The following is a 56,273-nucleotide window of genomic DNA, read 5'->3' as shown; positions in this document are numbered from 1 at the left end:
CGGCATCCAGCAAGGGTCCGCGGCCGGTGTCATGGCGGATCACGACGGCCACATTTTCCGCCGGCGGGCGGATGCGGAAACGGTAGCGGCCCTCGACCTCCAGGAAGGGCGAGACGAAGAACTGCTTCTCGGTCTGGTGCCGCACAAGCCCGTTCCCGGCATCCGCGGGCAGCACATAGGCGTGGCGGTCGCCGAAGGTGTTGTGGACCTCGTAGATGGTCGCGGTCAGGCGGTCATCCCCGTCGCGGCAGAACCAGACGCTGAGCGGGTTGAAGACGAAGCCCAGCAGACGCGGATAGCAGAGCAGCTCGATCCGGTGGGGCTTCGGCAGGCCGGCAGCGGCGAGTTGCGCCTCGGCCCAGGGCCGCAGCGGCGTGACGCCGTCGCCGTGATCCTTCGCCCGGAAGCTCAGCAGCGCCGGGCGTTCGTTGCCGAACAGCCTGAGGCCTGCGGCGGTCTCCGCCAGCCGGTCGATGTCCAGCAGCAGGCTGAAGACGCGGTAATCCAGCCGGTGACGCTTCGGACGGTGCCGGACATGAACGACGCGCCCCTCGTAGATGGCGCCCCAGGCTCGGGTCATGCGGCCCGGCCGGCCCGCCGCACAGTCACCGGCGGCCAGTCCTCGGGCAGCTGCAGCCGCCCGGATTCCGCCTCGACGGCCCAGGGCCGCCTGCCGCCGCCCAGCGCCTCGGCGACGGCGAGACCGGACTGGATGCCGTCCTCGTGGAAGCCGTGGCCCAGATAGCTGCCGCAGAACCACAGGCCGCGCCGGCCCTGCAGATCCCAGATCATGCGCTGCATCGCGTCGGTCTGCATGTCGAACATGGGATGATCATAGGGGAAGCTTCTGAGCACGCCATCGGGCATGTCATCGGCCGGCGGGTTCAGGGTGACGAACAGGTTGGTCGCCGTCTTCAGCGGCTGCAGCCGGTTCATCCAGTAGGTCACCAGCGGCGCGCGTTCGGCGCGGTTCTCCGCGATCATGTAGTTCCAGGCCGCCCAGGCGCGGCGGCGCGACGGCATCAGCCGGCGGTCGGTATGCAGCACCGCCAGATTGCGCTGGTAGCGGAAGGCGCCCAGGACACGGCGCTCGGCCTCGTCCGGATCCTTGATCATGCGCAGGCTCTCGTCGGCATGGCTGGCCATGACCACCTGATCGAAATACTCGACCCCGCCCTGCCGGTCCTCGATGCGGACGCCGTCGGGCGTGCGGGTGACGGCCTCGACGCCGGTGTTCAGCCGCAGCGCGCCCTCGTAGTCCTCCAGCAGCGCCTCGACATAGCTGCGCCCGCCATTGACGACCGTGCGCCAGAGGGGCCGGTCGCCCAGTCCCAGAAGGCCGTGATTGGCCATGAAGCGGAAGAAGGGCTCGGCCGGGAAGTTCAGGATCGACGCGGTGGGAGACGACCAGATCGCCGCGCTGAGCGGCAGCACGTGATAGTCGATCAGACGCTGCCCGATCCGGTGCCGCTTCAGGAAGTCGCCCAGCGTTTCGTCGCCCAGACCTTCGGCCAGCGCGCGGCGGCCCAGCGCGTAGAAGCGCAGCAGATCGCGCAGCATGATCAGGAAATGCGGGTTGGCGATGTTGCGCTTCTGGGCGAACAGCATCGACGGGCGCGAGCCCGCATATTCGAACCGCCCGCCATTGGCCGAGACCGAGAAGCTCATGTCCGAGGCGGCGGTGCGGACCTCCAGATGCCGGAACAGCGCGCAGAGGTTCGGGTAGTTGCGCTCGTTGTAGACGATGAAGCCGGTGTCGACCGGCACGATGCCGTCCGGCGTCTCCGCATCGACGGTGTTGGTGTGTCCGCCGGCGTACTCCGCGCGGTCATAGATGGTGACATCGTGGTCGCGGGCCAGAAGCCAGGCGGCCGAGAGACCGGAAATGCCGCTGCCGATGACGGCGAGGCGCTTGCGGAGAAATGGAGGTCGGTTGTTCATGCGGCGCTTACGGGGTCATTTCAAAGGCGGATCACAGAACGCGATTTACGGAACAATCTTGTGATCCGGGAATTGCCTCAGGACGTAAGTCTGCGCATGTTGGCGTCAGTGACTGTCGAACGAGAAGCGATCCCGGCCGGCGATGCCTCGCCGGAGCCCGACTATAGCCTGTTGATCCGCCATGTCGCGGAACGACAGGACCGGGAAGCCTTTGCCGATCTGTTCGGTCACTTCGGCCCCCGCATCAAGGGCTTCATGATGAAGTCCGGCGCAAGCGACGACCTCGCCGAGGAAGTGGTGCAGGAGACCATGGTCACGCTGTGGACCAAGGCCCGGCTCTACGATCCGTCAAAGGCCGGCGCGAGCACCTGGATCTTCACCATCGCCCGGAACAAGCGCATCGACCTGATCAGGCGGCGTCAGCGGCCGGAGCCGGATCCCCACGATCCGATGTTCCACCCGGACCCGCCGCCGGACGGGGAAGAGAGCGTGACGCGGCTGGAAGACCGCGAGCGGGTGCAGTCGGCGATGAAGGAGCTGCCGCCCGAACAACATGAAGTGATCAGGCTCTCCTTCTTCGAGGGCCTGCCGCACTCGGCGATCGCGGAGAAGCTGGACCTGCCGCTCGGAACGGTGAAATCCCGTCTGCGGCTGGCCTTCCGGCGGGTGCGGACAGCGGTTGGAGACGAAATGTGATGACGATACGGCATCATCCGAGCGACACCACGCTGCTGGCCTATGCCGCCGGCGGCCTGGGCGAGGGCCTTTCGATGATCGTGGCCTCGCACCTTGCCATGTGCCCGCGCTGCCGCCGTCAGGCCGAGGTCGGCGAGAAGATCGGCGGCGAACTGGTCGACACGGCCGCGCCGATGGCGTTGAGCGACCGTCTGCTGGATTCGGTTCTCGCCCGCATCGGCGATGCGGCGCCCGAACCCGAGGCTCCGCCGGCGCAGGGCCGCCATGGCGTCGCCGCGCCGCTGGGCGCAATGCTGCCGGCCGACCTGTCCGAGATCCGCTGGCGCACCGTCGGCCCCGGCATCCGTCAGGCGAAGCTGCCCGGCGAGGACGGCGCCGATCTGGGCGTGAAGCTGCTCCGGATCGCGCCCGGCCGCGCCGTGCCGCAGCACAGCCACAACGGCCACGAGATGACGCTGATCGTCAGCGGCTCCTATCTCGACGAGATCGGCCGCTTCAAGGCCGGCGACATCGCCGATCTGGATCCCGACGTCACCCACCAGCCGGTGGCCGACACGGGCGAGGATTGCATCTGCATCATCGCCACCGACGCCCCGCTGGCCTTCACCGGCCTCGTCCCGCGCCTGATGCAGCCCTTCGTCAGGATCTGACCGGGCCGTCGGTGAGCGGGGGCCGGGATGCTCTGAGACTGCTGTCGAAAATCTCTGTCATCCCGGACAACGGCTCAGGAATGGGTCCCGGATCAAGTCCGGGACATGGGGGAGCGCGATGACGCGGCTCGTTCTGGTTCTCGGCGATCAGCTGACACCCGGTCTGTCGTCACTGGCCTTCGCCGACCCGGAGGCGGATACGGTGCTGATGGCGGAGGTGCGGGCCGAGGCGGGCTATGCGCCGCATCACCGGCGCAAGATCGTCTTCATCTTCTCGGCCATGCGCCACTTCCGCGACGAAGTGCGCGAGGCCGGCTGGTCCGTCCGCTACACGACCTATGACGACCCGGACAATGCCGGCGATCTGGCGGGCGAGGTGGCGCGCGCCGCGGCTGCGCTGGAACCGGAGGAGATCGTCGTGACGGAACCCGGCGAATGGCGGCTGCTGGACGAGATGGCCGGCTGGGAAGACCGCTTCGGCCTGCCCGTCCGCATCCTGAGCGACGAGCGGTTCCTCTGCAGCCGGCAGGATTTCGCCGCCTGGGCGGACGGCCGCAAGACGCTGACCATGGAATACTTCTACCGCGAGATGCGGCGGAAGACCGGCCTGCTGATGGATGGCGACGCGCCCGAGGGCGGCAAATGGAACTATGACGCCGACAACCGCAAGCCCCCGAAGGAGGGCCTCGGTCTGCCGGAACGGGCGTGGTTCGAACCAGATGCGGTCACCGAAGAGGTGCTCGATCTGGTCGGCCGCGCCTTCCCCGACAATTTCGGCAGCCTGGAGAATTTCCGCTTCGCCGTGACCCGCGCCGATGCGGAAAAGGCCCTCGACCACTTCATCGCCGACTGTCTGCCGCGCTTCGGCGACTACCAGGACGCGATGGTGAAGGGCGAGCGGTTCATGTTCCACAGCCTGCTGTCGCCGTACATCAATGTGGGCCTTCTGGACCCGCTGGCGGTCTGCGAACGGGCGGCGAAGGCCCATGCGGACGGCGACGCCCCGCTGAACGCCGTCGAGGGCTTCATCCGGCAGATCATCGGCTGGCGCGAATATGTCCGCGGCGTCTACTGGCTGAAGATGCCCGAATACAGGGACATGAACGCGCTGGACCAGCGCAGCGGGCTGCCGGATTTCTACTGGACGGCGGAGACGCGGATGGCCTGCGTCCGCGAGGTCGTGGAACAGACCCGCGACGAGGCCTATGCCCACCACATCCAGCGGCTGATGATCACCGGCAACCTGGCCATGCTGCTCGGCGCGAAGCCGGCCGAAATCCATGAATGGTATCTCGCCGTCTACATCGACGCCTTCGAATGGGTGGAGCTGCCCAACACGCTGGGCATGAGCCAGTTCGCCGATGGCGGGCTGCTCGGCTCCAAGCCCTATGCGGCGGGCGGCAACTACATCAACCGGATGAGCGACTACTGCGGCGGCTGCCATTACAGCGTGTCGCGGAAGACCGGCCCGGACGCCTGCCCCTTCAACTATCTCTACTGGGACTTCCTGGACCGCAAGCGCGACAGGCTGGGCGGGAACCGGCGCCTTTCGAACATGTACGCCACCTGGGACCGCATGGACGGTGAGCGGCGCGACGAGATCCGCCGCGACGCCGCCCGCTTCCGCCGGAACCCTCGATAGGCCTGGCGGCGGCATCGATTCCTGTTGCGAAAGCGGCAAAACCGCTGCAATGAAATTCGCAGCCGGCGATACCGGCAGACCCTTTGAGGCGGCCCCGGCCATGAGCGGCCATGTCATTCTGACCCCCGGCGATCCTGCGCCGTGGTTCCAGCAGCGGTCCTACGCCAACCCGCGCTATGCCTTCGACACGGCTGCGGGCCGCTACATCGTGCTCTGTTTCTTCGGTTCCGCCGCCGACCCGCATGCGAAGGCCGCGATCGCGGCGGTGCGCGAACGGCCGGGCTTCTTCTGCGACGATGTCGCCTCCTTCTTCGGCGTCAGCTCAGACCCCGCCGACGACACGCAGCGCCGCGTCGCCGACCGCTATCCGGGCTACCGCTACTTCTTCGATTTCGACGGCAAGGTCTCGCGGCTCTACGGCGCGATGCCGAAGGCGGAGACGCCCGGAAGCACCCAGGTCGTCATCCGCCGCATGTGGGTGGTCCTGGACCCGACGCTGCGCGTGATGCGGGTGATCCCGTTCCGCGGCGACCGGGGCGACATCGCCGAGATGCTGGACTACATCGAGACCCTGCCGCCGCCGGACCGCTTCGCCGGGTTCGAGATCTCGGCGCCGGTCCTGGTGGTGCCCAACGTCTTCGAGCCCGAACTCTGCCAGAAGCTGATCGGCCTCTACGGCTCCAATGGCGGCGAGGATTCCGGTTTCGTGCGGGAGGAGGGCGGCAAGACCGTCGGCGTGGTCGATCATGGCCACAAGAGCCGCAGGGACTACGTCATCACCGACCAGGCGGTCGTGGCCGAGACCCGCGCCCGCATCCATCGCAGGCTGGTGCCCGAGGTGCGCAAGGTGCACCAGTTCGAGGCCAACCGCATGGAGCGCTACATCGTCGCCTGCTACTCGGCCGAGGATGGCGGGCATTTCAAGCCGCACCGCGACAACACCACCAAGGGCACGGCGCATCGCCGATTCGCCGTCACGATCAATCTCAATGACGGCTTCGAGGGCGGCGATCTCTGCTTCCCCGAATACGGCCGGCGCACCTACCGCCCGCCGCCGGGCGGCGCAGTCGTGTTCTCCTGCTCGATGCTGCACATGGTCACGAAGGTCACCGCCGGCGAGCGCTACGCCTTCCTGCCGTTCCTCTATGACGATGCGGCCGCGCAGATCCGCCACGACAACAACCGCTTTCTCGGCGACAACATCCACGCCTACCGGTCGGCCGCCGCCAACTAGGCCCTGTGCGGCTTCTGCACATTGCCCCGGTGCGGCACGCCGCCTATCTTCTTGCGCGATGCGATCCCATTAATAGTCGATAGAGTGATTTGATGCCGATTCATGCGGCTCTGAACCACAAGACCATCTACAATTACGACCGCAAGGTGACGCTGTCGCCCCAGATCATCCGGCTGCGACCGGCGGCGCATACCCGGACGAACATCGTTTCCTATTCGCTGAACGTCGAGCCGAAGGGCCACTTCATCAACTGGCAGCAGGACCCGCTGGGCAATTTCCTGGCCCGTGTCGTGTTCCCGGAGCCGGTCGACCATTTCCACGTCGAGGTCGATGTGGTCGCCGAGATGGCGGTGCTGAACCCCTTCGACTTCTTCATCGCCGAACATGCCGACGAATTCCCGTTCGCGTATGACGAGAACGAGACCGACGAACTGGAGCCCTTCCTTGACGCCGAGCCGGCGGGGCCGCACCTGCAGAAGCTGCTGGACGGCATCGACCGGACGCCGCAGCAGACGATCAATTTCCTCGTCGCCCTGAACCAGCAGATCGAGCAGCGAATCGACTACATCGTGCGCATGGAACCGGGTGTGCAGAGCCCGGAAGAGACGCTGGAAATCAACCGCGGCTCCTGCCGCGACACGGCCTGGCTGATCGTCCAGATCCTGCGCCACCTCGGTCTCGCGGCGCGCTTCGCCTCCGGCTACCTGATCCAGCTCAAGCACGATCAGGAGGCGCTGGACGGCCCGTCGGGCACCGATGTCGACTTCACCGACCTGCACGCCTGGGCCGAGGTCTATCTGCCCGGCGCCGGCTGGATCGGACTGGACGGCACCTCCGGCCTGTTGGCCGGCGAGGGCCACATTCCGCTGGCCTGCGCCCCGCAGCCCACTTCGGCTGCGCCGATCACCGGTCTGGTGGGACCCTGCGAGGTCGAGTTCGGCCACGAGATGTCGGTCGACCGCATCTACGAATCGCCGCGTGTGACCAAGCCCTATTCCGACAGCCAGTGGCAGGCGATCGACACGCTGGGCAGCAAGATCGAATACAAGCTGCAGGAAGGCGACGTCCGGCTGACCATGGGCGGCGAGCCGACCTTCGTCTCCATCGACGATCCGGACGGGGCCGAGTGGAACACCGCCGCGATGGGTCCGAACAAGCGCCGGCTGGCCTATGACCTGATCCAGCGGCTGCGGCGCCGGTTCGCGCCGCAGGGCCTGCTGACCTTCGGCCAGGGCAAGCTCTATCCGGGCGAGCCCTATCCGCGCTGGGCCTTCGGGCTGTACTGGCGCGGCGACGGACTGCCGCTCTGGACCGAGGACCGCGCCATCGCGAAGGAGGGCGAGAACTACCAGCCCACCCACAAGGACGCGCAGAAGTTCATGCTGGGCCTGTGCGAGCGGCTGGAGGTCGACGGCAACTACGTGATCCCGGCCTATGAGGATCCGCTGAAGACGCTGGGCGCCGAACAGCAGCTGCCGGTCAATCTCAGCCCCGACCACCCGGACTTCGAGAAGGAGCTGGACCGAGCCCGGCTCGCCCGCATCCTGCGCAAGGGTCTGGGCACGCCGACCGGCTACGTGCTGCCGCTGCAGGCCTGGCAGGCCAAGGCGGGGCGGAGCTGGATCACCGGCCCCTGGCCGTTCCGCGGCGAGCACATGTTCCTGCTGCCGGGCGACAGCCCGGTCGGCTTCCGCCTGCCCATCGAATCGCTGCCCTGGCTGCCGGCCGCGCGCTATCCCTGGTACTCGCCGCAGGACCCGTTCGGCATCGACGGGCCGCTGCCCGCGCCCGACAAGTCACGCCAGCCCTGGATGTCGCAGCGGAGCGCCGAAGGCGCCACGCCGCAGGACCGCAACGAGCAGGAACTGCCCGATACCGACAGGCAGCAGGATCCGGAGAAGACGAACCGCGGGCTGGTCAGCCCCGACATCCGCACCGCGCTGGCGGTGGAGCCGCGCGACGGGCACATCAACGTCTTCATGCCGCCGACCGAATCGGCAGAGGCCTATCTGGAGCTGGTCGCGGCCTGCGAGGACGTGGCCGCCGAACAGAACATGCCGATCTACATCGAGGGCTACGAGCCGCCGCACGACCACCGGCTGAACGTCATCAAGGTGACGCCGGATCCGGGCGTGATCGAGGTGAACATCCACCCCTCGGCCAACTGGGAACAGCTGCGCGGCATCACCACGGCGCTCTACGAGGAAGCCCGGCAGAGCCGGCTGGGCACCGAGAAGTTCATGATCGACGGCCGCCATATCGGCACCGGCGGCGGCAACCACATCGTCTGCGGCGGCGCCAGCCCGGCCGACAGCCCGTTCCTGCGCCGGCCCGACCTGCTCGGCTCGCTGGTGCGCTACTGGCAGAACCACCCCAGCCTGTCCTATCTGTTCTCGGGGCTCTTCATCGGCCCGACCAGCCAGGCGCCGCGCGCCGACGAGGGCCGCGACGACCTGCTCTACGAGCTGGAGATCGCGCTGTCGCAGCTGCCGCAGCGGGGCACCAACGTGCCGCTCTGGGTGGTCGACCGGACGCTCCGCAACCTGCTGGTGGACCTGACCGGTAACACCCACCGTTCGGAGATCTGCATCGACAAGCTCTACTCGCCCGACGGCCCGACCGGCCGCCTGGGCCTGGTGGAGTTCCGCGCCTTCGAGATGCCGCCGCATGCGGAGATGAGCCTGGCGCAGCAGCTTCTGCTCAGGGCGCTGATCGCGCGCTTCTGGGACCAGCCCTATGCCCGGCCCCTGATCCGCCACGGCGACCGGCTGCGCGACCGTTTCATGCTGCCTCACTACCTCTGGGAAGATTTCACCGACGTGCTGGAGGAGATGCGGCAGGCCGGCTACGCCTTCGACGATGCGTGGTACGCGCCGCATTTCGAGTTCAAGTTCCCGCGCTGCGGCGAGGTCAGCTACCGCGGCATGGATATCGAGATCCGCACCGCGCTGGAGCCCTGGCACGTGATGGGCGAGGAAGCCGGCGGCGGCGGCACGGTCCGCTATGTCGACAGCTCGGTCGAGCGGCTGCAGGCGAAGGTCCGCAACCTCGCCGATCCGGGCCGCTACGTGCTGACCTGCAACGGTCGCCACGTGCCGCTGCAGCCGACCGGCGCGTCGGAGGAATATGTCGCCGGCGTGCGCTTCCGCGCCTGGCAGCCGGCCTCGGCCCTGCACCCGACGATCGGCGTGCATTCGCCGCTGGTCTTCGACCTGATCGACACCTGGAACGGGCGCTCCATCGGCGGCTGCCGCTATCACGTCTCCCATCCGGGCGGGCGCAATTACGACACCGCGCCGGTCAATGCGGAAGAGGCCGAGGGCCGGCGGCTGGCGCGCTTCGACGCCCATGGCCACACGCCGGGCCATCCGGGATCGCCGGTGCTGGAGCGCAACGCCACCTACCCGCATACGCTGGATCTGAGGGCGCCGGTGCGTCCGGCCCACGTCTGACGCGGAGACGGTATTGAACGCACCGGGCGACAGCAGCGGATTCAGGCTCGGCGAAAGCGACTTCCGGCTCGGCTACGCGCCGCCCGTCGGCATCTTCGACGAGATGCTGGGCGGCGGCGATCATGCGCTGCGTCCGTTGTGGCATGACATCGCCGGGTTCCTGGCCGATCTGAGCGTCGAGGACTGGCAGGCGCGCTGGCAGCGGGGGCAGCGGGCCCTGCGCCAGCACGGCGTCTCCTACAACGTCTACACGGACGAGCATTCGGGCGACAACGCCAGCTGGCGGCTGGACCCGGTGCCGATGGTGCTGCGCGCCGACGAATGGTCCAGCCTGGCCGACGCGCTGACCCAGCGGGCGACATTGCTCGACATGATCCTGCGCGACCTGCTTGGACCGCAGAAGCTGCTGTCCAGCGGCCGCATCCCGCCGGCGCTGGTCTTCGCGCATCCGGGTTTCTTCCGCTCCACCGTCGCCGGCGAGCAGACCAACCGCCAGCGCCTGTTCTTCTACGCCGCCGATCTGGGCCGCGACGCCGACGGCAAGTGGCGGGTGATCATGGACCGCACCGAATCGCCAACCGGCTTCGGCTACGCCATGGCCAACCGCCAGATCATGTCCCAGGTCTTCCCCGAGCTGCTGCGCGCCTCGGAGGTGCGGCCGATCGGGAAGTTCTTCTCGGCGATCCGGCAGGCGCTTCAGGCGGCCTCGCCGCGCGACCGCGACGACCCGCGCATCGTGGTGATGACGCCGGGCCGCCGCAACGAGACCTATTTCGAGCACGCCTTCATGGCCCGCCAGCTGGGCTGCGCGCTGGTCGAGGCCGACGACCTGACCGTGCGCCAGGGCGAGGTGTTCCTGAAGACGCTGCAGGGCCTGCAGCAGGTGGACGTGATCCTGCGCCGGCTCGACACCGGTTTCTGCGATCCGCTGGAGCTGCGCGCCGATTTCGGCGCTGGGCGTGCCGGGGCTGACCCAGGCCGCGCGGCAGGGATCGGTCGGCCTGGTCAACGCGCTGGGGTCGGGTATCGTCGAGCAGCCCGGCCTGATGCCGTTCCTGCCGGGTCTCTGCCGCCAGATGCTGGGCGAGGAATTGCGGCTGTCCTCGGTCGACACCTGGTGGTGCGGCCAGCCGGTCGAACGCACCCATGTCTGCAACCGGCTGGAAGACATGGTGGTGAAGCCGGCCTTCCCGCCCGAACCCGGCGAGCCCGTCTTCGGCCCCTACCTGGACGACAGCCAGCGTCAGGACCTGCTGAAATCGATCTCCGAGCGCCCCGAGAGCCATGTCGGCCAGGAGCTGATCCGCCTGTCGACGGCGCCCACATGGTCCGAGCATGGGCTGGAGCCGCGGTCGATCATGCTGCGCATGCTGCTCTGCTGGACGCCCTCCGGCTGGACCGTGATGCCGGGCGGCATGGTCCGCGTCGCCCCCGACCGCCGCGAACGCGTCGTCTCCATGCAGCGCGGCGGCGGCGCGAAGGATGTCTGGGTGGTCGGCGCGCCCGGTCCCGGCGAGACCCGCCGCGACCGCCCGAAGGCCCGCCAGGTCGCGATCCGCCGCGAGAGCACCAACATCACCTCCCGCGCCGCCGAGAATCTCTACTGGTTCGGCCGCTATCTGGAGCGGGCGCTGGGCCTGACCCGCCGCGTCCGCGGGGCGCTCAGAAATGTCGACCAGCGCCTGTTCCCGCTGGCCACCGGCGCCGAATCGGATGTCGTCCACGGCCTTCTCGGCTCGGGCGTGTTCCGCATGGGCGAGGCGGACGACATGTCGCTGCGCGAACTGATGAGCCGAGCCGGCGCCATGTTCAGCGATACCGAGCATCCGAACGGCCTCGCCAATGTCTTCAACCGGCTGCGCCAGTCGGCAGACGGGCTGCGATACATGATGTCGGGCGACAGCTGGCTTGCGGTCACCCGCGTGCAGGACGCGATGGAATCGGCCCGGCAGGCCGCCGCGTCGGGGCTGCTGCTGGCCGACCGGGTCGACGATGTCGTCTACGCCCTGCAGGCGCTGAGCGGCTCGCTGCAGGACACCATGCCCCGCGGCCATGGCTGGCGCTTCCACGAGGTCGGGCGGCGGCTGGAGCTGTCGCTGCAGATGGTCGACCTGCTCGCCGCGACCCTGCTGCAGCCCGAGGCGCGTTCGCCCGTCGTGCTGAGCACGGTGCTCGACATCACCGACTGCAGCGCCGCCTATCACGAGCGCTACCGTGACGACACCGATCTGGCGACCGTCCTCGACCTGCTGATTTCCGACGAGCGGCACCCGCGCTCGCTGGCCTATCAGCTGGAACGGCTGACCGAATACATCACCCACCTGTCGGAGCTGCGCGAGACCCTGCCCGGAGAGGACCGCCACGTCGCCATCCGCACCCTGGCCGCGGTCCAGCTTGCCGACGCCCACGAGCTGGCGGTGGAGGACGGCGACGGCACCCGGCCGCGGCTGGAACAGCTGCTGGAGATCCTTCAGGGCCATCTGCCGCGATTGGACGGCGCAGTCTCGAGCCGCTATTTCACCCATGTCGAGGGCCGCGGCCGCCAGCGGGCCATCGGCCACAGCGAGATCATCGAGGGTGTCACGTGATCTACCGGGTGAGACACAGGACGGCCTACAAGTATGCGGGCCCGGTGATGCTGTCGCATCACCTGCTGCACCTGACGCCGCGCGCCACGCCGAGCCAGATCCGGCTGGAGACGCGTCTGGACATCCAGCCCGCGCCCGACGAGCCGCCGATACGGCAGACCGACTTCTTCGGCAACGACATCGCCATCTTCGATCTGGCGACGCCGCACGAGCGCTTCAACGTCGAGAGCTCCAGCCTGGTCAAGGTCGACCCGCAGCCGCTGCCCGAGCCCGGCGAGACGCCGCCCTGGCAGGCGGTGGCGGATCAGGTCATCGGCAATCACGACCCGGGGAGCTACCGCGTCGCCGACTTCATCGGCCGGCGCGAGATCTCGACCATCGTCGAACAGCTTCGGGAGTATGCCGCGCCCAGCTTCATCCCCGGCCGCCGCTGCTGGAAGCCGCGCTGGACCTGAACCGGCGCGTGCACCGGGATTTCGCCTACGATCCGGAGGCGACGGACGTGACCACGTCGGTTGCGACCGTGCTGGAGAAGCGGCGCGGCGTCTGCCAGGACTTCACCCACCTGATGATCGCCTGCATGCGCGCGCTGGGCCTGCCCGCGCGTTACGTTTCGGGCTATCTGCGCACCGATCCGCCGCCGGGCAAGCCAAAGCTGATCGGCGCGGACCAGAGCCACGCCTGGGTCGGCGTCTTCATTCCGGGGTTCGGCTGGGCCGATCTGGACCCGACCAACGACTGCGTCGCGGCGGAGAACCACATCACCCTGGCCTGGGGCCGCACCTATATCGACGTGGCTCCGGTTCGCGGCGTCATCGCCGGCGGCGGCGAGCACAATCTGGACGTCGAGGTGGATGTGACCCCGGCCGAGAGCGGCCCGGCGCCCGAAGACAAGCTGGTCGCCTGAGCGGCGGCGCGGAAGGAGAGCCCATGGCCATCCTGAAGATCGCGAAGATGGGCCATCCGGTCCTGCGGCGCGTGGCCGAACCGGTCGAGGATCCGACCAGCCCGGAGATCCTGAAACTTGCCGGCGACATGATGGAAACGCTGGAGGATATCGGCGGCGCCGGTCTGGCCGCGCCGCAGGTGCATGCCTCGAAGCGGCTGGTCATGTTCCACGTGCCGGCGCTGCGCGGCAATGGCGAGGCCGTGCCCTTCACCGTGATGGCCAACCCGGTGATCGAGCCGCTGGGCGAGGAGACCGCCGAGGACTGGGAAGGCTGCCTGTCGGTGCCCGGCCTGCGTGGTCTGGTCCGCCGTCCGGCGCGTATCCGCTATCACGGATACGGATTGGACGGGCAGAAGATCGAGCGCGAGGCGGGCGGCTTCCACGCCCGGGTGGTGCAGCACGAATGCGACCATCTGGACGGCGTGCTCTATCCGCAGCGGATGCACGACCTGACCCGTCTGATCTTCGAGAGCGAATTCCGCTTTCACGCAACGGAGGCCCGGACATGAGCGAGACCGACCTGGATATCGAGGAGATCAGGGCGCGCCTGCTGGAAGCGGCGCTGCCGCACGCCGCCTTCGACGGCTGGACCGAACAGACGCTGCGCCGCGCCGTCGCCGATGCCGGGCTGGCGCCCATCGACGCCTACCGCGCCTTTCCCGGCGGCGCCGACGATCTGCTGGACTTCTTCCTGGACGATGCCGATCGGCAGATGGTCAGCGGCATGCTGGACCTGGATCTCGAGAACATGCGCATCCGCGACAAGATCGCGAGCGGCATCCGCATCCGCCTCGAGAACGCCGCGCCGCACAAGGAGGCTGTGCGCCGCGGGCTCAACCATCTGGGGCTGCCGCACCACGCGCCGGCCGCGATGCGTTCGCTCTACCGCACGGTCGACCTGATGTGGCGCGCCATCGGCGACACCTCGACGGACTTCAACTTCTACACCAAGCGGACCCTGCTGGGCGGCGTCTACGCCTCGACCCTGCTCTACTGGCTGAACGACCGCTCCGAGGACCATGCCGACACCTGGGCCTTCCTCGACCGGCGCATCGGCAATGTCATGCAGATCGAGAAGGCGAAGGCGCGCTTCCTCGGCGCGGGATCGAAGCTGCCGGACCCGTTCCGCATCGGCCAGCGTCTGGCGTCGCGGACACGGCGGCCGTTCAGGACCTGACCGGCCGGACCACTACTTGCGGTCCTTGTCGCGGGACTTGCCCTTCCGCTCGTCCTTCTCGCCCTTCTTCTTGTCTTCCTTCTTCGGCTCGGCGAGCAGTTCCTCGCCCCATTCGTCGAGCAGCCGGTCCCGCTCGGCCTGGGCCTGATGCAGCAGGCGCTGTCCGGCCATGTCGACCCAGGTCCGGGCCACGAAGGGCGCGATGAACAGCAGCGCGATGCCCAGCGCGGCGGCGCCGATGGCCATTATCACATAGTCGGTGTTGAACAGCAGCCCGAAGGCCGTGTCGAAATCGTTGCCGTGGGTCCACAGGTAATGCAGCGCGGGCAGCGTCCCCGCGACATTCATGCCCGCGACCGTCGGGATGGCGCCGGGCGCATGGAAGCTGCGGTAGAAGGCGACCATCCAGGTCGGCGCCATGAACACCGCGACCACAGTGAAGGTCGACGGCGCGATGGGCAGCAGCAGCAGCATGACCGTGAAGATCATGAAGGTGGTGCGGTTGGCCGATTTCAGGGCGCGCTGGCGGGCCTCGGCCGGGGTTTGTGCGGTCGCGTCGCTCACAACAGCTCCAGCATCGAGAAATAGAACACGGTCACGAAGGCGATCGAATTGCTGAACAGGCGCGCGTAGCGGTAGCCGCGCTTCTGCGCCAGCACGGTGCGGGCATAGCCGTGGGTGGAAGCCACCTCGATCAGCTGCTCGATGGCCTTGATGCGGGCGCGGGCGGCGTGGAACTCGTCCTCGTCATTCTTCAGCTCGTGCTTGACGTCCAGTTCCCGGACCAGCGCCGACAGGTCGCCGCCCTCGGCCAGTTTGTCGATCTTCTGCTGCAGCACCATCCGGCGCACCTTGCTGCGCAGGTTGTGCATGGCCGGCTTCATGGCCTCCGACACGGCGCGGGTGAGGCCGGTGCAGGTGACGTTGCAATGGTTCCGCTGGACCATGCCCAGCACATCGCCGATGGCCGTGAGCTGCTCGATATCCGACAGGCCCGGCGCGTAGGCTGCGCGGATCGTCGCCTCCGTGTTGCGGTCCTTGGTCAGGATGAAGGCGACGACATGGCGGTCCAGTTCGGCGACGGTGTTGGGGTCCGACTGCGCCTTCCGCTCCAGCGCGAGCAGCAGGTCCGCCAGGGTCAGCGGCATCGCGTCGGCGATCTGGGCGCCGATGCAGGCGGATTTCGGCAGGGTCTCGTAGAGCACACGCTCCAGACCGAAGCCGTGCCGCGAACGCTCGGCCATGATCGAGGTGATCGAGGAGGTGACGAAGTTGGGCAGGGCGGCGCGCACGGCGCGGCCGCCGACTTCCTGCCACTGGGTCAGCAGGTTGGTGCCCAGCAGATGGTCCAGGCTGTCGAGCCGGTCCTGATCCCGCGCGTTCAGCGCGGTCCAGATCAGGCCGGGAATGCCGGTCGGCGGCACGACGAGGTTGCGGAAGCGGAGCGGTCCGTTCGGGTCCAGCGCCATGCAGATGCGGCAGACCAGTTCGCAGGCATCGTATTCCGACAGCTCGTCGCCCGGCAGGTAGGGACGGCGCGACGCCTCGATGAAGTCCGAGGCGCGGCTGTCTTCCAGCACGTTGCGGACCCACTTCTCGACGCGCCCGGCCACGATCGCGCGCGATGCTTCCGTGATGTTGCCGTGGAACGCCCAGGCGAGCAGCTCGGGCGAGTGATAGTCGCGGCCTTCGAACAGGAAGGGCATGTTGGCGCGGCGGCCGGTGCCGGTGTTGCGCGGCATGTCCCAGTGACCGCCCGCCCAGGCGCGCAGATCGCCCGCGGCCCAGCGCCGGTGCGATTCGTCGACCAGCGTGCCGGCCAGCAGCGCCTGGATCGCGGTCGTGAACTTGCGCCGGTCGAGCATCGTCGAATAGGAACCGCGCAGGATGCGGTGACCCCAGAAGGTCGACGGCGCGACGCCTGTGCCCGGCACCTTGCCGGTCAGCAGTTCCATGGTCAGCACGCCCAGCGCGAAATAGTCGTCCGACGGCGCGCCCTCGCCGCGGCCGCCCGGCGACGCCTGCGCCGAGATCGGCGGTTCGTGCGCCGCGTCCTGGCCCTCGCCGGGCAGGTGGATGACGCACTGGTCCAGGATGACGTCGCCATCCGCGGCCAGCAGCACGTTGCTGGCGCGCAGCCCGCGATGGGCCAGAGACGGCCCGCTGAGGTCCAGCAGGCAGGTGATGATGTCGGGCAGCACCTTCAGGCTGAGATCGCGCTCCGGCACGGTCTTGCCGCCATAGGCGGTCAGCAGGGGCCTGGCCCGGGCATGGTCGAAGACGATTGCGAAGAAGTGCTTGCCGTCCTTCAGGCGCACCGTGGCGCAGGCGTGGGGCAGGCGCATATGGCGCGGGGTCTTCTCGATCAGGGTCTGGATCGCGCTGTGGCGGACATAGGTGCCCGGCGCGCAGAGGACGCAGTAGTAATCCTCGGCATTGCCGTTCTCGTCCTCGACCGCGAAGGCCTGGGCGCCCTGCATCGACAGGTGCGGCAGCGGCCGCGAAAGATCGGGCGTGAACCGGCCACCGAGCAGCAGCCCGTTGGCCTCGTCCATCACCGTGATGTTGGGTGTCTTGTCTGCCTTCGCCACCGAAGCTGCCCCGCGGCCCTGGTATCAGCCCGCATGACAACCGATCATGCTGAAGGAAGCGTAAACGCCAGCGCGGCTTCGCCTATTCGAAGGCGATGATGCAGCCGTTCGCGTGCGCCGGCCCGACCTGCACGCCGCCCTCCCGGTCGCGGCCGTGCGGCACGCCGTTGTCGGTCAGCCAGCGCGATGTCGCCTCCAGGTCGGCGCTGCGGAAGGTCGCCGCCGCAACGTAGGGCGCCGGACGGTCGGCGTCCTCGCCATGGGCCGGGAACATGACGGCCAGATGGTCGGGCGTGACGAAGATGATGGCGTGATTGCCCGAATGCACCGTCAGCGTGTTGTCGGTCAGCACGGTCGAGCCGGGTCCCATCAGCCGCTGCCAGTCCTCGGCCAGCGCCTCGGGGTTCTCGGCCACCGCCGTGACCGACAGCACCCGCTCGACGCCATTGGCGTGCGACAGCCAGGCCGGTTCGCCCCGCGTGATCTCAGGCGTCACGTGATAGCAGAAGAAGCCGTGCAGACCGGGCGTCGAGACGGCGGGATCCTCGAAATGCAGCAGGCGGAAGCGCGGCTCGACATCGCCTTCGGGCAGTTCCAGCGGCCGGTGCAGATCGATCGGGCCGCGGACGCCGAAGCCGGCCGCCGACAGCGCCCCGGCGGTCGCGTCGATATCGGCGACGGCGAAGGCGATCCGGTCCAGCCCCTCGCCGCCGTCCTTCATCCGGCCGATCAGCCCGCGGTCGGGCAGGGACGGATCGACGATGCCGATCAGCTCGACATAGTCGTCGGGGAACATGATGCAGTAGTTGCCGGTGGCGAGATTGCGGTGCCGGCCCCGCGGCGTGCAGGTGAAACCGAGCGCCGTCCATGTCTCCCGCGCGCGCTCCAGATCCTGGACCGCCACCACCAGATGATCGATGCCGCGAATGCCGTTGCTCATGACGCCTCCCCCTTCGCCCGGCCTCAGTCGCCCTCGAACTCGCAGAGCGCGATCACGCTGAGCCCCATGCCGAGCAGTTTCTCCTTCCCGCCCAGATCGGGCAGATCGACGATGAAGCAGCATCCTATCACGGTGCCGCCGGCCTTGCGGATCAGGTTCGCCGCAGCCGCCGCCGTCCCCCCGGTCGCCAGCAGGTCGTCGACGATCAGCACATTGTCGCCGTCCTTTATGGCGTCGTCGTGAATCTCGATCGTGTCGGTGCCGTATTCCAGCTGATAGTCCTCGGTGAGCGTACTGCCGGGAAGCTTGCCCTTCTTGCGGATCGGCAGGAAACCGGTGGAGAGCTGGTGCGCCACGGCGCCGCCGAGCACGAAGCCGCGCGCCTCGATACCGGCGACCTTGTCGATGCGGACCCCGGCGTAGGGCTGCACCAGCCGGTCGATGGCGGTGCGGAAGCCGCGGGCGTCACCCCAGAGCGTGGTGACGTCCCGGAACATGATGCCCGGCTTCGGATAGTCGGGAATCGTGCGGATCTTGTCGCGGATCTCGTCCATCGGCTCAGGCCCCTTGCAGCACGCGGCCGGCGACGGCGTCCAGCTTCGCCGCCATCTTCGGGTCGCGGGCGTCGGGCGCGGTGATCAGCGCCACCTCCAGCGCCCGGTCGCAGCCGGCATGGCAGACGCTGCGGGCGCCGGCGAGCTTCGGCGCCACCGCCGCCACAAGCTTCTGCGCCTTCACCGCATTGCCCTGCAGGACCTCCAGCACCGCGGCGACGTCGACGGCGTCATGCGCCTCGTGCCAGCAGTCGTAGTCGGTGACCATGGCGACGGTCGCGTAGCAGATCTCCGCCTCGCGGGCGAGCTTGGCCTCGGGCATGTTGGTCATGCCGATCACCGAACAGCCCCAGTCGCGGTACATGAAGCTTTCCGCCCGGGTCGAGAACTGCGGGCCTTCCATGGTCAGGTAGGTGCCGCCGCGGACATGGCCGATATGGGTGTCCCGCGCGGCCGCCTCCAGCGCGTCGCCCAGGCGGCTGCAGACCGGATCGGCCATCGAGACATGCGCCACCAGCCCGTTGCCGAAGAAGCTCTTCTCGCGGGCGAAGGTGCGGTCGATGAACTGGTCCACGATGACGAAGGTGCCCGGCGCCAGCGCCTCGTGGAAGGAGCCGCAGGCGGAGACCGAGACGATGTCGGTCACGCCGGCGCGCTTCATGGCGTCGATATTGGCCCGGTAGTTGATGCCGCTGGGGCTGATGCGGTGGCCGCGGCCATGGCGCGGCAGGAAGACCATCTGCACCCCGTCGAGGCGGCCGAACAGAAGCTCGTCGGAGGGTGCGCCGAACGGGCTCTCGATGCGCCGCCATTCGGTGTCGGTCAGCCCCTCCATGCCGTAGAGGCCGCTGCCTCCGATGACCCCGATCACGGTTTCGCCCATGCCGCCCTCCTGTCTGCCGGTCGCGCCGCCGCTTCAGCGCCGCAGCCGTTTGGGTACACCGACCAGACGCTCGAAGGCGAGCGAAAGTATGCCCACCGCGATGGTGTAGAGCAGGATGCGCGGCAGGATGGCGAGAATCAGGTCGAGGAACATCTCCTCGGCCGGCGCCGCGCTGGCCAGCACCGCCGCGGGCTGGGCGAAGACGGCGGTCAGCGCCGCCGCCGGCAGGCTGGCCAGGATGTAGGCCGCCACCAGCCGCAAACCGTTGCCGCGCGTGGCCGAGGCCGATTCGGAGACGCTCATCGGCGCGCCCACCGCCGCCGCCGGCAGCACCAGGAAGAAGCGCGCGACCAGGAAGCCCAGGATCAGGGCCACAGAGCCCCACTGGATCGCCGCCGGACCCCAGGCCGACAGCAGGCCCGCCGGATCGATACCTTCCCGGACCAGCCAGAGCACAGGCCCGCCGAGCAGCGGGCCGTAGAGTTCGTTCACCGCCAGGCCGATGACATAACCGAGGCCGTAAAGCGCGGCGGCAGCCCGGAAATAGGTCCATTCGGGCTTGCCGATGCGGTACGTGACGCGGGCGTCGGGATTGTCCGCGCCCAGCAGGATCATCCGGTGCCAGGCGGTCACGACAGGCACGATGGCGGACATGCCGACGACGGTGAACAGCATCGCCGCGGGACCCGGCCCGATATGGGGCAGCGCCTCGACCACACCCAAGGCCACAGCCGCGGTCAGCGCGAAGGGCCGCCACATCAGCATCAGGAAGATGTCCAGATGGGAGAAGAAGATCGCCCAGGACTGCCAGATGAGCGCGAGGACGCCCACCCGCACGCGCGGGCCCGCATCGTCCGCGGCTTCCGGCAGCAGGACGGGGGACCGGTTCTGCGCGGCCAGTTGCATCCTGCGCGGCGGCCGGCGGACGGATTCCTTCTTCTCGCTCATGACCCGACGTTAGTGCAAAAGCGGGGCCGTCCGAAGGCCGGCAACGAAAAAGGGCCGCAGCTTGCGCCGCGGCCCCTCGTCATTGTCAGGCTGGCGCCCCGCCTCAGTGCAGGCGGCCCCAGATCTGCTTCTTGGCCAGGTAGAGCAGGACCGACAGGAAGATCAGGAACAGGATGACCTTCACGCCCATCTGCTTGCGCTCTTCCATCTTCGGCTCGGCCGCCCAGGCCAGGAACGTCGTCACGTCCTTGGCCATCTGGGCGGAGGTCGCCGGCGTGCCGTCGGCGTACTCGACCGCGTCGTCGAACAGCGGCGGCGCCATGGCGATGCAGTTGCCCGCGAGGAAGTACGGATTGACGTAGGTGCCGTCGCCGCAGGTGATCTCGTGACCCTCTGCGTCGGGCTCGTCATAGCCGGTCAGCAGCGAATAGATGTAGGCGTCGCCATGCGGGCGGGCCTTGGACATCAGCGACAGATCCGGGGGCGCCACGCCGAAGGCGGCGGCGGCGGCCTGATCGTTCGCGAAGGGCGAGGGGAAGCGGTCGGCCGGCCGCGCCGGGCGGTCGAACATCTCGCCGCTGCTGTCCGGACCGTCGGTGACGGTGGACTCGGCGGCGATCGCCTTCACCTGATCCTCCGAGAAGCCAACGCCCGTCAGCGTGCGGAACGCGACGTATTTCAGCCCGTGGCAGCCCGCGCAGACCTGCTTGTAGACCTGCAGGCCGCGCTGGACCGCAGCGCGGTCATAGGCGCCGAAGGGGCCGGCATGCTCGAAGGACACGTCCTTCGCCGGCTTGGCTTCGCCCGCGGCCTGCGCCGCGCCGAGACCGAGGCAGAGAGCGGCGATACCGGCCGCCAGCGTCTTCATCACACGGTAGGCCATGGTCACGCCTTCTCCTTGGTCGGGGCCGCCGCAGCGGATTGCGCACTGCCGCCACCGCCGGTCACGGACTCGGCGATGGAGGTCGGCAGCGGCTTGGGCCGCTCGAACCAGCCGAGCAACGGCACGATGATGAGGAAGTGTGCGAAGTAGTAGATGGTCGCCAGACGGGCGATCACCAGATAGATGCCCTCTGCCGGCTTGGCGCCGACATAGCCCAGCACGATGCAGACCAGCGCGAAGATCCAGAAGAACAGCTTGTACTGCGGCCGGAAGGCGGCCGAACGCACCTTGGAGCGGTCCAGCCAGGGCAGGATGAACAGCACCGCGATGGCCGCGAACATGGCGATGACGCCAAGCAGCTTGTCCGGCACCGAGCGCAGGATCGCGTAGAAGGGCAGGAAGTACCATTCCGGCACGATGTGCGCCGGCGTCGAGAGCCGGTCGGCCGGGATGTAGTTGTCCGGATGGCCCAGATAGTTCGGCGCGAAGAAGATGAAGAACGCGAACAGGATGCCGAACAGCGCGAAGCCCAGACCGTCCTTCACCGTGAAGTACGGATGGAAGGGGATGGTGTCGGCCGGGCTCTTGATGTCGATGCCCAGCGGGTTGGTCGAGGTCTTCTGGTGCAGCGCGACGAGGTGCAGGAAGACCAGGCCGAACAGCACGAAGGGCAGCAGGTAGTGCAGGCTGAAGAAGCGGTTCAGCGTCGCGTTGTCGACCGCGAAGCCGCCCCACAGCCAGGTCACGATCGGATCGCCCACGACCGGAATGGCGCTGAACAGATTGGTGATCACGGTGGCGCCCCAGAAGGACATCTGACCCCAGGGCAGCACGTAGCCCATGAAGGCGGTGGCCATCATGATCAGCAGGATGACGACGCCGATCATCCAGATCAGCTCGCGGGGCGCCTTGTAGGAGCCGTAGTAGAGACCGCGGAAGATGTGGAGATAGACGGCGATGAAGAACATCGACGCGCCGTTGGCGTGCATGTAGCGCAGCAGCCAGCCGAAGTTCACGTCGCGCATGATGTGCTCGACCGAGGCGAAGGCCAGGTCGACATGCGCGGTGTAGTGCATGGCCAGCACGACGCCGGTCAGGATCTGGATCACCAGCACGATGCCGAGGATCGAACCGAACTGATAGGCGAAGTTCAGGTTGCGCGGATAGGGATGCTCGATGAACGCGTGGTGCATCGTGGTGAAGATCGGCAGCCGGTCGTCGACCCACTTGATCACAGCGTTGTTGCTCTGGAATGACATGATCTAAGGGTCCTCAGCCGATCAGGATCTGGGTGTCGGAGGTGAACTCGTACGGCGGCACCACCAGGTTCGCCGGCGCCGGCCCGCGCCGGATCCGGCCGGACGCATCGTAATGCGAGCCGTGGCAGGGGCAGAACCAGCCGTCGTAGTCACCCTGGTCGGACTTCGGAATGCAGCCCAGATGCGTGCACGCGGCCAGCACCACCAGGAATTCCTCGTGGCCTTCCTTGACGCGGTCCGAATCGGCTTCCGGATCGGGCAGGCTGCCCAGATCGACGCCCTGTTCCGTCGCCAGCTCCTCGGCGGTGCGGCGGCGGATGAAGACCGGCTTCTTCTGCCAGGTCACCGTGATCGTCTGGCCCGGCTGCATCGCGGAAAGATCGACTTCCGTGGTGGAGAGGGCGAGAACGTCCGCCGACGGGTTCATCTGATCGACAAACGGCCAAACCATCGCCGCGGCGCCAACGCCGCCGGCTGCGGCGGCAGCAATGATCAGGAAATCCCGGCGGGGCTCCTCGGCATGTCCATCGCTCATGCGCTCAAACCTTCATGTAGACCCATGTTCATATCAGGAGAACGCGCGCGCACGAATCGCCGCACCGGCCCCTCCTTGATGCCGCTAACAATCAGGTTTGGCTGAGCAAGTCCAGTTGGCCCGAACAATTGCGACAGTGAGACGCATCACGCTGACAGGGCGACGGGACCGATGGCCATATGAGCCGCGAACAGGGACGATCCGATCATGCGCCTCGCACTCTTCCAGCCCGACATCCCGCAGAATCTCGGCGCCGCCATTCGCCTGGGGGCCTGTCTCGGCACGCCGATCGACATCATCCGCCCGGCCGCCTTCCCTCTCGGCAACAAGGACGTCCGCCGCGCCGCCATGGATTACGCGCAGTTCGCCGAGATCAACCTGCACGAATCATGGGCCGCCTTCCTGCATGCGCTGGAAGGCCGGCGGCTGCTCTTGCTGACCACCTCGGCGGCGACCGACCTCTACGATTTCAGCTTCCGCAGCGACGACGTGCTGATGGTCGGGCGCGAGGGCGCCGGCGTGCCGGAGGAAGTGCACCGCGCCGCCAACTGGCGGCTCAGGATCGGAATCGCCGGCGGCGCGCGGTCGCTGAACGTGGTCAATGCGGCGGCCATGGCCCTGGGCGAGGCCATGCGCCAGACCCGCATCCGCACCGGCGATTGACTTTGCCGGGCCGGGCGTCGCATCACATCGGAAAGGCGAGACGCTACAGGACCCATCCGGGGAGGGGATCATGAACGACGAGGACCGCAAGCAGGCGGCGAAGGACTGGTTCGCATCCCTGAGGGACGGCATCTGCGCCGCCTTCGAGGCGATCGAGGACGACTATGACGGCCCGCTGAAGGACCGCGCGCCCGGCCGCTTCGAGCGCTCGGCCTGGGACCGGCCCGGCGGCGGCGGCGGCGTCATGTCGGTGATGCGCGGGCGGGTCTTCGAGAAGGTCGGCGTCAACATCTCGACCGTGGACGGCGAGTTCTCGAAGGAATTCGCCGGCCAGATCCGGGGCGCCGCCGAATCGGGTGGCCGCTTCTGGGCATCGGGCATCTCGCTGGTCGCCCACATGCAGTCGCCGCTGGTCCCGGCGGTGCACATGAACACCCGCCACATCCGCACCTCGGTCGGCTGGTTCGGCGGCGGCGCGGACCTGACGCCGATGTTTCCCGACGAGGACGACAAGGCCGCCTTCCATGCCGGCCTGAAAGGAGCCTGCGACCGGCACGACCCCGGCTACTATCCGCGCTTCAAGGAATGGTGCGACGAGTATTTCTATCTGCCCCACCGCGAGGAGCCGCGCGGCATCGGCGGCATCTTCTACGATCACCACGACACCGGCGACTGGCAGGCCGACTTCGACTTCACGAAGGATGTCGGCCGCGCCTTCCTGGAGACCTACCCGGCAATCGTGCGCAAGCACATGAACCGCAGCTGGACGCCCGAGCAGCGCGAGCACCAGCTCGTCCGCCGCGGCCGCTATGTCGAGTTCAACCTGATCTACGACCGGGGCACCACCTTCGGGCTGAAGACCGGCGGCAACACCGAAGCCATCCTGATGTCGCTGCCGCCTGAGGTGAAGTGGCCCTGAGGCCGGCGCCCGGTCGCTTCACTCCCCCTTGAAGGGTGAGGTATTGCAGGGAGCGGCCCTGAATGGTCGGGACTCTGGCCCACACTTCCTGCTGTCCCCGGGCTTGACCCGGGGACCTCACGGTCCAGCCGTCGCGGCGGTGGCGGTCACAGGCCCCCGGGTCGAGCCCGGGGGCGTCAGGCGGTGAGGGTTTCACCTCATGACCAGACCCCCGCGTGCCACTGCGCGCCAGCGGGGGCGGCCGCGCCTGACTGTCATCCCCGATCGAGCGTCAGCGAGACTCGGGGATCCGGATCTGCGCCGGCGGCAGTCGCCCGCGCCGGTGCCGCGGAACCCGCTCAGTCCAGACAGCCCATCTCGGCGTAGCGCGGCTTCAGTTCCTCGAAGCTCTTCGGCGACCAGGCTGCGGCGTCGGCCTCCAGCTCCGACCGCTTGTCCGCCGGGATGTCGCGCGCGAGCACGCCGAGCGTGTGCAGGATATAGCGGTCGATGGTGATCGATGACGCCTCGCCGAAGGACTCCAGCGTCACGCGCCCCCAGAAATAGGCCGTCTCCGGCGAACCGCCGCCCTCGGCGTAGCGGTAGACGGTACGAAGCTGGGCCATCTGGTCGCCCTGCAGCGCCACCAGCTCCTCGCAGCGGGCGCCCGGATCGTCGGCCCGGCCGGAGCTGTAGAGCCGCCGCGCCTTCAGGGCCAGCGCCGGGGCGTAGCCCGCCAGCGCCGCCTGCGTCAGACGCCGCTCGGCGAAGTTCGAATCGGGCTGGCCGAGGACGTGCTGGGCGGGCGCGAAGCCGCCATCGGCCGATTCCTCCAGCAGGCGGTTGATCTCGGTCGACATGGCGCGGCCCGGTCCGACCGGCTCGCCGTAATCCGCCAGCACCAGCTTGGCCCAGGGCCGGCGGCCTGCGCCAGCGGCGTCACCAGCCTGCGCACCTGCGCATACTCGCCACGCTCCACGGCTTCCAGCACCGGCTTCGCCTCCTTCATCTCCTTGCCGGTCATGAAGGGCGCGTAGTCGTCGAGCACCGGGTGGGCGTTGCCAGCATGGCTTATGCCGACCCAGAAGGCCTGCAGTGGCTGCCCCTCGAAGACGAACAGCGTGTCGCCGACCCGGCGTTCGACCCGGTAGGCGCCGTAGCGCGGACGCATCCAGCTCTCGATCCCGATCTCGCTGGCCCAGCCCTTCAGGGCGTCCCGGCGCGCCAGGTCGCCGCTCAGGGCCAGATCCTTCATCGCGGGCTCGATCTCACCGGCGATCTCTGTGAGGGCGTAGAGGCCCGGATCGGCCTTGGGCAGCAGCGGGATGTCGAAGCGGAGCCCCACCAGGGCCTTGTCCCGGACCAGCAGGGTCGCCGAGAGCGTCGACTGGTCCTCGTCGTCGCCGATGACCATCTGCGAGTAGCCGTCCAGCCCCGGCGGCTGCTTCTCCCGGATGCCCATGCCGCGGAAGGCCGGCATCTCCGACAGCGCCCGCGCGATCTGGCTGGCCGACGGGTGGATCGGCTCCGGCGAGAAGGCGAGGGCCGGCAGGGCGGCAAGGCAGGCGAGCAGGACGATCAGGCAGCGCATGGCGGTCTCTCCGTTGGCGTCACACGGCGCGAGCATGCCCCGCCGGGTCCGCCCGCCGATAGAGCCGCCGTCACAGCGTCCCGACCGGCAAGATCTGCAGGCCGAATTTGCCGGGGCGGAAAAATTGACCAAGCAATAATTGCCGATCCGGAATATTCGTCGAAAATTTTCTCCGTTTTTTCAATGGCTTGAGATCGAGACCGTTCTGGCCCGCCGCTTGCCAACTGCGGACTGCGGACAAAACGTCCCGTTACATCATCTGAAAAACTCAGAACGGAGAAGAACCATGCTGTCAGTCAACACCAACTCGGGCGCGATGATCGCCCTGCAGAATCTCAACAGCACCAACAAGGAGCTGGGCGAGGTTCAGCAGCGCATCAACACCGGCCTCAAGGTCGCCGGACCGAAGGATGATGGCTCCACCTTCGCCATCGCCCAGAACATCCGTGCGGAAATTGCCGGCCTCGGCGCTGTCAAGGGCAGCCTCGACCGTGGCGTTTCGGCTGCCGATACCGCGATTGCGGCCGGCCAGTCGATCTCCGACCTTCTCATCGAAATGAAGGAGAAGGCCGTTGCCGCGACCGACGCCAGCCTGGACACGTCCAGCCGCAATGCCCTGAACGCCGACTTCGCGGCGCTGCGCGATCAGATCTCGACGATCGTGAGCAACGCCGAGTTCGATGGCATCAACCTGATCGACGGCTCCGTCTCCAGCATCGCTGTGCTGGCCAACAACTCCGGATCTTCCATCACGGTCTCCAGCCAGCAGCTCTCGGCCAACACCGGCCTGGGCGTGGCTTCGGTCGACCTGACCACCGCGACCAATGCTTCTGCCGCCCGTTCGGCGGTCGAGGCGGCGATCTCCACCGCGAACTCGCGGCTGGCGGCGCTGGGTACCGACGCGAAGAGCCTCGAGATCCACAAGGATTTCGTGGGTCAGCTGCAGGATACCCTGACCGCGGGCGTCGGAAATCTGGTGGACGCCGACCTGGCGAAGGAAAGCGCACGTCTCCAGTCGCTGCAGATCAAGCAGCAGCTGGGCACGCAGGCCCTGTCCATCGCCAACCAGGCGCCGCAGTCGATCCTCGGCCTCTTCTAATAGAGGCTGACGCATTCCGGGATACGGGGTGGCAACGCCCCGTATCCCACGCGTCACCCCGCAGGTAGGCAAAACCTGCAGGCACGAATTGCCGACCGGGCAATAATTGCCGGTCAGAAATTGCCGGGCACATTCGACCCGGCAAAATTTTCTCCTTCCGAATCAATCGCTTGACGCCTGCCACGAGTCTGGTCCGCCGCTTGCTGATCCGACGCTGTGGGCATAAGGCCCGCGTCAAACCATGATCCAGAATGGAGAAAAACCATGGCTATTTCCGTCAACACCAACTCGGGCGCGATGGTCGCCCTGCAGAACCTCAACAGCACCAACAAGCAGCTGTCCGAGGTTCAGTCCCGCATCAACACCGGCCTGAAGGTCGCCGGACCGAAGGACGACGGCTCCACCTACGCCATCGCCCAGAACATCCGTGCGAACATTGCCGGCCTCGATGCCGTGAAGAACAGCCTGGACCGTGGCGTCTCGGCTGCCGACACGGCCATCGCCGCGGGCCAGTCCATCTCGGACCTGCTGATCGAGATGAAGGAGAAGGCGGTTGCGGCGACCGACGCCAGCCTGGACACCTCGTCCCGGAACGCGCTGAACGCCGACTTCGCCGCTCTGCGTACCCAGATCTCGACCATCGTCAGCAATGCCGAGTTCGACGGCGTCAACCTGATCGACGGCTCCATCTCCAGCATCTCGGTGCTGGCGAATGACGAGGGCTCGACCATCACGGTTTCCTCGCAGTCGCTTTCGGCCAACACCGGCCTGGGCGTGGCTTCGGTCGACCTGACCACCGCGACCAACGCCGCCGCGGCCCGTTCGGCCGTGGACGCCGCCATCTCGACGGCGAACTCGCGTTTGGCCGCTCTCGGTACCGACGCCAAGAGCCTCGAGATCCACAAGGACTTCGTCGGCCAGCTGCAGGACACCCTGACGGCCGGCGTCGGAAACCTGGTGGATGCCGACCTGGCGAAGGAAAGCGCCCGTCTCCAGTCGCTGCAGATCAAGCAGCAGCTGGGCACCCAGGCGCTGTCGATCGCCAACCAGGCGCCGCAGACCATCCTCGGTCTCTTCTAAGGGATCGCGCCAGAGGGATATGGGGCACCGCGCCCCATATCCCCGGTGCGCGCCCCGCCGCAACCGGCATGGCCGCTTCGCTTTCCACGCCCGCCGGACGGCACGACGAGCCCCTCTTCCTGAAGGGAAAAACCCATGATTGATGCAACGGCCGGCCTGTCGCCCGGCGTTGAGAAGACAAGGCCGGTAACCGCCTCCGAACGCAGCGACAACAGAAAGAACGAACAGCAGCCCAAGGCCGCGAAGGCCGAGGAGCCGACGTCTCCGTACCAGCGCAGCGAGGACCCCGTGGTCGACCGGCGCGCCGCGGCAGAGACGCTGGCCAAGGCGATGTTCACCGAGTTTCCGTCGAACGCCTCTCTGGAGATCGACGTGAACGAGCAGGCCGACGGCTTCATCTACAAGGCCGTGGACCCGGATACCGGTGAGGTCATCAAGCAGTTCCCCGCCGCCCAGGTTCTGGAACGGCTGGAGCGTCTGTCCCGCATGCAGGGCCTGGCCGTGGATGGCTCTGTCTGACGCAGGCTTTTGAAAGCGCCCGAAACCGTGGACATATAGGAAGGCTGTAACCCCTCAGCGGAGCGGCTCTTGGCCCGACGCCTTCCGAGACGAACGACGACGATTGCAGCGGCCGGGACCCTTGTCCTTCTGGCCGCGCTCGTCGTTGGGCGGTTGTGGATCGCCGAACGCGTCATCGTCTGGCAATTGAAAGCGCAGGGTTTCGAGACCGCATCGGTCGATGTCACCGCGCTCGGGCCGGACCGTATCGAACTCGAGAACCTGACCGCCGGACCCGGCTACGCCGTCCGCCGGGCATCCATCGGTTTCAATGTGTTTGCGCTCGCCGTGACCGATGTGGACGCGGAAGGCATCGAGGCCGCTGCCGCATGGCGGGACGGCGCGCTCGATTTCGGCCCGCTGGATCCCCTGCTCGACGCCGGCGGGGGCAGCGCGCCGTCGCCCGCCGTCGAGGCCGGGGACATTCGCTTCACCCTGGAAACCGGCAGCGGCGTGCTGGAACTGGACCTTCCCGGCCGTATCGCCATGACCGCCGGCGGGGCGATCAGGGGCGATTCCGCCTTCGTCCTGACCCACCCGCAGATCACCGCCGCAGGCACCATCGAGACCCGCGCGACACGGGACGGCGAACTGACCACCCGCGCCGCGGTGGCCCGCCTCGAACTCCGCCGTGACGAACTCCCCGAGCCGCTCGACGCCGCCGATATCGAGCTGGTTCTGGAGGTGCGGCCGGGCCTGACAGGCCTGCGCCTGACCGGCAGCATCCCCGAGCTGTCGCTGAACCTCGCCGCGGCCGGGGAACTGGCCAATGGCGGCGAACAGCTGGACCTGACGCTGTTCGCCGACGCCCGCGACGCCGCCGCGCTGCGCCGCCTGCTGCCGATGGCGCCGGCAGCCATCGGATCGTTGTCGGTCTCGCTGGGCTTCACAGGGTCGCTGCCGCAGGGCGCGGCCGCGCCCGAAACCTGGTCCGCCGGCCTTCAGGGGACCGCGACGGCGCTGATCGCCGCCAATCTGGATGACGTCGAGGGCCTGGCGGACGAGCTGGCCGGCAGCCTGGATCTGGAGGCCGCCGTCGCACCTGACGGCGTGGTGCTGACCGTGAACCATCTCGATGCGGCGCTGCGTGGCCTCGCGCCCGGCCTCTTGCCGCCATCCGTCACGAGCGGACCGGCGGCGCCGCTGCTCGGCGAGCGGCTGCGGCTGGAGATCGAGCCGGGTGCGCGCGCAGCCCTGCCGCCGCTGGCCGATCTGGCACGGGGCGCGGTCCTGCCGCTGACCCTGAACGGCAGCACGCAGATCGAATCGGCCGGGCGGATCGGCCTGGCCGTGCGGGATGCCGTCCTCACCGAAGGCCGCGCCGAAGTCGCAAGGATCGAGATCACCGGCGCCGGTCTGCCGCTCGACGGCCAGACCATCGACAGCTTCAGCCTGGCCGGACGCGGCCATGCCGGCGCGGATATCGGCTTCGAGGGCCGCCTGACAGCGGCGGCGGGCAGCGTGACCGCCGACGGGCTCACGGCGGAGGGCCTGACGGTCGACATGCCGCTCAGCATCCGCGGCGGCCCGGACAACACTGTCGCCGCGCTTGACGGCGCGCTGGTCAACGCGGCGCGGATCGAGGGCGCAGACTTCCGTCTCGGCGAGGGATCGCCCGGCATCCGGATCGACGCCACCGCCACGCTCGGCCCCTGCGGCCTGCAGGGCTGCGATCTGCAGCCGCGCCGCCTCAGCGCCCGCATCGCCGGGGAGGGGATTACCGCCGATGTCGCCGGACCGGGGCGGATCGCGGCGGGCGAAATGGTGCTGACGGCAGCGGCGGAACGCGACGCGGATGGCGGCTTCATCATCCCGCACGTCGATCTCGCCCTGAGCGGGCTGGAGGCCCCGGGGCTGGAGACGCGCGGCGCCATCGCCTTCGATACCAGGGGCCGGTTCGGAGAGGTCCTGGAGCTCGACGGCACGCTTTCGGCCGATCTCGATCACCTCAAACTGGCCCAGGGCGACATTGCCGGGGTGAAGCTGGACGTGCCCTTCGCCGTGCGTGGCGATGCCGAAGCCACACGGCTGCAGGCGCCGCAGAGCGCACTGTCCTTCGCCGGCCTCGACTGGCCCGGATCCTTCGCGCTCGAACCCGGCCGCGCGGCGGCAAGCGTCGGCCTCGATGCCACGCTGGGCCCCTGCACGATGGCCGGGTGCGCGCCGGAACTGCAGTCGGCGGCGCTGCGCTTCGTGTCGAACGGGCTGCGCTTCACGGTCACCGAAGGCCAGCGGGTCGCCGTCGACCGGGCCGAGTTGGTGCTGACCGCCCGTGACGCCCGGCGGCGGCTGGGCGCGGTCTTCGACAGCCGGGCCATGCTGACCGGCATCAGCGCGCCAGAGATCGGCAGCGCCGCGTCGGTCACGCTCGACGGCCGGGGACGGCTGGACACGCTGGCGCTGGATCATGCGCTGAGGGCAGACGACGTCGACATCGCCGACGAGGTGGTCGCCGGCCTGCCTTTGCTGTTTCTGGAAGGGCGGGTGACCGGTCAGGGATCGCGGCCCGTCTTCACCGGCTTCATCGAGGAGCGCGGGCCGGGCGGCCTGAGGGTGGACACCCATGCCGACCCCGCCAGCCTCCGGCTCAGGCTGACCGAGGAGGCCCTGCCGCATGTGCTGGAGCTGGCGCGCGCCACGGGCGTGGCCTTCCCGGCGATCGAGCTGCCCGCCGGCCGGGTGAGCGCGGAGCTGAACCTGTCCACCGCCGACGCCAACGGGCAGCTGGAGGTGACTTTGCTCGATGCCGCGGGGACGGTCGATCCGGTGCGGCTGGAGGGCGTGGAGACCACCATGCGGTTCCGCTCGCTGGCGCCGCCGCTGACCGACGGGCCGCAGCCGCTCAGGATCGCGCTGATCGACGGCGCACTGCCGCTCACCGATATCGAGGCCGCGCTGGAGATCATCCGCGACGGCGAGGGGCCGGCGGCCACCGTCAGCGGTTTCCGCGCCGGGCTGATGGGCGGTCAGGCGCGGCTGGACCCGTTCACCGTGAGCACCGCGCCGGGACCGACGGATCTGGTGCTGCGCCTCGATGGCGTCGGACTGGACGCGGTCGCCGCGGCGCTGGACGTCGAAGGGCTGTCGGCGACCGGCGCCATGTCCGGGGCGCTGCCGGTCTTCATCGACGCCGAGGAGCGGGTGGCCGTGCGCGGCGGCAAGCTGACCGCGGACGCGCCGGGCACGTTGGGCCTGCCGGTGGAATTCGTGCGCGGATCGCTGTCGGCCCAGCTTGGCGACAAGGCCGATATCCTGTTGAATGCGCTGGAAGATTTCCACTTCACGAAGCTGGACATCGGGCTGGAGAAGGACTTCGGCGGCGAGGCGGAGATGCAGATCCGGCTGGAAGGCGCCAACCCCGCGCATCTCGACGGCCATCCCTTCGTCTTCAACATCAACGTCACCGGCAATGCCGACCGCTTGGTCGAGACCATCCTCGCCATCTACCGCGCCACTTCCGGCGTCATCGAAAGCGGCGTCGAGACGATCCGGTAGGGTCCCTCACGCCCGTCCCGGGACTTGATCCCGGGACCCGGTGCGGCGGCAGTCGAGCACGTCATACCCGCTCAGGACCGGGCGGCGGGATCAAGTCCCGCTGCGGGTGAGGCGTGGTGCTGCCCGTCTGAACGGAACCTCGGGCCGAAATTCCCTCCCCCTTGAGGGGGGAGGGTCGGGGTGGGGGTGAATTGGCGAAGCCGAATTGGCCTCCGGCCTCACCCCCCACCCGTCGCTGCGCGCCGACCTCCCCCTCAAGGGGGGAGGTTTGGCAGGCCATTCATCCGCGGCTCAAGGCCGGGGTGACGGCGGAGAGTGCAGTCCCGCCATCGCCTGCATGGCCGCCGCCGTTTCGGCATTGGCGGGGAAGAAGCTCTCGATCATCAGCTCTTCCAGGCTGATCTCCACCGGCGAGCCGAACATCGTGGTCGCCGAGAGAAACGACAGCACGCCGCCATCCGGCGTCTTCAGCTCCAGCGGAATGGCGATGCCGCCATAGCGCGGCGTGGCGGGCGGGCGCTGGATGCGCGCGCGGGGCGGCGTCGGATAGGCGCGGACCTCCTCGGCCAGCGCCGCGATCTCCGGATCGCCGGACTGCGCCGCCTCGCGGGCCAGCCGCTGCAGCACGTGATGGCGCCATTCGGAGAAGTTGGCGATCCGGGAGGCCAGCCCGTCGGGATGCAGGCTGACGCGGACGACATTCACCGGCGGCTGGGTGAGCTTGGGATCGGCGCCACCCATCAGGGCCGCGGCGGTGCGGTTGGAATGGATCAGGGTCCAGCGCCGGTCGACGGCGATGGCGGGGTAGGGTTCGTGGCCCTGCAGGATCAGCTCCACCGCCTCCCGCGCCGCGGCCAGCGCCGGATCGTCCAGGGGGCGCTCGCGGTAGACGGGGGCGAAGCCCGCCGCGGCGAGCAGGGCGTTGCGGTCACGCAAGGGCACCTCCAGTTGCTCGGCCAGATGCAGGGCCATGTCCCGGCTCGGCGTCGAGCGGCAGGTTTCCATGAAGCTGAGATGGCGCTGGGAGATCCCGGCATCGGCGGCAAGGTCCAGCTGGCTGAGGCCGCGGCGGCGGCGCCAGGTTTTCAGGATCTCGCCGGCATGGGTCGTGGTCGTGTTCATCATGGGCCGCAGAGTAGGCCGGCCTGCGCGGCGCTCCAATTACCTGCCGCGTAATCGACGCGCCGCAGGGACGCGCCCATCCTCCGCCCCGTCGACCATCGCTGAACGAAAGGAACGATCATGCGAACCGATTCCGACACCGCCCGCCTCAGGAACGTGCTGCTGCTCGACGCCGGCATCTGCACCGTCTTCGGCCTGATCTGCGTGGCCGCCGCAGGGTCCATCGCCGCCGCCACCGCCCTGCCGGCGGACCTGATCTTCTGGGCCGGCCTGGCGCTGTTCCCGACGGCCGCCTTCATGGCGGTCACGGCCCTGCAGACGCCGCCGAAGCGGGCGCTCGTCTGGCTGGTGCTGCTGGGCAACGAAGGCTGGATCCTCGGCTCCATCGCCATCCTGGTCTTCGGCTTCGTCGAGCCGAACGGGCTCGGCTACGCCTTCGTCATCGCCCAGGCGGTCGCCATCATGCCCATCGTGCTGCTGGAATACATGGGCGCCAAGCGTCTTCCCGCGGCGCCCGTTGCGGCCTGATAGAATAATGATTACAAGGAGTTGACCGATGACTGCCTATGCCGTCGCGACCCTGCGCAACCTCGACATGAACCACGAGATCGAGGATTACCTGAGAAGGATCGACGCCACGCTGGACGATCACGGCGGTCGGTTTCTGGTCCACGGCCAGACCGCCGAGGAGATCGAGGGCCAATGGCACGGGGTGCTGATCCTGCTCGAATTCCCCGACATGGCGCGCCTGAAGGCCTGGTACGCCTCACCCGGCTATCAGGCCATCCTCGGCCACCGCACCCGCAACTCGGAAGGCGAGGTGGCGTTCGTGGCGGGCGTCCCCGAGGGCTACCGCGCGGCGCAGTTCGCGGACAGGATGTTTGGGTAATGGAAACCGCGCTGCGCGGTGTGATCCCGGGATATCCCGGGATCACGGGGCCGGTCGGCACGCAGCGCGGCTCCCTGCGTGCAGAGTCTGGCTCATCGTCAATGCCGGGTCGGCCAGCCCGCCGTCGCCGGACCGGCGCCCGGAAGCCTACGTCGAACTGAGGGTAGAACCTGTCCGACAACCAATTTTGCTTACACGTCTTGCCGAGGCGAGGGGCGCAACACCAACTCATTCTGTTGAGCTAATTCTCTAAGTATAAAAGCTAACCACTGAGCAAACCGCTTTTCAATACCGCGAACAATATCAGCGTGGTAGGGATTGTTATTCTCTTCATCCGGCGAGGACTGTATCTCGATCGAATTCCTTCTGAGTTCACTAACATTAATTTGAGCCCAACCGTGGAAGGTGCGGGCCTTTCCTTCAAGCCCTGCGTTTAATCGCGCCTCATGATCTTTACATATTGGATCCAAGTATTCCAATACTTTGCAATCTGGTTTACGTACGCCCAAGCGATCAACTGATAGGTTCTGATCCAATCTATTATCTTGAAAAAAATCAATCCTAAGCCTTTGTTTCCCTTGGCCCTCATACAACTTTGAACCAATTAGACGTCTTCCTATAACTTCCTTTTCCGAAATATCTGAGCTTGGTGACCACATCTTACTTTCTATTATTTAATCGAGATTCTAGCTGTCTTACAAGATCCAGTTGATCATTCAAGCCAGGTGCAGATTCAATCCGCCCAAACTCTCCATCGAGAAAAAATAGAAGTTGATACCCGTCACCTCCTTCTACGAGGGTTACAGTGTCATTCGACGAGAAAAAATCATGAATCCAATCACCATATACATCTTTATACGCTTGGCATTGCTCAAACCCAAAATCTACTAGTCTACTTGCTATGAGTCCAAGTAATGCCGACTGCTTGTAGTAGTAAGAGTGAACTGTGTCGCGTGCCAGCGCCATCGCAATAAATATGCCGCCACTGATCGCACCTGATTTATTTAATTCTATTGCCGGAGAGACATTGCCAAAATCATAGGCAGAGCACGAAGTGGTTCCTGTATCAAATTTCTCAAATTCCAAAGGTACATCTTTATACATAACCAGCTTATATAAGCTTTTAATATTTGCCGCCTTGTCTCGCCATTTCTGAAGCCAATCTTCCTTTTGCGGAGCCGGCAGCAGTGACCGATCATCGACAAGGCGTGTAGTGGATTCACTGAAATCGATTGCGCCGAAATCCGCCAGAGGAACGAATTCGAGCTGGGTTGTTGTATCCATTTCAGTTCCCCTCAGGAGATTTTATGGGCAGTTTTGGCAGCATTTTTGATCTCAAATCATCTGAGATGAGGCCATCGAACCAATTGCGCAGAACTTGGTGCGCCATATCATTCCATTCTAAAATACTTTCTATATTAGAGAGATACTTATGGCCATTTGTTTCACAGAAAAGCTCGACAACCACAGCATCATCTGATTTATTTTTGCCACTTCGCACTCTTATAAAGCCAAAACTATCAGTAGGGTCATCAATTGGAACTCGTACGTCAAATGCAATCTGCGCTCCCTTAGCTTGAACAGCATGAGTATCTTGGACAAATTGAGGGAGATGAAGTCCGAGGTTTAAGTTATTCGAGATGTATTCAAATACATCACCTTGATATCCAAAACTTAAATCAAATGCGTCGAGATAGCGGCAGTGGGCCTTGCTAAATCGCAGGGTTTTCTCTGACACCGGATATGATTGCACGACGCCCGAAATGCCTTGTTTTATAAATGCCTTAAAATCATTCCAGCCATTATACGGAGGAATAATATTTGCCGTAAAAATGCCAGGTCCAATCTGATATAATGGCCAAGTGTCCGGCGACTTGCGTAGTCGAAACAGCGGCCGACTAGGCACCAACTCCAGCGGCACGTCTTCAGGTATCAAGCGATCAACGCGTTCGAACCCTTCTTTCTTAGCCCAATCAATGAACTGTTCAGCGAAAAGTTCGAAATAGTTATCTATTCGGGCATCAGGGGCTACTTTAACTGCTTTAAGCTCCCAATGCAGCTCATAAATTACTTCGACAAGCGGTGCGCGCTTGTAGAGGAAATCCGTCGGATTGGGCATAAACTTCCCGTCTGGCTGGAGCTTGGGTCCCCGATTCGCCATTTCAAAATGGAAAATTGTGGCGCGACGTCAAGGTAAAATCACCGTCGAGCCCGTGGTCTTCCGCGCTTCCAGGTCCTTGTGGGCCTGGACGGCGTCGGCGAGGGCGTAGCGCTGGTTGATCTCGATCTTCACCTTGCCGGAGCCGACCATCTCCATCAGCCGCCCGGCCGAGGTCGCCAGATCGTCGGGCTTCGCGTTGTAGGTCATCAGCGTCGGCCGGGTCATGTAGAGCGAGCCCTTGGCCGCCAGCATGCCGGCATTGAAGGCGTCGACCGGGCCGGAGGCGTTGCCGAAATTGACGTAGAGGCCTCGCGGCTGCAGGCAGTCCAGCGACTTCTCGAAGGTGGCCTTGCCGACCGAATCATAGACCACCGGCACACCCTTGCCGTCGGTCAGCTCCATCAGCCGGGCCTGGAAGTCCTCGGAATCGTAGTCGATGACCTCGGCATAGCCATGCGCCTTCGCCAGCGCGACCTTCTCCGGCCCGCCGGCGGTGCCGATGGCGCGGACGCCGAGCGCCTTCAGCCACTGGCCCGCGATCAGGCCGACGCCACCGGCCGCGGCGTGGAACAGCACCGTCTCGCCGGCGGAGACCGCGTAGGTCCGGTGCACCAGATACTCGACCGTCATGCCCTTCAGCATCATCGCCGCCGCGGTCTCGTCGGCGACATTGTCCGGCACCTTGACCAGCCGCTCGGCCCGGAACAGCCGCGCCTCGCAATAGGAACCGGGCGGCGGGTCGGCATAGGCCACCCGGTCGCCCACGGCGATGTTGGTGACGCCGTCGCCGATGGCCTCGACGACCGCAGCGCCTTCCATGCCAACGCCATAGGGCGGCTCGACCGGATAGAGGCCCGAGCGGTGATAGACGTCGATGTAGTTCAGGCCGATGGCGGTGTGGCGGATGCGGGCCTCGCCGGGGCCGGGCTCGCCGACCTCGACGTCTTCCAGCACCATCGCCTCCGGACCGCCGGGCTTGTGGACGCGGATCGCCTTGACCATGACTGCGGCTCCTATTTCAGCGCCGAGCGGAACAGTTCGAGCGTGCGCCCGTTGGCCTTCGCCGCCGCCTCGGCATTGTAGTGCTCGCCGCCGACACGGGCGAAGGCGTGATCCTGGCCCTCGTAGTCGTGGATGGTGACATGCGGGTGGTCGTCCAGCCCGGCATGGATCGCTGCCTGGGCCTCGGCGTTGCAGAAGCCGTCTTCCTTGGCGATGTGCAGGATCAGGGGCTTCTTGATGTCGCCCTTCTCGGCCAGCTTGCCCTCGATGCCAACGCCGTAATAGCCGACGGCGCAGTCCGCATCGGTGCGGGCCGCGGTCAGATAGGCCAGCAGCCCGCCCAGGCAGTAGCCCGTGGCGCCGACCTTGCCGGTGCAGGCCTCCAGACCACGGACATGGTCGATGGTGGCCTGGATGTCCTCGACGCCCTTGTCGGCGTCGAAGGCCTGGAACAACTCGAAGGCCCGGGCCCATTCGGCCTCGGACTGGTCGGTCAGCTGGATGCCCGGCTCGATGCGCCAGAACAGGTCGGGCGAGATGGCGACGAAGCCCTCGCCGGCGAGCCAGTCGCAGATGTCGCGCATGACCTTGTTGACGCCGAAGATCTCCTGGATGGCGACCACGGCCGGGCCGGAGCCCGTGGCCGGCAGGGCGAGATAGCCGCCCATCTGGTTGCCGTCCTTCGTCTGGATGGTGATGTCCTGTCCCATCGAAAAATCCTCCCCTGGCGCCCGAGCGTGTTTCACGTGAAACACTTGATTAACCCTTCCGCCGCCGGGGTCCGGCGGCTGGACGAACGCGGGATGGTAGGGTGGCCCGCACCGGGCGGCAAGGTCAGAGCAACGCGCCCTCGTGGCGGAGCAGCCAGACCTTGTCCTCGACGCCGCCGGCGGCGGAGAAACCGCCGAGTTTCCCGCCCGCCGCGAGGATGCGGTGGCAGGGAATGATCACCGGGATCGGGTTGGAGCCGCAGGCGGTGCCGACCGAACGGGCCGAGGCGCCGAGTTCTCCGGCCACATCGCCATAGGTACGGTAGCCGCCCTTCGGAATCGCCTGCATGGCGCGCCAGACGGCCTGCTGGAAATCCGTGCCCTTCGGCCGGCACCGGCAGATCGAAATCGTCGCGGCGCCCGGCGAAATAGTCGGCCAGCTGTGCGGCGGCCTCCGCCAGCAGCGAGCCGGGCGCGGGCGGGGCGGTGCCGCCGGCTTGTTTCGTCCAGCGCAGCGCGGTGATCGCGCCGTTCTCGGCCTCGATGCGGATGCGCCCCAGCGGGCTGTCGACGATCGCCTGTTCCATGACAAGAACATTAGCAGAATCGGGAGGTGCTGTACGGGAAATCATCTGCATTTTTCGCCTTCGGACTTGATCCGAAGGCCTCGGCGCGGGCGGATGGACAAGGTCCTCGGGTCAAGCCCGAGGACAGCAAAGGGCGTGCGATGCTCAGCAGGAGCCTCCCCCTGCCAGGGGGAGGGCCGAAAAGGGTGCCCTCAGCCACCCCGGAGTTCGGTCGCGAGCGCCTTCGGGTCGGTGATCGGCAGGCCGCAGACCATCTCGCGGCAGACCCAGGCTGTGGCCCTGCCGTCCTGAAGGCTGCGGCCGTGCGCCGGGTGGCCGTCGGGCAGGGCGCCGCCGGGGGCGACCTGGATCAGCAGGCGGTCGGGGCCGGCCTCGGTCACCGCGGCGAGCAGGGCCACCGTGTCTTCGGCGCCGGGTTCGCCCATCACCACCACGTCCTGCGCCGCCATGTCGAAGGCGATGCCGTTCAGCGCGCTGGCGACGGGGAAGAAGTTGCGCGTGATCTGGTCGGCGACCGCGCCGGCCACCGCGTCCAGCCGTTCGCGCCAGCCCGCATCGCCGGTGAGCCGCCAGAGCCGGCTCAGATTCTCGATCATCACGCCGTTGCCGTTGGGCGTGGCGTTGTCGGCCAGGCTGAGCGTGCGGACGATCAAGGCCTCGGCGTCGTCAGCGGTCATGAACCACGCGCCCGAGGCGGGGTCGCGGAAATGCGCGTCCAGCGTTTCCGCCCAGGTCACGGCCTGACCGACACAGGCGTTGTCGCCGGTGGCCTCGAACAGCGCCAGCGCGCCGCGGATCATGCCGGCATAGTCGTCCAGCATGCCGGTGTTCTGCGCGCTGCCGCGCCGCCAGGCGTGCCAGAGCCGCCCGTTCCCGGCGTCGAGATCGCGGCGCACGGCGTCGAAGGCGCGGGCCGCGGCCTCGATCCAGCCCGGTTCGCCGAAGGTCATGCCCGCCTCGGTCATCGCGGCGATCATCATGCCGTTCCAGTCGGCCAGCACCTTGTCGTCCCAGCCCGGCCGGATGCGCCCGGCCCGGCGGGCCAGCAGTTTCGCGCGGGCCGCATCCAGCCGCGCCTCGGTCTCCGGATCCTTCAGATCCGGCTCCAGGCGGCGGTTGGGGATGTTCATGCCCTCGAAATTGCCGCCCTCGGTGATGTCGTAGTGGCGGCAGAACAGGGCGGCCTCGTCCGCGTCCAGCACCTCCTCGACCTCCGCCTTCGACCAGACGTAGAACTTGCCTTCCTCGCCCTCCGAATCGGCGTCGAGCGTGGAGGCGAAGGCGCCGTTCTCGGCGATCATCTCCCGCAGCAGCCATTCCGCGGTCTCGCGCACCCGCTGCTCCAGGATCGGCAGCCGCTCGCGGCGCCAGACCTGGCTCATCAGCATCATCAGCGCGGAATTGTCGTAGAGCATCTTCTCGAAATGCGGCACCAGCCACTCGGCATCGACCGAATAGCGGGCGAATCCGCCGCCCAGATGGTCGTAGATGCCGCCCTGGCTCATGCGGACCAGCGTGTTCAGCACGGCGTGGCGGGCGTTGACGTCGCCGGTCCGCAGATGCCGCCGCCAGATCAGCTCGAAGGCCGGAATCTGCGGGAATTTCGGTGCGCCGCCGATGCCGCCCTGGTCCGGATCGACCTCCTGCAGCAGCCGCTCGCCGACCTGATCCAGCAGGTTCGGCGTGATCTGCGGCCGGGATTCCGAGGGTTTCAGCTGCGCATGGCCCGCCAGCGCGTCGGCGATCTTGCCGGCATTGGTCAGGATCGCCTCGCGGTCGTCGTCATAGACCTCGCGCACCCGTTTCAGCACGTCGGTGAAGCCGGGGCGGCCATAGCGGCTTTCCGGCGGAAAGTAGGTGCCGCCCCAGAAGGGCCGCCCCTCCGGCGTCAGGAACATGGTCAGCGGCCAGCCGCCCTGTTCGCCCAGCATGTGCAGCGCGGTCATGTAGATGGTGTCGATGTCGGGCCGCTCCTCGCGGTCGACCTTGATGTTGACGAACAGCTCGTTCATCACCGCCGCGGTGGCGTCGTCCTCGAAGCTCTCATGCGCCATCACGTGGCACCAGTGGCAGGCGGCGTAGCCCACCGACAGCAGGATCGGCTTGTCGGCGGCCTGGGCCGCGGCAAGGGCCTCGGCGGACCACATCTGCCAGTGCACGGGGTTGTCGGCGTGCTGCAGCAGATAGGGGCTTGTGCTCAGGGCGAGATTGTTGCGGTCGATGTCGGGCGCCATGAAAAACCTTTCGGATATCGGGGGAGTGTGCGCCGGGCCGGACGGCGATATGATCGCGGGTCAGACAGTGCCCCGGACAATAGGACGGCAGCCATGAAAGTCACCATCGATATTGACTGCACCCCCGAGGAGGCGCGGACCTTCTTCGGCCTGCCGGACGTGCAGCCGATGCAGAAGCGGCTGATGGCGGAGCTGGAAGAGCGCATGCATCAGAACATCCAGGATCTGGAGCCCGAGGCCCTGATCAACAAGTGGCTGCCGCTCGGCCTGCAGGGCATGGAGCAGATGCAGAAGGCCATGTGGGCCGCCATGTCCGGCGCCTCCAGCAACAAGAAGGACTAGCCCTGCCGGGCGGTCATGGACGGCCGGACGATCTATGCGCTGGCCAGTGCGCCGGGACCCGCGGGCGTCGCGGTGATCCGCCTGTCGGGTGCGGACGCCGACGTCACCTGCCGGGACCTCGCGGGCGACCTGCCGGACCCGCGCCGGGCGGCGCTCCGGACCCTGCGCGATCCGGCGACGGGGGAGGCGATCGACACCGGGCTGGTGCTGCGCTTTCCCGGACCAGCCAGCTTCACCGGCGAAAATATCGTGGAATTCCATATACATGGCGGCCGCGCCGTGCTCGACGACCTGTTCCGGATCTTGAGCGCGCGCGACGGTCTGCGGATGGCGGAACCCGGCGAGTTCAGCCGCCGCGCCTTCGTCAACGGCCGCATGGACCTGACCCAGGCCGAGGGCGTGGCCGATCTGGTCGCCGCGGAAACCACGGCGCAGCGGCGCGCCGCGCTGGCCCAGGCGGGCGGGGCGCTGACGCGGCTGCATGACGGCTGGCGCAGCCGCCTGATCCGGGAACTCGCGCATCTGGAGGCCTGGCTCGATTTCCCCGACGAGGACCTGCCCGACGGCATGCTCGACGGCATGGCGGAGCGGCTGAAAACCCTCGGAACCGCCGTCCGCGGCCATCTGGACGACGCCCGGCGCGGGGAACGGCTGCGGGACGGGCTCACCGTAGCCATCATCGGTCCGCCGAATGCCGGGAAATCCACGCTGCTGAACGCGCTCGCCCGGCGCGACATCGCCATCGTCTCGGAGATCCCCGGCACCACGCGCGACGTGCTGGAGGCGCATCTGGATCTTGGCGGCTATCCGGTCGTCCTGATCGATACCGCGGGGCTGCGGGAGACCGACGACGCGGTGGAGCGGGAAGGCGTCCGGCGCGCCCTGGAACGCTCGGAGAGGGCGGACATCGTCCTGAATCTCATTCCGGCCGGGGAAGGCGATTCCAGGCCGGACATACCGCCTGACAGAATGGAAGCGCCGAAAGTCGGTCCGGAACGCATCATGGTAGTGAGTAAGGCCGACAGGCTGACTCAAGACCTACCGTCCCGAAACGGGTCAGAATCAGCGCTCCGGATCTCCGCGCAGACCGGCGCCGGCATGGACGATCTGCTGGCCCTGCTGACCGCCCGCGCCGAGGCGCTCACCGACCAGGGCGGGCGCGTCCTGCCGACCCGGGCGCGGCACCGCGAGAGCCTGGAGACGACGCTCCACCACCTCGAACGGGGGATCGACGGCATCGGCGATCTGCCGCTGGAGCTGCTGGCCGAGGATCTCGAGACTCGCCCTCCGCGCCCTGGGCCGGATCGCCGGCACGGTGGATGTCGAGGACCTCCTCGATGTCATCTTCCGGGATTTCTGCATTGGGAAATAATTGTTTGAAGCTTCCACCCCTGAGTGTCGTTCGTAAGTACGCGAGCCGATGGATCAAAAACTTGGCGGCTGTTCTGCTTGGCGGCACAATTCTCGGGGCAATGATGTCAATTCCGTGGGCGCTTGAAACACTTTGGAACTCGCTACCAGATACTATCGTAGATTGGTTCATTGTAGGGTATCTGATCTTGATCCTCGTCTCAGTGACGATCCTTCTCCTAAGGTGCCTCTTCAAAAAATAGCGGTCCCAGTGTTTCACGTGAAACAGCTCAAAATCGCGCGGCGTGGAATGGACCGGTCGGCGCGCCGCGCAACAGGGGACTCGCCGAAATCGCCTGGGTGTGGGATGGATCGGCCGGGCGGGCGGCTCTGGCGTTCCAGGAGATGCGCCGGCCACGCTCCGCCACCCGGCGCCGCGCCGCTCGCACCCCCTATATATCTCGCACCCCCTATATATACTGTGTCACGAACCCACGCTTGAGCCGCCCCACAGAGAGGCGTATATCCCGGCCCATGGAGCCTGTGGACAAGATCACCTGGGATGTCATCGTCATCGGCGGCGGTCATGCCGGCTGCGAGGCCGCGGCCGCGTCTGCCCGGTTCGGCGCACGCACGCTACTGCTGACCCACAAGATCGCGACCGTCGGCGAAATGTCCTGCAACCCCGCCATCGGCGGGGTGGGCAAGGGGCACCTCGTCCGGGAGATCGATGCGCTGGACGGCGTCATGGGCCGCGTCGCCGACCGGGCCGGGATCCAGTTCCGCCTGCTGAACCGTTCCAAGGGACCGGCCGTCCGCGGCCCGCGCGCCCAGGCCGACCGCGCCCTCTACAAGGCGGCCATGCAGGACGCGCTGGCGGCGCAGCCGAACCTCACGCTCCACGAGGCCGGGGCCGAGGATCTGATCGTCGAGCAAGGCGCCGTTTCCGGCGTCATCACCGATCGAGGCGAGACGCTGAACGCCGGCCGCGTGGTCCTGACCACCGGCACCTTCCTCCGCGGTCTGATCCATCTCGGCGAGAAGAACTGGCCGGCCGGCCGCATGGACGACGAGCCGGCCGTGGGGATGGCCCTCACGCTGGAACGGGCCGGCTTCGCGCTCGGCCGGCTTAAGACCGGGACGCCGCCGCGGCTCGACGGGCGCACCATCGACTGGGACGCGCTGGAAGCCCAGCCGGGCGACGAACCGCCGGTGCCGTTTTCCTGGATGACGACCGGGATCACCACGCCGCAGATCGCCTGCCACATCTCCGAGACCAATGCGGCGACGCACGACATCATCCGCGCCAATCTCGATCGCTCGCCGATGTATTCCGGCCAGATCGAATCCGTCGGCCCGCGCTACTGTCCCTCCATCGAGGACAAGATCGTCCGCTTCGCCGACAAGGCGCGGCACCAGATCTTCCTCGAGCCGGAAGGGCTCGACACGCATCTGGTCTATCCCAACGGGATCTCGACCTCATTGCCGGAGGACGTGCAGCTGGCCCTTCTCGCGACCATGTCCGGCCTGGCGAAGGCGGCGATGGTCCGGCCGGGCTACGCCATCGAATACGACTATGTCGACCCGCGCGAGCTGCAGCCGAGCCTGGAAACCCGGCGGCTGTCAGGCCTCTATCTGGCCGGCCAGATCAACGGCACGACCGGCTATGAGGAGGCGGCGGCGCAGGGCCTGATGGCCGGCTGGAACGCCGCGAGGTCGGCGGCGGGGCAGGCGCCCGTCATCCTCGGCCGGGCCGACGCCTATACCGGCGTGCTGATCGACGATCTGGTCACCCGCGGCGTCACCGAACCCTACCGCATGTTCACCTCCCGCGCCGAGTACCGGCTGACCCTCCGCGCCGACAATGCCGACCAGCGCCTCACGGCGCTCGGCATCGAGGGTGGGGTGGTCGGTGGCGGGCGGGCGGCCTTCTTCGAGAACAGGATGGCCGAACTCGACCGCGCCCGGGGCCTGATGGAGGACCGCAGCCTGACGCCGAACGAGGCCCAGCGTCATGGCCTCAAGGTCAACGGCGACGGCGTCCGGCGGACCGCGATGGATCTGCTGCGCTACCCGTCCATCGGCTTCGAGGACCTGAAGCGGGTCTGGCCCGATCTGGGCGAGCTCGCATCCTCGATCGTCGAGCAGATCGAGATCGATGCCGTCTATGCCGGCTATCTCGACCGGCAACAGGCCGACATCGTCGCCTTCCGCAAGGACGACGCCGTGAAGCTGCCCGCCAGTCTCGACTATGGCGCCATCGCCGGCCTGTCGAACGAGATGCGGGAGAAGCTGACCGCGGCGCGGCCGGCAACGCTCGGCCAGGCCAGCCGCATTCCCGGCGTCACGCCGGCGGCGCTGTCGCTGGTTCTGGCGTCGATCCGTCAGCAGACCCGGCGCGCAACGGCCTGACATGGACCGGTCCGCCTTCGCCGAGGCGACCGGTGTTTCACGTGAAACACTCGAGCGGCTCGACATCTATGCCGCAGAGCTCCGCCGCTGGAACCGGGCCATCAACCTCGTGGCCCCGAAGAGCCTCGACGATCTCTGGCGGCGCCACTTTCTCGACTCCTGGCAGCTGCTCGATCTGGCCGGGCCGGGGCCCACACCCTGGACCGATCTCGGCAGCGGTGGCGGCTTCCCCGGACTGGTTCTCGCCGCCTGTGGCGTCAGAGATCTGACGCTCGTCGAATCCGATCAGCGCAAGTCGGTCTTCCTTCGCGAAACCGCGCGCCGGATGGAGGTGACGGTCGATGTCCGAACCGAGCGAATCGAGACAGCCAGCCTGACGCCGGCCCGGACCATCTCCGCCCGGGCGCTCGCGCCTCTGAACCGGCTGTGCGAACTCGCCGCGCCTTTCGCCATGGAAGGCGGCGTTCTTCTGTTCCCGAAAGGGCAAGATGTAGATCGCGAGTTGACGGAAGCCACGAAATATTGGAAATTTGAGCTGACGCGCACCCAGAGCCTGAGCGACCCGCGCGGCGTCGTCCTCACTCTTCGAAAGCTGGAACGCCATGACTGAGCCGACCACCGCCTTCCGTCCCCGCATCCTCGCTGTCGCCAACCAGAAGGGCGGCGTCGGCAAGACCACCACCGCGATCAATCTCGGCACCGCGCTGGCGGCCGTCGGACGATCCGTTCTGGTCATCGATCTCGATCCCCAGGGCAACGCCTCGACCGGTCTCGGCATCGACCATCACCAGCGCAAGCGGTCGGCCTATCACGTGCTCGTCGGCGCCTGCGACGCGGCGGCCGCGACGGTGCCGACGCACATCCCGCGCCTCGACATCCTGCCGTCCTCGGTCGAACTGAGCGGATCGGAACTCGAGCTCATAGAACTACCGACGCCGCAGCTCCGGCTCCGCAAGGCGCTGGCAGCCCTACCGGCGAAATACGACTACGTGCTGATCGACTGCCCGCCCTCGCTGAACCTCGTGACCGTCAATGCGATGGCCGCGGCCGACGCCGTGCTGGTCCCGCTGCAATGCGAGTTCTTCGCCCTCGAGGGTCTGTCGCAGCTCCTCAAGACCATCGAGCGGGTCAGGGCGGCGCTCAATCCGCATCTGGAAATCCAGGGCATCGTGCTCACCATGTTCGACCGCCGCAACCGGCTGTCGGAACAGGTCGCCGACGATGTCCGCACACATATGGGCGCCAAGGTCTACGAGACCGTGATCCCGCGCAATGTCCGCATCTCCGAGGCGCCATCCTACGGCAAGCCGGCGCTGCTCTACGATCACCGCTGCGCCGGCAGCCAGGCCTATATCCGTCTGGCCGGCGAACTGCTCCGCCGCGAACGCAGCCGCGCCGCCGCGGCCTGACGCCATGTCCGACCCCTACGATCCCGACAACACATCCCGCCCGCAGCGCGGTCTGGGCCGCGGTCTCTCCGCCCTGCTCGGCGAGACGCAGCAGTCCGACGAGGAAACCCTCGGCCGGGCGCGCAACCAGCGGCAGCTCTCGATCGAACGGATGCGGCCCGGCAAGTACCAGCCGCGGCGGAATTTCAACGATGACGAGATGCGCTCGCTGGTCGAATCCGTCCGTCATCAGGGCATCCTGCAACCGATCCTGGTCCGGCCCGTCAAGGACCAGCCGGACATGTACGAGATCATCGCCGGCGAGCGGCGCTGGCGCGCGGCCCAGTCGGTGCAGCTGCACGAGGTGCCGGTCGTCGTCCGCGATCTCTCCGACGACGACGCGCTGCAGATCGCGCTGATCGAGAACATCCAGCGTCAGGATCTGAATCCGCTGGAAGAGGCGGAAGGCTATCGCCGCCTGGCCGAGGAGTTCGGCCACTCCCAGAACGAGATCGCCGAGGCTGTCGGCAAGAGCCGCAGCCATGTCGCCAACACCCTGCGCCTGTTGACCCTTCCGGAAGAGGTGTCCGAGATGGTGCGGTCCGGCCGGCTCACCGCCGGCGCCGCGCGGGCGGTGCTGAACGATCCCGATCCGGTAGGGCTTGCCCGCCGCATCGTCGACGAGGGACTGAATGTCCGCCAGGCCGAAGCGATCCGGCGCGGCGTCGAGAAGGCGGCGGAAGGGGAGGGCGGTCAACCCGCCAGCCGTACCGGTAGTACCGCCAAGGACGCCGATACGGCGGCGCTGGAGCGGAGCCTCCAGGACGCGCTCGGCCTGAAGGTCGATGTCCGCCACAAGGGCGCGAAGGGCGGCGAAGTCCGGATCTCCTACGGATCCCTGGAGCAGCTCGACGAGATCTGCCGCCGGCTCACACGGCACTAGCCGCGGCGTCCATCCGCCTGCCACAATCCCCGGCGACCAAGGCGTGGTCAGCACGGGGAGAACCTTGATGAAATTCGTTGCCGTTTCCGATACCCACATCGTGCCGAAGGGCCAGCCCTCACGCGGCCTCGACACCGCAGAGCGCCTGCGCCTCGCATTGGCAGACCTGGCGGAGAACCATTCTGACGCCGAGTTCTGCGTGATGTGCGGCGATCTCGCGGACCACGGGGATCCTGCGGCCTACGACCATTTCGCCGAGATCATCGACGGCTTTCCGATCCCCCTGAAGATCATGATCGGCAATCACGATCACCGGGAGAATTTCCGGACGGCCTTCCCCCGCATGCCGGTCGACGGGAACGGTTTCGTCCAGTCGGTCCATGTCAGCGAGCATGGCCATTTCATCTTCTGCGACAGCTACGAGGCCGGGCGGGTCGACGGCCGCATGTGCGAAAGACGGCTTGCCTGGCTGGACGACCGCCTGACCGACGCGGGACGGGCCGGCGTCGGCGCCTGCGTCTTCTTCCACCATCCGCCCTATCGCACCGGCGGACGGATCGACGCCCTGCGCCTGACCGATCATGCCGCGGTGGGTGAGGTGCTCAGCGCGCACGACCATGTCCGCCACATCTTCGCCGGCCATACCCATCGTATTGCCTCCGGCACATGGCGCGGCATCCCCTTCGCCACGTTCGGTGCAACCCACTACAACAACGGTCTGCCTCTGGTAGGGCCTGCCGGCCATCTCCGCCGCTTCGTCAGCCCGGCCTACAGCACCGTCGTGCTGGTGGATGACGAGCAGATCGTCGTGCACGCCAACGAGTTCCTGAACGACAACCCCGAAGTCGACGCCGCCCATTTCGACCACGAGAAGATCGACGCCCTGATCGCGGCCGGCGGCGACATCAGCGCGATCCGGGACACCGCCGCCGGCTGACCCCTTTTCGTGGACGCCGCCGGCACATCGGCCGAAACTGCGGCCTTTCCAGGATCAGGGGAGGAACCGATGGGAAAGCTGGGCGGAAAGACCGTCATCGTCACCGGTGCGGGCCGCGGCATCGGCCGCGAATGCGCGCTGCTGGCGGCGAAGGAGGGCGCGAAGGTCGTGGTCAACGATCTCGGCGGCTCGATCGAGGGCGGCGATCACGGCGATGAAACCGTTGCAGATCAAGTGGTTAAGGAGATCAAGGCGGCGGGCGGCGAGGCGACGGCCAATGGCGGCAGCGTCGCGTCGCTCCGCGACTGCGAGGCCATGGTCGAGCAGGCCCTGGACACCTTCGGCGGCCTGCACGGCATCATCAGCCCGGCCGGCATCCTGCGCGACACCATGCTGCACAAGATGTCCGAAGAGGACTGGGACCAGGTCATCGAGGTCCACCTGAAGGGCTCGTTCAACGTCTGCCGCGCCTCGATCAATCATTTCCGCAATCAGGAAGACGGCTCGATCGTGCTGTTCTCCTCGACCTCCGGGCTGATCGGCAATATCGGCCAGGCCAATTACGGCGCGGCAAAGATGGGCATCGCCGGCCTGTCGCACATCGTGGCGATGGAAGGCGAACGGAAGAATGTCCGCTGCAACGTCATCACGCCGTCGGCCTGGACGCGGATGATCGGCACCATCCCGATCAAGGACGAAGCGACGCGCCACCGCCTCGAGATGATGCAGAAGAAGATGCGGCCGGATCAGATCGCGCCGCCCTCGGTGGCGCTGCTGGCCGACGATGCGAAGGACGTGAACGGGCAGATCTTTTCGGTCCGCGGCAACGAGATCTTCCTGTGGTCGCAGCCGCGCCCGATCCGCAACATGACGCGGCTGGAAGGCTGGACGGTAGATACGGTGCTGGATCACGCCATGCCGGTCTTCCGCCCGGCGATGACCGATCTCGGCAATGCGCGGGTGGTGTTCCCCTACGATCCGGTCTGAGCTGGATCCGCCGGGCCGGGTGTTGCCTGTGCAAGCTTGTCCACCTCAGTGACGCGGCAGTCTCAGGCCCCCGGGTCGGGCCCGGGGGCGTCAGAGGGTGTTATCTGTTGTCCGCGGGCTTGACCCGCGGACCTCTGGGTGGGGCCGGGCGAGGCTTGTGCGACCTGGTCCGACGCCGTGACGCGGCGGTCTCAGGCCCCTGGGTCAGGCCCGGGGGCGTCAGGTTGGCTCACTCGCCCGGCGCGATGTCGGTCGGGGTGTCCCGGTGCAGCGTCAGGGCGGTGGAGCGGCGGGCTTCCAGCCGTTCGCGCACGTCCTCGCCGCGCCACCAGCGGACGAGGGCGCGCCACCGCTCGCCCAGATCGACCAGCATCCCCATCAGCGCCGGGACCACGAACAGCACCAGCACCGACGCCGTCGCGAGACCGAAGACGATGGTGATCGCCATCGGTATCAGGAACTGCGCCTGCAGGCTGGTCTCGAACATCAGCGGCGCCAGCCCGACAATGGTGGTGATCGAGGTCAGGGTCACCGCCCGCAGGCGGTCGCAGGCCCCGCCGACAATGGCGTCCAGCGGCGCCTCGCCCTTGCCGACCCGGTCGTCGACCGCGGCGACAAGGATGATGGAGTTGTTCACCAGAATGCCCGCCAGCCCGATCAGCGCCACCAGCGACAGGATCGAAAGGTCGTAGCCCAGCAGCAGATGCCCCGCCACAGCGCCGATCAGGCCGAAGGGGATGATGGACATGACGATCAGGGGCCGGCCGTAGCTGGCGAAGACCCAGGCCAGGATGATGTAGATCGCCGCCAGCCCGATCATGGCGCCGGTCTTCATGTCGCCGAAGGTCTGGGCCTGTTCCTCGGCCTTGCCGGCGAAGCGGTACTGGATGCCGTGCGCATCGGCGATCCGCTGCAGCGGCCCGGCGGACAGCGCCTCGATCACCTGGCTGGCGCTGGTCACGGTCTCGTCGATCTCGGCGAAGATCCCGGTCTCGCGCTGCCCGTCATGGCGGCGGATGCGGGCGAAACCGGCGCTCTCGCGGAACTGGACAACCTCCTCCAGCGGCGTCTCCGCCCCGGAAGGACTGCGGATATACATCGACCGGACAGCGGCCTCGGTCGCCTCGCCACGGTCGAGCTGCACCCGCACGGTGACCTCCTCGTCGCCGCGGGCGAAGCGCTGCGCGATGGCGCCCTCGAAGGCGTTGCGCACCTGGCGGGCCACATCCTCGGTGGTGTAGCCCAGCGCCTTGCCGCGCCGGGTCAGTTCCAGGATCAGTTCCTGCTTGCCGTAAGGCAGATCGTCCTCGATCTCGCTGACGCCGGCGAAACGCGCCAGCTCCTCCTTCACTTCGGTCGCGGCGTTCTTCAGATCGGCGATGTCGGTACCGACAAGCCGCACGTCCAGCTCGCGGCCCGGCGGCCCGCCCGCGCGTTCGACCATGGAGAAGCGTTTCAGGCCCGGATAGGGGCGGAACTCCTCGCGCCAGGCCCGGATCACCTCTGAGGTGCGGTAGTCGCGGTAGTCGGCGGGGACCAGCTCCACCTGCACGCCGCCCAGATGATCGCCCGGCACGCTTTCGAAGGAACGGCCCTGGCTGCGGCCGACCCGCTGGAAAGCCACGCGCACCAGACCGCCCTCGCCATCGGTCAGCTTCGCCTCGGCGCGGTAGAGCGATTCCAGCAACTCGTCCATGGCCGCCAGCGCCTGTTCCCGCGGCACGCCGGCAGCCATCTCGATATTGCCGTCGATGGTGTCGGATTCGGGATTGGGGAAGAAATTGAACCCGACCCGCCCGCCGGCCAGCACGCCCATCGACAGGATCAGCACCGCGACGATGGCGGCGATGGTGATGTAGCGGAAATCCACCGCCTTCTGCACCGCCCGGCGGAACGGCCCGTCGCGCAGCCGGGAGAACCCGGTGTCGAAGCGTACGCGGAAACGCGCATACCATCCCGAGCGGCGGCTGTCGCCATGCAGGGCCTCGCGCAGATGGCCGGGCAGCACGAAGAAGCATTCGATCAGGCTGGCGATCAGAACCGAGACCACGACCAGCGGGATGGCGATGATGATCTGGCCGATGACGTCGCCGATCATGAACAGCGGCATGAAGGCGGCGATGGTGGTCAGCGCCGCCGCCGTGACCGGCGCCAGCATGCGCAGCGCGCCCTGTTCCGCGGCCTCCAGCGCGTCCAGCCCGCGGGACTTCAGCGTCGCCGCGTGCTCGCCGACCACGATGGCGTCGTCGACGATGATGCCCAGAGTCATGATCATCGCGAACAGGCTGACCATGTTGATCGACTGGTCCATCACCAGCATGACCCCGGCCGTGGCCAGGATCGCCGTCGGAATGCCCATCGCCACCCAGAAGGCGACGCGCGCCGACAGGAAGACGAACAGCACCACCAGGACCAGGATGAGACCGCCCGCACCATTGTTGACCAGCAGGCTGATGCGGTCGTCGATCAGGTCGGCCTGCACATCGTACTGTTCCATCAGGATATTCGGCGGCAGGGTCGGCTTCACCTCGGCCAGGTAGGTCTCCAGCACCTCCGCCGCGAACAGCGCGTCGGTCGCGGCCGCGCGCTGCACCAGGATCTCGATCGCCGGGTTGCCGCGCAGACGCCCGGTCGGCTGGTTGTCGTTCAGCCCCTCGCGCACGCGGGCGACGTCGCGGATCTCCAGCATCTCGCCATTGGGCTGCGCCCGGAGCTCGATCCCGGCGATCCCGTCCGCCGTCTCCAGTTCGCCGATGGAGCGGATCTGCTTCTGCGATGCGCCTTCGACCTCGCCCGACGGCAGGTCGACGGAGGTGTCCGCGATGCGGTTGGCGATCTCGCCGATGGTCAGGTCCAGCCGCTGCAGCGCGGCGCGGCTCAGGCTGACCTTGATCTCGTCGTCGCGCAGTCCGAAGAATTCGATCTTGTCGATGCCGCGGGCCAGCAGGTCGTCGCGGATGCGCTTGGCGACGACCTTCAGCTCCGCCTCGGAAACCTCGCCGCTGACCACCAGCCGGCTGATCGGATCGTAGCGCACGACGCGCTTGATCAGCGGGTCCTCGGCGTCCTCGGGCAAGGTGGTGACCCCGCTCACCGCCGCATCCACGTTGGACAGGGCGGACTGCATGTCGGTCCCGGCGTTGAACTCGATGACGACCGTCGCTGCGCCCTCGTTGGAGTAGGAATTGACTTCCTTAACGTCGTCCAGGAAGCGCACTTCCGGCTCGACCGCGGCGACGATGTTGCTGTCCACATCCTCCGCGCTCGCGCCCGGCCAGACGACGCTGACGGTGATGAAGTCCAGGCCGGTATCGGGGAAGAACTGCGTGTTCAACCGCAGCAGGCCGAAGCTGCCCGCGATCAGCATCAGGGCCATCAACAGGTTCGCCGCGTTGCGGTGGCGGACGAAGATCGAGACCAGCTGGGCCGGGTTCATTCGCCGGTCGCCGAGCTGTCGGCCAGGGGCGGCGCGTCGTCGCGCTGCTCCAGCGACGGATCCAGCGCCCGGACGCCCGGCGCCATCTCGGTGAAGCGGGTCAGAACAACCCGGTCGCCGGTCTTCAGATCGCCCCGGACGATGACGTCATCGCCCTCCCGCCCCAGAACGGCGATGTCGCGGGCCACCAGCCGGCCGTCCTCGATGACGAAGACGCGGCTGTCGTCATGTACCGCCGGCGCAGGCAGCCGCACCGATTCGGGGAAATACTTGTCCGGCAGGGAGATTTCGACGAAGGCGCCCGGCCGGATCGGCAGGTCCAATCCCTCCGCATCGAGCAGCGCGTAGAAGGTCACCCCGCCCGTGTCGGCATCGATGGAGGCGGTGAGGCGGGCAATCACGGCGTCATAGACGATTTCCTCGTCGCCGACCGTCCACGACACCGTGGCCGGCGGCCTTCCAGCCCGCCATCCTGCAGCAGGCGGCCATATTGCGCGTCCGAGAGATGGCCGCGGGCCTCCAGCGCGTCCGCGCCGGTCAGATGGGCGACGCGGTCATTGCTGCCCACGACCGTCCCGCGCTGCGCCGACACCTGGGACAGGAACCCGTCGAAGGGCGCGGTCAGGTCGGTTCGGCCGAGATCGCGTTCCGCCCGGTCCAGCGCGACCTGAAGCTGATCCAGCTTCGCCCGCTCGGTCTGAATGGCGGATTCCCGCTGGGCGACCTTCTGCTTCTGCTGGGCCAGCTCGATCAGGGCCTGGTCGCGGGTCTTGTCGGAAATGTTGCCCTTGCCGTGCAGGCGCTCGATGCGGGCGACATCGGCCTCGCGCAGGCGCAGCATCTCCCGGTCCTCGGTGAGCGAGTCGCTTTCAGAGCGGATGCGGCTGCGGCTCTCGGCGATCCGGGCCCTGTTCTCGCGGGCCGCGGCCTCGTAGTCGAACGGGTCGATCCTGAGCAGCATGTCGCCCTGGCGCACCGCACCGCCATTGCGGAACTGCGGCGCGGTCTCGACCACGTCGCCGGCGACCAGCGCGCGCAGGTCGGTTTCCCGGCCCGCGGCGATCTCGCCGAAGACGGTCAGGGTGGGGCGGTTGTCGGTGATCTCGATCAGGTCGGTGGCGACGGTGTAGACGGTTTCCTGGCGGGCCACGGGGGCCGGTTTCGGCTTGGTCGCGACCAGCAGCATGAATCCGGCCACGCCGACGCCCAGGATGCACAGCGCCGCGATCAGCGTGACGGTGCGGCGGCGCGCGCGGACCCGGCGGATGCCGCGCTCGACGGCCGCATCGTCCCCGCCACCCGAGGATCCTGGCGCGCCATCCGATGCGGCGGGCGGCGCGGCGTTCTGTCCGATCAGTTCGTTCACGCTTTCCGTCCCGGTCAACCTGCTCCGGCCATATATAGCTGACCCTCGGTCACCGCAATGCGATGCCGCGCAACGGAAGGTAACAGTTTCCCTGTCGCCTCGCTTCAGGAACCACTAGGCTCCGCCGCATGAACGAGCAGACAGACACCGCCATCGGCATCCTGGAGACGCTGGTCGGCTTCGACACGACCAGCCGGGATTCGAACCTGCCGCTGATCGACTGGACCGCCGACTACCTCGACAGCCGCGGCGTCACGGTCGAGGTCATCCGCGACGAGACGGGGAAGAAGGCCAATCTGCTGGGTACCATTGGCGAGGGCGACGGCGGCATCGTGCTGTCGGGCCATACCGATGTGGTGCCTGTCGACGGGCAGGACTGGCACACCGATCCCTTCCGGCTGACGCACAGGGACGGGCGGCTCTACGGCCGCGGATCGTCCGACATGAAGGGCTTCATCGCCTGCGCGCTGGCGGCCGCGCCCCGGCTGGCGCAGGGCAATCTCTCGCAGCCGGTGCACTTCGCATTCTCCTATGACGAGGAAGTCGGCTGCCTCGGCGTCGGCAGCATGATCGGCCGCTTCGCCGAGAACGGCATCCGCCCCGCCATCTGCATCGTCGGTGAGCCGACGATGATGCGGGTCGTCAACGCCCACAAGGGCTGCGCCACCTTCATCACCACGCTGAAGGGCAAGGAAGTGCACTCCTCGGCGACGCATCTGGGCGTGAACACGGTGATGTACGGCGCCGAGCTGGTGAACTTCATCGCGGAGATCGCCGAGGAACGGCGCCAGCAGCCGAATCCGCTGTTCGATCCGCCCTACACGACCGTCCATGTCGGCCTGATGCAGGGCGGCACCGCGGTCAACATCGTGCCGCAGCACTGCGAGATCCGCTGGGAATACCGCAACGTGCCCGGCGACGACTGCCGCGACATCCCCGAACGCGTCGAGGCCTTCATCCGGGAACGGCTGCTGCCGCGGATGCGGGCGGTCCATCCCGATGCGGACGTGACCACGCGGAATTTCGCCGATGTTCCGGGCCTGAAGCCCGAGGATGACGGCCCCGCGGAGGCGTTGATCAAGCGCCTCGCCCGCCAGAACGCCACCGAGACGGTGGCCTACGGTGCGGAATCCGGCCTCTTCCAGGATGCCGGCATGTCCACCGTCATGTGCGGACCGGGCGATATCGGGGTCGCCCACCAGCCCAATGAATTCGTCGATGTGGAACAGATCGGCCTCTGCATGGATTTCATGGACAGGCTGGCGGAGCATCTGGGCGCCTGACGACGCTTCCGGGCAATCTTTCCGGCCAACCATCGGAACATCGCTCAGCCCGCCGGCGTTGCCCTGTTGCAGGTTTCGGACGAATCCCGCCGTTGCAGGCCGATCACGACCGTGCCGGCAGGAGGTTCGCCAGACCGCAACCATCCGGGACCAAAGAAAAGTCACGACCGGAAAAGCCAAACAGGCAGGAGGTCAACAATGTTCAGCAAGATCATGGTGCCCGTCGATCTCGCTCACGCCGACGCGCTGCAGAAGGCGCTGGAAACGGCGGCGGATCTCGCCCGCCACTACGACGCGCCGGTCTGTTATGTCGGCGTGACATCGACGGCGCCCGGCAGCGTCGCCCACAACCCGACGGAATACGCCCAGAAGCTCGACGCCTTCGCGGACGCGCAAGGCGACGCCCACGGACACAGAACTGACAGCAAGGTCGTGGTCAGCCACGACCCGGCGACCGATCTGGACGACGCCCTGCTGAAGACAATCGGCGAGGTCGGCGCCGATCTGGTGGTGATGCAGTCCCACATGCCCAACATCACCGACTACGTCTGGCCCTCGAACGGCGGTTCGATCGCCTCGCATTCGAAGGCGTCCGTGTTTCTGGTCCGCTGACCCAGGACAGGGGCTGTTTTCGGCCTTCACATCCCCGGAATTCAGCCCAACAGAGCTGTTTTGGCGCACCTCACAGAAGCGGGTCCGGACCAGCAGGCCGGGTTGGGCACAAACACGGCAGGCGCTTCGTTCGCGTCACTGACCTGTCGCAATCGGACACGGCAATGCTAGGGTCGAATCGACGACACTGGTGAATCGGTACGTGT

Annotated in this window: 52 protein-coding genes and 3 pseudogenes (1 of these 55 running past the window's edge); 29 read left to right on the top strand and 26 right to left on the bottom strand. The window is 67.3% G+C overall.

Annotated features, from left to right (window positions below):
- Both ACMVY4_RS04240 and ACMVY4_RS04235 read right to left on the bottom strand, forming a co-directional pair.
- A protein-coding gene (locus tag ACMVY4_RS04240; protein WP_416898947.1) for a DUF1365 domain-containing protein crosses the window boundary here: on the bottom strand, positions 1-580 show its 5' portion. The gene continues 194 nt to the left of window position 1, outside the view; 580 of the gene's 774 nt are visible here — the first part of the coding sequence; the start codon lies at positions 578-580; the stop codon falls past the left edge of the window.
- Complete coding sequence (locus ACMVY4_RS04235) at positions 577-1,941, bottom strand: NAD(P)/FAD-dependent oxidoreductase (RefSeq protein WP_416898946.1); 1,365 nt, start codon at positions 1,939-1,941, stop codon at positions 577-579. Before ACMVY4_RS04235 ends, ACMVY4_RS04240 begins: the two co-directional genes overlap by 4 nt.
- Positions 1,942-2,049: 108 nt before the next feature.
- Between ACMVY4_RS04235 and ACMVY4_RS04230 the strand changes: the two genes are divergently transcribed.
- From ACMVY4_RS04230 to ACMVY4_RS04210, 5 genes are all read left to right on the top strand, one after another.
- Entirely contained in the window at positions 2,050-2,637 is a 588-nt protein-coding gene (locus tag ACMVY4_RS04230) for a sigma-70 family RNA polymerase sigma factor (protein ID WP_416898945.1), read from the top strand.
- Entirely contained in the window at positions 2,637-3,287 is a 651-nt protein-coding gene (locus ACMVY4_RS04225) for a ChrR family anti-sigma-E factor (protein ID WP_416898944.1), read from the top strand. Before ACMVY4_RS04230 ends, ACMVY4_RS04225 begins: the two co-directional genes overlap by 1 nt.
- 118 nt (positions 3,288-3,405) lie before the next feature.
- Positions 3,406-4,929, top strand: a complete 1,524-nt coding sequence (locus ACMVY4_RS04220) for a cryptochrome/photolyase family protein (RefSeq protein WP_416898943.1) — start codon at positions 3,406-3,408, stop codon at positions 4,927-4,929.
- Positions 4,930-5,029: 100 nt separating this feature from the next.
- Complete coding sequence (locus tag ACMVY4_RS04215; RefSeq protein ID WP_416898942.1) at positions 5,030-6,163, top strand: 2OG-Fe(II) oxygenase; 1,134 nt, start codon at positions 5,030-5,032, stop codon at positions 6,161-6,163.
- A 92-nt stretch (positions 6,164-6,255) separates the two neighbouring features.
- Positions 6,256-9,615, top strand: coding sequence for a DUF2126 domain-containing protein (locus tag ACMVY4_RS04210; RefSeq protein ID WP_416898941.1), 3,360 nt, complete (start codon positions 6,256-6,258; stop codon positions 9,613-9,615).
- Between the two features lie 246 nt (positions 9,616-9,861).
- Here the strand turns inward: ACMVY4_RS04210 and ACMVY4_RS04205 are convergent, their stop codons facing one another.
- Positions 9,862-9,987, bottom strand: coding sequence for a hypothetical protein (locus ACMVY4_RS04205; protein ID WP_416898940.1), 126 nt, complete (start codon positions 9,985-9,987; stop codon positions 9,862-9,864).
- On the opposite strand from ACMVY4_RS04205, the pseudogene ACMVY4_RS04200 reads away from it, so the two are divergent.
- The 6 genes and pseudogenes from ACMVY4_RS04200 to ACMVY4_RS04175 all read left to right on the top strand — a co-directional run.
- Positions 9,947-10,522, top strand: a pseudogene (locus tag ACMVY4_RS04200) (circularly permuted type 2 ATP-grasp protein); the annotation flags it as partial. The gene ACMVY4_RS04205 and the pseudogene ACMVY4_RS04200 sit on opposite strands and share 41 nt — an antisense overlap.
- A gap of 52 nt (positions 10,523-10,574) precedes the next feature.
- Entirely contained in the window at positions 10,575-12,203 is a 1,629-nt protein-coding gene (locus tag ACMVY4_RS04195; RefSeq protein WP_416898939.1) for an alpha-E domain-containing protein, read from the top strand.
- Between the two features lie 8 nt (positions 12,204-12,211).
- Complete coding sequence (locus ACMVY4_RS04190; protein ID WP_416898938.1) at positions 12,212-12,658, top strand: transglutaminase N-terminal domain-containing protein; 447 nt, start codon at positions 12,212-12,214, stop codon at positions 12,656-12,658.
- Positions 12,659-12,666: 8 nt separating this feature from the next.
- The gene (locus ACMVY4_RS04185) at positions 12,667-13,110 is read left to right on the top strand and encodes a transglutaminase-like domain-containing protein (RefSeq protein WP_416898937.1); all 444 of its coding nucleotides are present in this window, start codon (positions 12,667-12,669) and stop codon (positions 13,108-13,110) included.
- Positions 13,111-13,133: 23 nt separating this feature from the next.
- On the top strand, positions 13,134-13,661 hold the full coding sequence (gene def / locus ACMVY4_RS04180; protein WP_416898936.1) for a peptide deformylase: 528 nt from the start codon (positions 13,134-13,136) through the stop codon (positions 13,659-13,661).
- A complete protein-coding gene (locus tag ACMVY4_RS04175) occupies positions 13,658-14,329 on the top strand; it encodes a COQ9 family protein (RefSeq protein WP_416898935.1) in 672 nt (223 codons plus the stop codon). The genes def and ACMVY4_RS04175 overlap by 4 nt, the downstream gene beginning before the upstream one ends.
- Before the next feature lie 12 nt (positions 14,330-14,341).
- Here ACMVY4_RS04175 and ACMVY4_RS04170 read toward each other — a convergent pair whose 3' ends face one another.
- The 9 genes from ACMVY4_RS04170 to petA form a co-directional block, all read right to left on the bottom strand.
- On the bottom strand, positions 14,342-14,893 hold the full coding sequence (locus ACMVY4_RS04170) for a hypothetical protein (RefSeq protein WP_416898934.1): 552 nt from the start codon (positions 14,891-14,893) through the stop codon (positions 14,342-14,344).
- Positions 14,890-16,920 (bottom strand): hypothetical protein, encoded by a 2,031-nt coding sequence (locus ACMVY4_RS04165; protein WP_416898933.1) that lies wholly within the window; start codon positions 16,918-16,920, stop codon positions 14,890-14,892. Before ACMVY4_RS04165 ends, ACMVY4_RS04170 begins: the two co-directional genes overlap by 4 nt.
- An 82-nt stretch (positions 16,921-17,002) precedes the next feature.
- Positions 17,003-17,860, bottom strand: a complete 858-nt coding sequence (locus tag ACMVY4_RS04160; protein ID WP_416898932.1) for a VOC family protein — start codon at positions 17,858-17,860, stop codon at positions 17,003-17,005.
- Between the two features lie 23 nt (positions 17,861-17,883).
- Positions 17,884-18,414, bottom strand: coding sequence for an adenine phosphoribosyltransferase (locus tag ACMVY4_RS04155; RefSeq protein WP_416898931.1), 531 nt, complete (start codon positions 18,412-18,414; stop codon positions 17,884-17,886).
- A gap of 4 nt (positions 18,415-18,418) precedes the next feature.
- Positions 18,419-19,297 (bottom strand): S-methyl-5'-thioadenosine phosphorylase, encoded by an 879-nt coding sequence (locus ACMVY4_RS04150; RefSeq protein ID WP_416898930.1) that lies wholly within the window; start codon positions 19,295-19,297, stop codon positions 18,419-18,421.
- A gap of 33 nt (positions 19,298-19,330) precedes the next feature.
- Entirely contained in the window at positions 19,331-20,245 is a 915-nt protein-coding gene (locus tag ACMVY4_RS04145; protein WP_416898929.1) for a hypothetical protein, read from the bottom strand.
- A 103-nt stretch (positions 20,246-20,348) separates the two neighbouring features.
- The gene (locus tag ACMVY4_RS04140) at positions 20,349-21,128 is read right to left on the bottom strand and encodes a cytochrome c1 (RefSeq protein ID WP_416900248.1); all 780 of its coding nucleotides are present in this window, start codon (positions 21,126-21,128) and stop codon (positions 20,349-20,351) included.
- Positions 21,129-21,130: 2 nt separating this feature from the next.
- Complete coding sequence (locus ACMVY4_RS04135) at positions 21,131-22,387, bottom strand: cytochrome b (RefSeq protein ID WP_416898928.1); 1,257 nt, start codon at positions 22,385-22,387, stop codon at positions 21,131-21,133.
- A 13-nt stretch (positions 22,388-22,400) separates the two neighbouring features.
- A complete protein-coding gene (gene petA, locus ACMVY4_RS04130) occupies positions 22,401-22,922 on the bottom strand; it encodes a ubiquinol-cytochrome c reductase iron-sulfur subunit (RefSeq protein ID WP_416898927.1) in 522 nt (173 codons plus the stop codon).
- 207 nt (positions 22,923-23,129) lie between these two features.
- Here petA and ACMVY4_RS04125 point away from each other — a divergent pair, with 207 nt between their 5' ends.
- Positions 23,130-23,585, top strand: a complete 456-nt coding sequence (locus ACMVY4_RS04125) for a tRNA (cytidine(34)-2'-O)-methyltransferase (protein ID WP_416898926.1) — start codon at positions 23,130-23,132, stop codon at positions 23,583-23,585.
- Positions 23,586-23,655: 70 nt separating this feature from the next.
- On the top strand, positions 23,656-24,504 hold the full coding sequence (gene hemF, locus ACMVY4_RS04120) for an oxygen-dependent coproporphyrinogen oxidase (RefSeq protein ID WP_416898925.1): 849 nt from the start codon (positions 23,656-23,658) through the stop codon (positions 24,502-24,504).
- Positions 24,505-24,842: 338 nt separating this feature from the next.
- On the opposite strand, the gene ACMVY4_RS04115 is transcribed toward hemF, so the two are convergent.
- Together ACMVY4_RS04115 and ACMVY4_RS04110 are read right to left on the bottom strand one after the other, a co-directional pair.
- Entirely contained in the window at positions 24,843-25,343 is a 501-nt protein-coding gene (locus ACMVY4_RS04115) for a hypothetical protein (protein ID WP_416898924.1), read from the bottom strand.
- Entirely contained in the window at positions 25,235-26,110 is an 876-nt protein-coding gene (locus ACMVY4_RS04110) for a hypothetical protein (RefSeq protein ID WP_416898923.1), read from the bottom strand. The genes ACMVY4_RS04115 and ACMVY4_RS04110 overlap by 109 nt, the downstream gene beginning before the upstream one ends.
- Before the next feature lie 250 nt (positions 26,111-26,360).
- Here ACMVY4_RS04110 and ACMVY4_RS04105 point away from each other — a divergent pair, with 250 nt between their 5' ends.
- From ACMVY4_RS04105 to ACMVY4_RS04090, 4 genes are all read left to right on the top strand, one after another.
- Positions 26,361-27,173: a flagellin gene (locus tag ACMVY4_RS04105; RefSeq protein ID WP_416898922.1), complete on the top strand. Its 813-nt coding sequence runs from the start codon at positions 26,361-26,363 to the stop codon at positions 27,171-27,173.
- A 264-nt stretch (positions 27,174-27,437) separates the two neighbouring features.
- On the top strand, positions 27,438-28,253 hold the full coding sequence (locus ACMVY4_RS04100) for a flagellin (RefSeq protein ID WP_416898921.1): 816 nt from the start codon (positions 27,438-27,440) through the stop codon (positions 28,251-28,253).
- Between the two features lie 135 nt (positions 28,254-28,388).
- Entirely contained in the window at positions 28,389-28,772 is a 384-nt protein-coding gene (locus tag ACMVY4_RS04095) for a flagellar protein FlaG (protein WP_416898920.1), read from the top strand.
- A gap of 69 nt (positions 28,773-28,841) precedes the next feature.
- Positions 28,842-32,306: an intermembrane phospholipid transport protein YdbH family protein gene (locus tag ACMVY4_RS04090; RefSeq protein ID WP_416898919.1), complete on the top strand. Its 3,465-nt coding sequence runs from the start codon at positions 28,842-28,844 to the stop codon at positions 32,304-32,306.
- A gap of 291 nt (positions 32,307-32,597) precedes the next feature.
- Here the strand turns inward: ACMVY4_RS04090 and ACMVY4_RS04085 are convergent, their stop codons facing one another.
- Complete coding sequence (locus ACMVY4_RS04085; protein ID WP_416898918.1) at positions 32,598-33,428, bottom strand: helix-turn-helix domain-containing protein; 831 nt, start codon at positions 33,426-33,428, stop codon at positions 32,598-32,600.
- Between the two features lie 120 nt (positions 33,429-33,548).
- Between ACMVY4_RS04085 and ACMVY4_RS04080 the strand changes: the two genes are divergently transcribed.
- Together ACMVY4_RS04080 and ACMVY4_RS04075 are read left to right on the top strand one after the other, a co-directional pair.
- A complete protein-coding gene (locus tag ACMVY4_RS04080) occupies positions 33,549-33,956 on the top strand; it encodes a hypothetical protein (protein ID WP_416898917.1) in 408 nt (135 codons plus the stop codon).
- A 28-nt stretch (positions 33,957-33,984) separates the two neighbouring features.
- Entirely contained in the window at positions 33,985-34,317 is a 333-nt protein-coding gene (locus tag ACMVY4_RS04075) for a DUF1330 domain-containing protein (RefSeq protein WP_416898916.1), read from the top strand.
- Positions 34,318-34,508: 191 nt separating this feature from the next.
- Here the strand turns inward: ACMVY4_RS04075 and ACMVY4_RS04070 are convergent, their stop codons facing one another.
- The 8 genes and pseudogenes from ACMVY4_RS04070 to ACMVY4_RS04035 all read right to left on the bottom strand — a co-directional run bounded on the left by ACMVY4_RS04070 (position 34,509) and on the right by ACMVY4_RS04035 (position 41,011).
- Positions 34,509-34,853 carry a hypothetical protein gene (locus ACMVY4_RS04070; RefSeq protein ID WP_416898915.1) on the bottom strand — a complete coding sequence of 115 codons (345 nt, stop codon included), beginning with the start codon at positions 34,851-34,853 and terminating at the stop codon, positions 34,509-34,511.
- A 124-nt stretch (positions 34,854-34,977) separates the two neighbouring features.
- Complete coding sequence (locus ACMVY4_RS04065; RefSeq protein ID WP_416898914.1) at positions 34,978-35,601, bottom strand: hypothetical protein; 624 nt, start codon at positions 35,599-35,601, stop codon at positions 34,978-34,980.
- A gap of 1 nt (position 35,602) precedes the next feature.
- A complete protein-coding gene (locus ACMVY4_RS04060) occupies positions 35,603-36,436 on the bottom strand; it encodes a TIGR04255 family protein (RefSeq protein WP_416898913.1) in 834 nt (277 codons plus the stop codon).
- A 69-nt stretch (positions 36,437-36,505) separates the two neighbouring features.
- Positions 36,506-37,480 carry a quinone oxidoreductase family protein gene (locus ACMVY4_RS04055; protein WP_416898912.1) on the bottom strand — a complete coding sequence of 325 codons (975 nt, stop codon included), beginning with the start codon at positions 37,478-37,480 and terminating at the stop codon, positions 36,506-36,508.
- An 11-nt stretch (positions 37,481-37,491) separates the two neighbouring features.
- On the bottom strand, positions 37,492-38,190 hold the full coding sequence (locus ACMVY4_RS04050; RefSeq protein ID WP_416898911.1) for a dienelactone hydrolase family protein: 699 nt from the start codon (positions 38,188-38,190) through the stop codon (positions 37,492-37,494).
- A 124-nt stretch (positions 38,191-38,314) separates the two neighbouring features.
- Positions 38,315-38,539 (bottom strand): methylated-DNA--[protein]-cysteine S-methyltransferase, encoded by a 225-nt coding sequence (locus ACMVY4_RS04045; protein WP_416898910.1) that lies wholly within the window; start codon positions 38,537-38,539, stop codon positions 38,315-38,317.
- A gap of 100 nt (positions 38,540-38,639) precedes the next feature.
- Positions 38,640-38,777, bottom strand: a pseudogene (locus tag ACMVY4_RS04040) (hypothetical protein); the annotation flags it as partial.
- A gap of 191 nt (positions 38,778-38,968) precedes the next feature.
- Entirely contained in the window at positions 38,969-41,011 is a 2,043-nt protein-coding gene (locus ACMVY4_RS04035) for a thioredoxin domain-containing protein (RefSeq protein ID WP_416898909.1), read from the bottom strand.
- A 93-nt stretch (positions 41,012-41,104) separates the two neighbouring features.
- Here ACMVY4_RS04035 and ACMVY4_RS04030 point away from each other — a divergent pair, with 93 nt between their 5' ends.
- The 8 genes and pseudogenes from ACMVY4_RS04030 (at position 41,105) to ACMVY4_RS03995 (ending at position 49,370) form a co-directional block, all read left to right on the top strand.
- The gene (locus tag ACMVY4_RS04030) at positions 41,105-41,353 is read left to right on the top strand and encodes a DUF6489 family protein (RefSeq protein WP_416898908.1); all 249 of its coding nucleotides are present in this window, start codon (positions 41,105-41,107) and stop codon (positions 41,351-41,353) included.
- Positions 41,354-41,368: 15 nt separating this feature from the next.
- Positions 41,369-42,725, top strand: a pseudogene (mnmE, locus tag ACMVY4_RS04025) (tRNA uridine-5-carboxymethylaminomethyl(34) synthesis GTPase MnmE).
- 512 nt (positions 42,726-43,237) lie between these two features.
- Positions 43,238-45,115: a tRNA uridine-5-carboxymethylaminomethyl(34) synthesis enzyme MnmG gene (gene mnmG, locus ACMVY4_RS04020; protein ID WP_416898907.1), complete on the top strand. Its 1,878-nt coding sequence runs from the start codon at positions 43,238-43,240 to the stop codon at positions 45,113-45,115.
- Position 45,116: 1 nt separating this feature from the next.
- On the top strand, positions 45,117-45,725 hold the full coding sequence (gene rsmG / locus ACMVY4_RS04015; protein ID WP_416898906.1) for a 16S rRNA (guanine(527)-N(7))-methyltransferase RsmG: 609 nt from the start codon (positions 45,117-45,119) through the stop codon (positions 45,723-45,725).
- Entirely contained in the window at positions 45,718-46,524 is an 807-nt protein-coding gene (locus tag ACMVY4_RS04010; protein ID WP_416898905.1) for a ParA family protein, read from the top strand. Before rsmG ends, ACMVY4_RS04010 begins: the two co-directional genes overlap by 8 nt.
- A 4-nt stretch (positions 46,525-46,528) precedes the next feature.
- The gene (locus ACMVY4_RS04005; protein WP_416898904.1) at positions 46,529-47,446 is read left to right on the top strand and encodes a ParB/RepB/Spo0J family partition protein; all 918 of its coding nucleotides are present in this window, start codon (positions 46,529-46,531) and stop codon (positions 47,444-47,446) included.
- 67 nt (positions 47,447-47,513) lie between these two features.
- Positions 47,514-48,383 carry a phosphodiesterase gene (locus ACMVY4_RS04000; protein ID WP_416898903.1) on the top strand — a complete coding sequence of 290 codons (870 nt, stop codon included), beginning with the start codon at positions 47,514-47,516 and terminating at the stop codon, positions 48,381-48,383.
- A 69-nt stretch (positions 48,384-48,452) separates the two neighbouring features.
- Positions 48,453-49,370: an SDR family NAD(P)-dependent oxidoreductase gene (locus tag ACMVY4_RS03995; protein WP_416898902.1), complete on the top strand. Its 918-nt coding sequence runs from the start codon at positions 48,453-48,455 to the stop codon at positions 49,368-49,370.
- Positions 49,371-49,599: 229 nt separating this feature from the next.
- Here the strand turns inward: ACMVY4_RS03995 and ACMVY4_RS03990 are convergent, their stop codons facing one another.
- The 3 genes from ACMVY4_RS03990 to ACMVY4_RS03980 are packed head-to-tail and all read right to left on the bottom strand — an operon-like array spanning position 49,600 to position 54,172.
- Positions 49,600-52,806 (bottom strand): efflux RND transporter permease subunit, encoded by a 3,207-nt coding sequence (locus tag ACMVY4_RS03990; RefSeq protein ID WP_416898901.1) that lies wholly within the window; start codon positions 52,804-52,806, stop codon positions 49,600-49,602.
- On the bottom strand, positions 52,803-53,249 hold the full coding sequence (locus tag ACMVY4_RS03985; RefSeq protein ID WP_416898900.1) for a hypothetical protein: 447 nt from the start codon (positions 53,247-53,249) through the stop codon (positions 52,803-52,805). The genes ACMVY4_RS03990 and ACMVY4_RS03985 overlap by 4 nt, the downstream gene beginning before the upstream one ends.
- Positions 53,204-54,172 carry an efflux RND transporter periplasmic adaptor subunit gene (locus ACMVY4_RS03980; RefSeq protein ID WP_416898899.1) on the bottom strand — a complete coding sequence of 323 codons (969 nt, stop codon included), beginning with the start codon at positions 54,170-54,172 and terminating at the stop codon, positions 53,204-53,206. The genes ACMVY4_RS03985 and ACMVY4_RS03980 overlap by 46 nt, the downstream gene beginning before the upstream one ends.
- A gap of 128 nt (positions 54,173-54,300) precedes the next feature.
- Here ACMVY4_RS03980 and argE point away from each other — a divergent pair, with 128 nt between their 5' ends.
- On the top strand, positions 54,301-55,455 hold the full coding sequence (gene argE, locus ACMVY4_RS03975; RefSeq protein WP_416898898.1) for an acetylornithine deacetylase: 1,155 nt from the start codon (positions 54,301-54,303) through the stop codon (positions 55,453-55,455).
- Positions 55,456-55,653: 198 nt separating this feature from the next.
- Positions 55,654-56,067, top strand: a complete 414-nt coding sequence (locus ACMVY4_RS03970; protein ID WP_416898897.1) for a universal stress protein — start codon at positions 55,654-55,656, stop codon at positions 56,065-56,067.
- Positions 56,068-56,273: the final 206 nt, after the last annotated feature.

This window comes from Minwuia sp. (assembly GCF_048007105.1).
Taxonomy (GTDB): Bacteria; Pseudomonadota; Alphaproteobacteria; order Minwuiales; family Minwuiaceae; genus Minwuia.
This window is presented reverse-complemented; position numbering and strand designations above follow the sequence as displayed.

What these genes read in the sequence shown, in the direction of transcription:
- ACMVY4_RS04235 (WP_416898946.1), bottom strand. Translation starts at nt 1,941, where the DNA reads ATGAACAACCGACCTCCATTTCTCCGCAAGCGCCTCGCCGTCATCGGC.
- ACMVY4_RS04225 (WP_416898944.1), top strand. Translation starts at nt 2,637, where the DNA reads ATGACGATACGGCATCATCCGAGCGACACCACGCTGCTGGCCTATGCC.
- ACMVY4_RS04220 (WP_416898943.1), top strand. Translation starts at nt 3,406, where the DNA reads ATGACGCGGCTCGTTCTGGTTCTCGGCGATCAGCTGACACCCGGTCTG.
- ACMVY4_RS04215 (WP_416898942.1), top strand. Translation starts at nt 5,030, where the DNA reads ATGAGCGGCCATGTCATTCTGACCCCCGGCGATCCTGCGCCGTGGTTC.
- ACMVY4_RS04210 (WP_416898941.1), top strand. Translation starts at nt 6,256, where the DNA reads ATGCCGATTCATGCGGCTCTGAACCACAAGACCATCTACAATTACGAC.
- ACMVY4_RS04205 (WP_416898940.1), bottom strand. Translation starts at nt 9,987, where the DNA reads ATGTCGAGCAATGTCGCCCGCTGGGTCAGCGCGTCGGCCAGGCTGGAC.
- def (WP_416898936.1), top strand. Translation starts at nt 13,134, where the DNA reads ATGGCCATCCTGAAGATCGCGAAGATGGGCCATCCGGTCCTGCGGCGC.
- ACMVY4_RS04175 (WP_416898935.1), top strand. Translation starts at nt 13,658, where the DNA reads ATGAGCGAGACCGACCTGGATATCGAGGAGATCAGGGCGCGCCTGCTG.
- ACMVY4_RS04160 (WP_416898932.1), bottom strand. Translation starts at nt 17,860, where the DNA reads ATGAGCAACGGCATTCGCGGCATCGATCATCTGGTGGTGGCGGTCCAG.
- ACMVY4_RS04155 (WP_416898931.1), bottom strand. Translation starts at nt 18,414, where the DNA reads ATGGACGAGATCCGCGACAAGATCCGCACGATTCCCGACTATCCGAAG.
- ACMVY4_RS04150 (WP_416898930.1), bottom strand. Translation starts at nt 19,297, where the DNA reads ATGGGCGAAACCGTGATCGGGGTCATCGGAGGCAGCGGCCTCTACGGC.
- ACMVY4_RS04145 (WP_416898929.1), bottom strand. Translation starts at nt 20,245, where the DNA reads ATGAGCGAGAAGAAGGAATCCGTCCGCCGGCCGCCGCGCAGGATGCAA.
- ACMVY4_RS04140 (WP_416900248.1), bottom strand. Translation starts at nt 21,128, where the DNA reads ATGGCCTACCGTGTGATGAAGACGCTGGCGGCCGGTATCGCCGCTCTC.
- ACMVY4_RS04135 (WP_416898928.1), bottom strand. Translation starts at nt 22,387, where the DNA reads ATGTCATTCCAGAGCAACAACGCTGTGATCAAGTGGGTCGACGACCGG.
- petA (WP_416898927.1), bottom strand. Translation starts at nt 22,922, where the DNA reads ATGAGCGATGGACATGCCGAGGAGCCCCGCCGGGATTTCCTGATCATT.
- ACMVY4_RS04125 (WP_416898926.1), top strand. Translation starts at nt 23,130, where the DNA reads ATGCGCCTCGCACTCTTCCAGCCCGACATCCCGCAGAATCTCGGCGCC.
- hemF (WP_416898925.1), top strand. Translation starts at nt 23,656, where the DNA reads ATGAACGACGAGGACCGCAAGCAGGCGGCGAAGGACTGGTTCGCATCC.
- ACMVY4_RS04115 (WP_416898924.1), bottom strand. Translation starts at nt 25,343, where the DNA reads ATGTCGACCGAGATCAACCGCCTGCTGGAGGAATCGGCCGATGGCGGC.
- ACMVY4_RS04110 (WP_416898923.1), bottom strand. Translation starts at nt 26,110, where the DNA reads ATGCTCGCGCCGTGTGACGCCAACGGAGAGACCGCCATGCGCTGCCTG.
- ACMVY4_RS04105 (WP_416898922.1), top strand. Translation starts at nt 26,361, where the DNA reads ATGCTGTCAGTCAACACCAACTCGGGCGCGATGATCGCCCTGCAGAAT.
- ACMVY4_RS04100 (WP_416898921.1), top strand. Translation starts at nt 27,438, where the DNA reads ATGGCTATTTCCGTCAACACCAACTCGGGCGCGATGGTCGCCCTGCAG.
- ACMVY4_RS04095 (WP_416898920.1), top strand. Translation starts at nt 28,389, where the DNA reads ATGATTGATGCAACGGCCGGCCTGTCGCCCGGCGTTGAGAAGACAAGG.
- ACMVY4_RS04085 (WP_416898918.1), bottom strand. Translation starts at nt 33,428, where the DNA reads ATGAACACGACCACGACCCATGCCGGCGAGATCCTGAAAACCTGGCGC.
- ACMVY4_RS04080 (WP_416898917.1), top strand. Translation starts at nt 33,549, where the DNA reads ATGCGAACCGATTCCGACACCGCCCGCCTCAGGAACGTGCTGCTGCTC.
- ACMVY4_RS04075 (WP_416898916.1), top strand. Translation starts at nt 33,985, where the DNA reads ATGACTGCCTATGCCGTCGCGACCCTGCGCAACCTCGACATGAACCAC.
- ACMVY4_RS04065 (WP_416898914.1), bottom strand. Translation starts at nt 35,601, where the DNA reads ATGGATACAACAACCCAGCTCGAATTCGTTCCTCTGGCGGATTTCGGC.
- ACMVY4_RS04060 (WP_416898913.1), bottom strand. Translation starts at nt 36,436, where the DNA reads ATGCCCAATCCGACGGATTTCCTCTACAAGCGCGCACCGCTTGTCGAA.
- ACMVY4_RS04055 (WP_416898912.1), bottom strand. Translation starts at nt 37,480, where the DNA reads ATGGTCAAGGCGATCCGCGTCCACAAGCCCGGCGGTCCGGAGGCGATG.
- ACMVY4_RS04050 (WP_416898911.1), bottom strand. Translation starts at nt 38,190, where the DNA reads ATGGGACAGGACATCACCATCCAGACGAAGGACGGCAACCAGATGGGC.
- ACMVY4_RS04045 (WP_416898910.1), bottom strand. Translation starts at nt 38,539, where the DNA reads ATGCAGGCGATTCCGAAGGGCGGCTACCGTACCTATGGCGATGTGGCC.
- ACMVY4_RS04035 (WP_416898909.1), bottom strand. Translation starts at nt 41,011, where the DNA reads ATGGCGCCCGACATCGACCGCAACAATCTCGCCCTGAGCACAAGCCCC.
- ACMVY4_RS04030 (WP_416898908.1), top strand. Translation starts at nt 41,105, where the DNA reads ATGAAAGTCACCATCGATATTGACTGCACCCCCGAGGAGGCGCGGACC.
- mnmG (WP_416898907.1), top strand. Translation starts at nt 43,238, where the DNA reads ATGGAGCCTGTGGACAAGATCACCTGGGATGTCATCGTCATCGGCGGC.
- rsmG (WP_416898906.1), top strand. Translation starts at nt 45,117, where the DNA reads ATGGACCGGTCCGCCTTCGCCGAGGCGACCGGTGTTTCACGTGAAACA.
- ACMVY4_RS04010 (WP_416898905.1), top strand. Translation starts at nt 45,718, where the DNA reads ATGACTGAGCCGACCACCGCCTTCCGTCCCCGCATCCTCGCTGTCGCC.
- ACMVY4_RS04005 (WP_416898904.1), top strand. Translation starts at nt 46,529, where the DNA reads ATGTCCGACCCCTACGATCCCGACAACACATCCCGCCCGCAGCGCGGT.
- ACMVY4_RS04000 (WP_416898903.1), top strand. Translation starts at nt 47,514, where the DNA reads ATGAAATTCGTTGCCGTTTCCGATACCCACATCGTGCCGAAGGGCCAG.
- ACMVY4_RS03995 (WP_416898902.1), top strand. Translation starts at nt 48,453, where the DNA reads ATGGGAAAGCTGGGCGGAAAGACCGTCATCGTCACCGGTGCGGGCCGC.
- ACMVY4_RS03990 (WP_416898901.1), bottom strand. Translation starts at nt 52,806, where the DNA reads ATGAACCCGGCCCAGCTGGTCTCGATCTTCGTCCGCCACCGCAACGCG.
- argE (WP_416898898.1), top strand. Translation starts at nt 54,301, where the DNA reads ATGAACGAGCAGACAGACACCGCCATCGGCATCCTGGAGACGCTGGTC.
- ACMVY4_RS03970 (WP_416898897.1), top strand. Translation starts at nt 55,654, where the DNA reads ATGTTCAGCAAGATCATGGTGCCCGTCGATCTCGCTCACGCCGACGCG.